This is a genomic window from Bradyrhizobium sp. LTSP857, from assembly GCF_000938285.1.
Lineage (GTDB): Bacteria > Pseudomonadota > Alphaproteobacteria > Rhizobiales > Xanthobacteraceae > Bradyrhizobium.
The window spans coordinates 57672-115342 of record NZ_JYMS01000017.1 but is presented as its reverse complement, the minus strand read 5'-3'; the positions used below and the strand labels follow the sequence as shown (position 1 = coordinate 115342).

The window sequence follows — 57671 nt, the reverse complement described above, 5'->3', positions numbered from 1 at the left end:
AGGAATGGCTGATGAAGAACGACTTCAAGCCCACCGTCGGTCACCGCTTCAATCTTCGCGGCGAATGGGGCGGCGTGCTGGACTGCGAGGTCCTCGCCATCGAGCCGCAGCGATCGCTCGCCTACACCTGGAATTTCACGCATGCGGACGCGGCCTACGATCTCAAGAGCGTGGTGACGTTCACGCTGACCCCGACGGGCGCGGGCACCCATCTGCGCGTCGAGCAAGCAGGCTTCCGTCCCAGCCAGAAGCAGGCCTATGGCGGCGCACATGCCGGCTGGAAGCAGTTTTTCGCAAAGCTGGATGAGCTGTTGGCAAGGACCGACTGAGCGCCAGCGACCGCGCCCGCAATGACGGCAGAGAATAGATCGATACCGAAAAGGCAGGATCATGAAGAAGGCGACGAGTACGGCGAAAAAGAACAGCGCGAAAGACGCGACCAGCGCCTCCCCCTCGAAACTGATCGACGGCAGGATCAAGGAGCTCGGTGATTGGCGCGGCGAGATGCTCAAGCGGATTCGTGGCCTGATCAAGGATGCCGATCCCGACGTGGTCGAGGAATGGAAATGGCGCGGCGTTCCCGTGTGGGAGCACGACGGCATCATCTGCACCGGCGAGACCTACAAGGCCGTCGTCAAGATGACGTTTGCCAGGGGCGCGGCGCTGGATGACCCGGCCGGCCTGTTCAATTCGAGCCTTGAGGGAAATGTGCGGCGCGCGATCGATTTTCACGAGGGCGCGAAAATCAATGAGAAGGCGCTGAAGACGCTCATCCGCGCCGCCGTGGCCCTGAACGCGTCCAAGGTCAAAAGCAAGCCGGCAAAGAAGCGTTCGGCGTAGCCGGCGGCTTCACGCCGCCGCGGTGATCGGGCGCGGGCTCACGACATATTCGCGCAAGACCTTGTCGTTGGCGTCGACCTCGATCAGCGCCACGTCATAGGTCCAGAGATCGGCGAGGTGCTGGAGCACCCGCTTGGCATCGGTCTCGTTGAGCTGCGAGCCCTTGATGACGCGGTGGTGCAGGATCAGCCGGCGGTCGCCGGAGAGATCGACGTCGACCACCTCGATATTGGCATCGATGTAGCCGACATCATGCTGCCGCGCCAGTTCGCGCCGCACGCGGCGGAAGCCGCGCTCGTCGTGGATGGCATCGACGCGGATGCCGGCGCGCTCCTCGGGATCGTCATGCAGATGGAACATGCGGAGCTGCCGCATCAGCTTCGGACTCAGGAACTGGGCGATAAAACTCTCGTCGCGATAGTTAGCCCAGACGTCGCGCAGCACGCCCATCACGTCATTCTTGCCGGCGATGTCCGGGAACCATTCGCGGTCTTCGTCCGATGGACTGGTGACGATGCGCTCGATGTCCTGCATCATCGCGAAGCCGAGCGCATAGGGATTGAAGCCGGAGTAACGCGGATCGTCGAATTCGGGCTGGAACACCACATTGGTGTGCGATTGCAGGAATTCGAGGAAGTTGCCGTCGGTGATGCGACCCTGCTGGTGCAGCTTGGTCATGATGCGATAGTGGACGTAGGTCGCCGTCCCCTCGTTCATCACCTTGGTCTGGCTCTGCGGATAGAAATATTGCGCGATGTGGCGGACGATGCGCAGCAATTCGCGCTGCCAGGGGGCGAGCCGGGGCGCGCTCTTTTCCAGGAAATAGAGCAGGTTTTCCTGCGGCAGGCCGAGCAGCTTGCGGCGGCGCTCGATACTCAGCGCAGACTTGGTCTTGGACGCGCCCTTGGGCACAGTGCGCCAGAGATCGTTGAAGACTTCCTCCTCGTGCTGGCGGCGGCGCCCTGCCCGCTTCTCTTCCGCGCGCAGGTCCAGCTTCTTCTTGCCGGGATAGCGGTCGATACCGTGCGACATCAGCGCATGTGCGGCGTCCAGCGTGCGCTCGACCTCGGTGCGGCCGTAGCGTTCCTCGCAACTCATCACGTAGTTCTTGGCGAAGTCGAGATAATCCAGGATGCCGTCGGCGTCGGTCCACTGCTTGAACAGGTAATTGTTCTTGAAGAAGTGGTTGTGGCCGAAGGCGGCGTGCGCGATCACCAGCGTCTGCATCGTCGCCGTGTTCTCCTCCATCAGGTAGGAGATGCAGGGCGAGGAGTTGATCACGATCTCATAGGCGAGCCCCATCAGGCCCTTGCGATAGGACGCCTCGTGATAGGCAAAGTGCTTGCCGAAGGACCAGTGCTTGTAGAACAGCGGCATGCCGACGGACGAATACGCATCCAGCATCTGCTCGGCGGTGATGACCTCGATCTGGTTCGGATAGACGTCGAGGCCGAGATCGTTCGTCGCCACCTCCTCGCAGGCGTCCGTAATGCGCTGCAAGGTGTGAAAATCCCAATCCGCGCCTTCGAACAAGCGTTCCGTCATGGAGCGGCTTTCTCCTGGGTTTCGCGGCGCTGGAACAGGTCGTGGAACACCGGAAAGATCTCGCTGCGCTCGCTGACCTTGCGCATCGAGAGCGGTGCGCCGCTGTTGCGCAGGCGATCATAAAGGGTCCAGAGCGAGGAGTCGGAGAGATCGAAGGCGCTGCCGCCGGACTCGCCGACCTCGAGATAGGCAAAGAACTGGCAGGCCGGCAGGATCTTGTCGGTCAGCAGCATGCCCGTGAGCTCGCCGTCGGAATAGGAATTGTCGCCGTCGGAGGCTTGGGCGGCGTAGATATTCCAGTCCGACGGATTGAAGCGCTCGCGCACGATCTCGTGCATCGCCTGGAGCGCGCTGGAGACCAGCGTGCCGCCGGACGCCGGACCGTAGAAGAAGGTCTGCTCGTCGACCTCCTCGGCGCGGTCGGTGTGGCGGATGAAGACGATCTCGACATGCTTGTAGCGGCGCTTCAGGAACACGTAGAGCAGCATGTAGAAGCGCTTCGCCAGATCCTTCATGTGCTCGGACATCGAGCCGGAGACGTCCATCAGGCAGAACATCACGGCCTGCGCGACCGGCTTCGGGACCGTCTCGAAGCGGCGATAGCGGATGTCGATCGGATCGATGAAGGGAATCCGCTTGGATTTCGCCTTCAGTTTTTCGAGCTGGGCGAGCAGCACTAAACGCTCGTCCTCATCCGCACATGCGGCAATGGCGGCTTCCAGCTCTTCGATCTCGTCCTTACTGGGACGCTTGAGTGCGATACGGCGCGCCATTGCGCGCCGAACCGTCCGGCTCACCGAGATGTTGGATGGCGAGCCCGACGTGGTGTAGCCGGCGCGCTGGATGCCTTCGCTCTCGGTCTGCGCGATCTTGCGCTTGGCGAGATCGGGAAGCTCGAGATCGTCGAGGAAGAGATCAACGAACTCGTCGCGACTCAGCACAAAGCGGAAGGCGTCTTCGCTGTCGCCTTCGCCCGGACCGGAATCCTTGGCGCTGCCCTGGCCGGAGCGCTGGAGGTAGTCGCCCTCGATGAACTTCTTGTTGCCGGGCAGCACCATGTCCCGCGTCCCGCCTTCACGGCGGAAACGGGGCTCATGCATGCCGTCGAGAGGAATCGTGACCTCACCACCCTCCAGGACGTCCTTGATGTCGCGTTCCTGCGAGGTCTTCTTGACGGCGCCCTGCACCAGGGATTTGGCCCGACGCAAGAACCGCTGCCGGTTCTCAAGACTCTTGCCGCCTGGATTCAGGCGCCTGTCAATAATGTGAATGGCCACTTTCTCATCCGCCTCAACCGGCTTGCTTCACGCGCATGTACCATTCGACCAGTCGGCGAACCTGACGCTCGGTGTAGCCGCGCTCCACCATGCGTGCGACAAACTCGCCGTGCTTTTTCTCCGTCTCGCCGTCCTTCTTCGACCCGAACGAGATGACCGGAAGCAGGTCCTCGACCTGAGAGAATATCCGCTTTTCGATCACATCGCGAATCTTCTCGTAGGAAATCCAGGTTGGATTCTTGCCGCCGTTCTGGGCGCGCGACCGTAACGAGAATTTGACCACCTCGTTGCGGAAATCCTTGGGGTTGGCGATGCCCGCCGGCTTCTCGATCTTGGTCAGTTCCTGGTTCAACAATTCGCGATCGAGCAGCTGGCCGGTGTCGGCATCCTTGAAGTCCTGGTCCTCGATCCAGGCATCGGCGTAATCGACGTAGCGGTCGAACAGGTTCTGGCCGTAATCCGAGTAGGATTCGAGATAAGCTTTCTGGATCTCGTTGCCGATGAACTCGGCATAACGCGGTGCAAGATCCGCCTTGATGAATTCGAGGTAGCGCTTCTCGACTTCCTCAGGCAGCTGCTCGCGCTTGATCGACTGTTCCAGCGCGTACATCAGATGCACGGCGTCGGCGGCGACCTCCTGCGGATCGTGGTTGAAGGTCGCAGCCAGGATTTTGAAGGCGAAGCGGGTGGACACGCCGTCCATGCCCTCGTCGACGCCGGCGGCATCGCGATATTCCTGGACGCTGCGCGCCTTCGGATCGGATTCCTTCAGGCTTTCGCCGTCGTAAACCCGCATCTTGGCGTACGTCGTGGAATTCTCGTGCTTGCGCAGGCGCGACATCACCGAGAACCGGGCCAGCGTCTCCAGCGTCGAGGGCGCGCAGGGTGCGGCCGCGAGCTCGGAGCCCTGGATCAGCTTCTCGTAGATCTTCTGCTCTTCCGTGATGCGCAGGCAATAAGGCACCTTGATCACGCAGATGCGGTCGATGAAGGCTTCGTTGTTCTTGTTGGCCTTGAAGCTCGACCACTCGGCTTCGTTCGAGTGCGCGAGGATGACGCCGGTGAACGGGATCGCGCCGATATTCTCGGTGCCGATGTAGTTGCCTTCCTGCGTCGCGGTCAGCAGCGGATGCAGCATCTTGATCGGCGCCTTGAACATCTCGACGAACTCGAGCACGCCCTGGTTGGCGCGGTTGAGGCCGCCGGAATAGCTGTAGGCGTCGGGATCGTTCTGCGCGTAGGTCTCGAGCTTGCGGATATCGACCTTGCCGACCAGCGAGGAGATGTCCTGGTTATTCTCGTCGCCGGGTTCGGTCTTGGCGATACCGATCTGGCGCAGCCGCGATGGCTGGATTTTTGCGACCCTGAACTGGGAAATGTCGCCGCCGAAGGCCTCGAGCCGCTTGTAGCACCACGGGCTCATCAGGCCGGTGAGACGCCGGCGCGGAATGCCGTATTTCTCTTCCAGCATCGGCCCGAGCTGATCGGGATCGAACAGACTGAGCGGGCTCTCGAACACGGGCGAGAGTTCATCGCCGGCCTTGAGCACGTAGATCGGATGCACTTCCATCAGCGACTTCAGCCGCTCGGCGAGCGAGGATTTGCCGCCGCCGACCGGGCCGAGCAGATAGAGGATCTGCTTGCGCTCTTCGAGGCCTTGCGCCGCGTGCCGGAAGAAACCGACGATGCGCTCGATGGTTTCTTCCATGCCGTAGAAGCCGGCGAAGGCTGGATAGGTACGGATCGTGCGGTTCAAAAAAATACGGCCAAGGCGTGGGTCCTTGGCCGTGTCAATGGTCTGGGGCTCACCGATCGCCGCTAGCAATCGTTCGGCTGCATTGGCGTATTTCATGGGATCGCTTCGACACGATTCCAGATATTCCGCCATCGACATGTCGTGCTGGCTTCTCGCCTCGAACGACTTAGCGAAAGCGTTGAATAGCGAATCGTTGTACATGATCCCTCTCCGCGTGAGTTCCGCTACACAACTGAACGAAAGCAGCGACCGGACCGTTCCTTAGCGCCACTCTCGAATCAGCGTGTGCACATGACGATCATTCGACACCCGCGGGCCTTCACCACGCAACGCACAACGTAGGCATCGGGTGAGTTACGAACAGGCACCTGCCTGTTATTTATGCGAATCTATACCTGTATTCGCTAATTTCCAGCAAATGTCGCCTCACCGCAACATCCGGGCGTTACCGGGGTATCGGTCATCCGGCAGCGCAGCATAGCCGCGGGCCGACGGCAGCTTTATGACGCTTGTGCGGCCAGGCTTTGAGCGCCGTGATCGCGGTCTCGCCGCAATGCGGTGCGTGAATCGCTGGCAGCATGACAGTCGCGGCAGGCGCGCAGCAATGTGTCAAAATCCGTCGCCAGCCCCTCGGACTGAATGACGATGCGGTCCGCCTGCGTAGCGCGCGAGGCGGCACGGATGCAGGACAGCTGCCGCAGCAAGGCCGGTGTCGGCGTCAGCACAATCACCTTGTGCCCGCGGCAGTCCTCAGCCGAAACATCCGCAATCGAGTCCCACAGCAGAAATTCATTGCCGACCCGGAGATCACGGATGCCGTAGGGGGTGACGATCACGACCGGCCCCCGCTCGCCCGGCAGCAACCAGATCAGCCACGAGGTGATCGGGCCGAACACCGCGACACCGGCATAGCCCATCGCCGTATCGTATTCGCCGATGCCGTCCCACCAGTCGAAGACAAGGCCTGCGCTGAGCAGCGTCATGGCGAAGCCCGCCGCGACCAGCAGCCGCAGGCGCGTGACGCATTGACCGATTTCGAGATCGTGGGTCGCGTCGATGCAGACGGCCGGCGCGACCGATTGCGGGCTGTCGGCGACACCATCAGGATGTGCGTGCATGCTTTCCCCCAGCATGGCCATTCGCGACCGAGCTAATGATGCGTCAGGCGGGACCAGAATCCACTGACGACACTCCGTGACGCGACAAGTCGAAATTACGCAACAAGACCTCGGCCGAACCACACCGGCCAATGATTTTTATTACGCAAAATCACCACTGCCGCCTGGATCGTCATGATCGCAACGGAGTTACACTGAGAGTATGACGCCAATGCCCTTGATTGGTTCCCTCCCGGGAGCATGTAAGCTACAGGATAGCGCGTCAGGACCGGCGCGGAAACCCCTCGCCCGCAGGCTTGGAGATAAATAAACATCATGAATCCCGTCAAAGAACTGGAAAAGCACGGACAAGCCGTCTGGCTGGACTTCCTGGCCCGCGGCTTCATCGCCAAAGGCGATTTGAAGCGGCTGATCGACACCGACGGCGTCAAGGGCGTCACCTCGAACCCGTCGATCTTCGAGAAGGCGATCGGCAGCTCGGACGAATACGACGCCCCGATCGGCAAGGCGCTGAAGCGCGGCGACCGGACGGTGGCCGACCTGTTCGAGACCGTCGCGATCGAGGACATCCAGAGCGCCGCCGACGTGCTGCGCCCGGTCTATGACAGGCTCAATGGCCATGACGGCTATGTCAGCCTCGAGGTCTCGCCCTACCTGGCGATGGACACCGCCGGCACGGTCGCCGAGGCACGGCGGCTCTGGAAGGACGTCAATCGCAAGAACCTGATGGTGAAGGTACCGGCGACGCCGGAGGGCCTGCCGGCGGTCGAAACGCTGATCGGCGACGGCATCAGCATCAACATCACGCTGTTGTTCTCGAAGGCGGTGTATCTGGAGGTGGCCGAGGCCTATCTCGCCGGTCTCGAAAAATACGTCGCAGGCGGCGGAGACCCGTCGCATGTCGCAAGCGTGGCGAGCTTCTTCGTCAGCCGTATCGACTCGGTGGTCGACAAGCAGCTCGACGAGAAGATCGCACGCGCCAACGATCCATCCGAAAAGGAACGGCTGGCCGCGCTCAAGGGCAAGGTCGCGATCGCCAATGCCAAGGTCGCCTATCAGGACTACAAGCGGCTGTTCTCTGGCCCGCGCTGGGACAAGCTCGCCGCCAAGGGCGCCAAGCCGCAGCGGATGCTGTGGGCCTCGACCGGCACCAAGAACAAGGATTACAGCGACGTCCTCTATGTCGAGGAATTGATCGGGCCAGACACCGTCAACACCGTGCCACCGGCGACGCTCGATGCGTTCCGCGACCACGGCAAGGCGCGCGACAGTCTGGAAGAAAATGTCGACGATGCCCGCCGCGTGCTGGAAGAGCTGGAGCGTTCCGGTGTTTCGCTGGATGCGATCACCGAAGAGCTCGTCAAGGACGGCGTCAAGCAGTTCGCCGACGCTGCCGACAAGCTCTATGGCGCGGTCGCCCACAAGCGCGCCACAGTGCTCGGGCCGGCGATCGATCGCCAGCAATTGTCGCTCGGCGACGGGCTCGGCAAGGCGATCGCAAAGAGCACCGAGGAGTGGCGCGCCTCTGCAAAGATCCGCAAGCTGTGGCAGCGCGACAAATCGGTCTGGACCGGCACGGACGAGGACAAATGGCTCGGCTGGCTCGACAGCGCGGCCAAGGCCGACGTCGCCGACTATGAGGACTATGCCAACCGCGTGAAGGGCCAGAAATTCTCCGATGCCGTCGTGCTCGGCATGGGCGGATCGAGCCTCGGACCGGAGGTGCTGGCCGAGACGTTTGCGCGGAAGTCAGGCTTCCCGAAGCTGCACGTACTGGATTCGACCGATCCGGCGCAGGTGCGGGCGATGGAAGCCAGGATCGACATCGCCAATACCGTGTTCATCGTCTCCAGCAAGTCGGGCGGCACCACCGAGCCGAACGCGATGAAGGATTATTTCCACGAGCGCGTCGCGCAGGCTGTCGGCCCAAAGGTCAAGACCGGCTATCGCTTCATCGCCGTGACCGATCCCGGCTCGTCGCTGGAGAAGGCCGCCAAGAAGCTGAACTATGCTCGCATCTTCCACGGCGAGCCCTCGATCGGCGGACGCTATTCGGTGCTCTCGCCGTTCGGCCTGGTGCCGGCGGCAACCGCGGGCATCGACGTCAAGACCCTGATCAAGCACGCGCTTTCGATGGCCCGCTCTTGCGGACCTGACGTGCCGCCGCAGGAAAATCCGGGTGTGCAGCTCGGGCTTGCCATGGGCCTCGCCGGACTCGAAGGCCGCGACAAGGTGACGATCCTGTCGTCGAACAAGATCGCCGATTTCGGCGCCTGGGCCGAGCAGCTCATCGCGGAATCGACCGGCAAGGAGGGCAAGGGCCTGATCCCGATCGCCGGCGAGCCGCTGGGCGAACCTTCGCTTTACGGCAACGACCGCTTCTTCATCGACATCCGTACCGAGGGCGAGGCGGATGCCGCCCATGACTCAAAGCTTGCAGCAATCGAAGCGGCCGGCCACCCGGTCGTGCGCATTGTCATGAAGTCGATCGACTATCTCGGCCAGGAGTTCTTCCGCTTCGAGATGGCGACGGCTGTTGCCGGTTCAATCCTCGGCATCAACCCGTTCGACCAGCCCGACGTGGAGGCGGCCAAGATCAAGACCCGTGAGCTGACGTCATCGTTCGAGAAGACCGGCGCGCTGCCGGCCGAGCAGCCGGTGGTCAGCACCGCGGAGGCCGATCTCTACACCGACGCGACCAACGCCGCGGCACTCCGCGCCGCCGGCGCCAATGGCGACCTCACCTCATGGCTGAAGGCGCATCTCTCCCGCTCCAACCATGGCGACTATGTCGCCCTGCTCGGCTACATCGCGCGCGACAAGGCTACCATCGATGCGCTCCAGGCGATGCGGCTCGAGGTGCGCGAGAAGCGCCACGTCGCGACCTGTGCGGAGTTCGGGCCGCGCTTCCTGCATTCCACGGGGCAGGCCTACAAGGGCGGCCCGGACAGCGGCGTGTTCCTCCAGATCACCGCGGATGATGCCAAGGATCTTCCGGTGCCGGGCCAGAAGGCGAGCTTTGGCGTGATCAAGGCGGCGCAGGCGCGTGGCGACTTCGACGTGCTCACCGAGCGCGGCCGGCGTGCGCTTCGCGTGCACCTGAAGGGTCCGCTCAAGAAAGGTCTCGCGGCGCTCAACGCCGCGCTCACGAACGCACTGAATTAAGGGGATCTTTCAAATGCAACTCGGCATGATCGGCCTCGGCCGGATGGGCGGCAACATCGTTCGCCGGCTGATGCGCCACGGCCATTCGACCGTGGTCTATGACAAGGACGCCAAGGCCGTCGCCGGCCTGGCCGCAGACGGCGCGCAGGGATCGGCAACCCTGGAAGAGTTCATCGCCAAACTCGAGCGGCCGCGCACGGCCTGGGTGATGCTGCCCGCGGGGCGCATCACCGAAGCGACGATCGACACGATCGCAGGTGTGATGCAGGAAGGCGACGTCATCATCGACGGCGGCAACACCTTCTGGCAGGACGACGTCCGCCGCGGCAAAGCGCTGAAAGAGCGCGGCATCCACTATGTCGACGTCGGCACGTCCGGCGGCGTCTGGGGCCTCGACCGCGGCTATTGCATGATGATCGGCGGCGAGAAGCAGGTGGTCGACCGGCTCGATCCAATCTTTGCTGCGCTGGCGCCCGGCGCCGGCGACATTCCGCTTACGCCGGGACGTGACGGCCGCGACCCTCGCATCGAGCAGGGCTATATCCATGCCGGCCCCGTCGGCGCCGGTCATTTCGTCAAGATGATCCACAACGGCATCGAATACGGCCTGATGCAGGCTTATGCCGAAGGTTTTGACATCCTCAAGAACGCCAATATCGATGCCCTGCCGGCGGATCATCGTTTCGATTTCAATCTCCCTGACATCGCCGAAGTCTGGCGGCGCGGCAGCGTGATCCCGTCCTGGCTGCTCGACCTCACCTCAACCGCGCTCGCCGACAACCCGACGCTCTCCGAATATTCCGGCTTCGTGGAGGATTCCGGTGAGGGCCGCTGGACCGTGAATGCGGCAATCGACGAAGCGGTGCCGGCCGAAGTCCTGACCGCGGCGCTCTACGCACGTTTCCGTTCCCGCCAGGAACACACCTTCGCCGAAAAAATTCTCTCCGCGATGCGCGCGGGTTTTGGCGGCCACAAGGAGCCGAAGCAGCCGGACGCAGCAAAGTCGAAATAACAACAAAAGCGAAGGCCGATCATTCGTGACAAAAGACCCGCAAGCAAAGCGCAAGCCGGAAAATTGCGCCTTCGTCATTTTTGGCGTGACCGGAGACCTCACCCACCGGCTGGTGATGCCCTCTCTCTACAATCTGGCGGCCGAGCACATGCTGCCGGAGAAGTTCTGCGTCGTCGGCGTGGCCCGCAACAGCCAGTCGGATGACGAGCTGCGCGACAGCCTGCTGAAGGGCCTGCGCCAGTTCGCGACCCGTCCCGTGGACGACGTCGTTGCCCAGAAGCTGCTGCAATGCGTGACCTTCGTCGAGGCCGATCCGAAGGATCCCCCCTCGTTCGACCGCTTGCGCGAGCATCTGGATTCGCTGGAATGCGCGCAGGACACCGGCGGCAACCGGCTGTTCTATCTGGCCACGCCGCCGGCCGCGTTCGCGCCTACCGCGCGCGAGCTCGGCCGCACCGGTATGATGAGGGAGAACGGCGCCTGGCGGCGGCTGGTGATCGAAAAACCGTTCGGCACCGATCTCGTCTCGGCGCGCGCGTTGAATGCCGAACTGCTCAAGATCATGGACGAGCACCAGATCTACCGGATCGATCATTACCTCGGCAAGGAGACGGTGCAGAACATTTTGGTGCTGCGCTTTGCCAACGGCATGTTCGAGCCGATCTGGAATCGCAACCACATCGACCACATCCAGATCACGGTGGAAGAGAAGCTCGGCGTCGGCCATCGCGGCGGCTTCTACGATGCCACCGGCGCGTTGCGCGACATGGTGCCGAACCATCTGTTCCAGCTGATGTCGCTGGTCGCAATGGAGCCACCCGCCCGCTTCGACGCCCATTCCGTGCGCTCCGAGAAGGCCGAGGTTCTCGCCGCGATCCAGCAGCCGAATGCGGAGGAAGCGCTGAAGAGCTCAGTCCGCGCCCAATATCTCGCCGGCCGCATCGGCGACGACGAAATCACCGACTATCGCAAGACCGAGGACGTCAAGCCCGGCAGCACCACCGAGACCTATGTCGCGCTCAAACTGATGATCGACAATTGGCGCTGGGCCGGCGTGCCCTTCTATCTGCGCACCGGCAAGGCGTTGGGTCACAAGCGCACCGAAGTCGCGATCAAGTTCAAGCAGGCGCCGCTGTCGATGTTCTCAGGCACGGCGGTCGACCGTCTCTCGCAGAACTTTCTCACCATCGGCATTGCGCCAACCGAGACCATCGAGCTTCAGTTCAACGCCAAGATCCCAGGACCCAGTATCACCATCGACGGCGTCGAGATGAAATTCCGCTACGGCGACTATTTCCGAGCCGATCCCTCAACCGGCTACGAGACGCTGATCTACGACTGCATGATCGGCGACAACATCCTGTTCCAGCGCGCCGATGGCGTCGAAGCCGGATGGCAGGCGGTGCAGCCATTCCTGGACGCCTGGAAACAGGCTGGCACCAACGGCATCGAGACCTATCCCGCGGGCAGCGACGGCCCTGCCTGCGCCGATGAGCTGCTGAAGCGCGACGGACGCAGCTGGCGGAAGTTTACGTGATGGCAGCGGCCGACCAGCCGAAGCTGATCGTCGTGGCTGATGCCGAGGCGCTGGCGCAGGCTGCCGCCGAACGGGTGATGGCGCTGATTTCGGCCAATCCCGGGCGCATCGCGATCTGCCTCACCGGCGGCTCCAGCCCGAAGAAACTCTACCAGTTGCTCGGAAGTGATGGCTGGCGCGGCAGAATCCCGTGGGATCGCGTGCATTGGTTCATCGGTGACGAGCGTTTCGTGCCTTCGAGCGATCCCCTCAACAACATGGCAGTCGCACGCGCGACCTTTCTCGATCACAGCGCACCGTCCGGCCATATCCATCCCATCGCGACCACCGCTGAAAATCCCGATGCCAGCGCCGAGGCCTATGCCCGCGAGCTGCAAACCTTCTACGGCGCTGAAAGCCTCGATCCGGCGCGGCCGCTGTTCGACCTGGTTTTGATGGGCGCCGGACCGGACGGCCACACCGCCTCGCTCTTCCCGGGCTATCCCGCGATCGAGGAGACGCAGCGCTGGGTCGTCGGCGTCCCCAAGGCCAATGTCGCGCCCTTCGTGCCGCGGGTCTCGCTGACTTTGCCCGCGCTGGCGTCCTGCCGCGAAATGCTGTTCGAGATTGCGGGGCATGACAAGCAGCCGATCTTGACGCGCCTCCTCAATGGCGAGACTCTGCCGGCCGTACGCGCGCGCTCGAATGGCGAGACCGTCTGGCTGGTCGACCAGGCCGCGCTTCCGGAGGGAATTCGTGGCGGGCGCTGAAGCACCTTGTGCATTGATCGTGATGGGCGTGTCGGGCTCGGGCAAGAGCACGGTTGCGGAATTGCTCGGCAAACGCCTCGGCTGGCGCTTTGAGGACGGTGACAGCCTTCACCCCGCCGGCAATGTCGCGAAGATGCGGGCCGGCCATCCGCTCACCGACGAGGATCGCTGGCCCTGGCTCAATGCCATCGCCGACGAGATTGCAAGGGTCTGCGAGCAAGGCGAGCACGTCATCATCGCCTGCTCGGCGCTGAAGCACACCTATCGTGACGTGCTGTTGCGTGGACGCGACGACGTCCGCTTCGTCTTCCTGAAGGGCACGCAGCAGCTGATCGCCGACCGGCTCGTCCACCGCAAGGGCCATTTCATGCCGCCCGGGCTCCTGACCAGCCAATTCAACACGCTCGAGCCGCCCGAGGCGGGCGAGCATGTCATCACGGCGTCGATCGACGAATCCGTCGAGGCGATCGTGGACGGCATCGTGCGGCAATTGAAACTAGGCGGCGACAAACCCAAGGCCGTGAAACCTAAGGTCATGCCATGACGCAAATCTCACTCGTGGTTTCCGACGTCGACGGCACGCTGCTGACCAAGGACAAGACGCTGACCGACCGCGCCCGGAACGCCGTGCGGCGGCTGCACCAGGCCGGCATCGGCTTCACCATCACCTCGAGCCGCCCCGCGATCGGCATGCGCTTCCTGATCGAGCCGCTCGCGCTCTGGCTGCCGGTCGGCCCGTTCAACGGCTCCTCGATCGTCGATCCCGAGATGAATCCGGTCGAGCAGCATCTGATCCCCGCCAGCGCCGCCGAACGGTCCCTGCAAATCCTCCGCGAGTTCGGCGCCGACATCTGGGTCTTCACCTACGACAAATGGCTGATTGATAACCCCAGCGGCAAATACGTCGCCCACGAGCAGCACACGATCCGGTCCGATCCGACCATCGTGACGGATTTCTCACCGTACCTAGCCAGCGCCTGCAAGATCGTCGGCGCCAGCGCCGATGCGGCCGGCCTGGAGGCTTGCGAAAAAGCGATGCAGGAGGCGCTCGGCACGCAGGCGACTGCGGTGCGTTCGCAGACCTATTATCTCGACATCACGCCACCCGGCTTCGACAAGGGCACCTTCGTGCAGGCGATGGCAAAGCGTCTGGGCATTGCGACCAATGCGGTCGCCACGATCGGCGACATGCAGAACGATCTCGCGATGTTCCGCGTCAGCGGCACGTCGATCGCCATGGGCAACGCCACCGACAGCGTCAAGGAGCAGGCCACCAACGTCACGGCGACGAACGAGCAGGACGGTTTTGCCGAGGCGATGGAGATGATCTTGAAGTGGAACGGGGTGGGCTGAGGCTATTGCGACCGCTGCATCGCCGGCTTCTCGCTGGCATGCCTCGCCGCCGAAAGATTATGCGCGGTGTTGATCAACGCGATATGCGTCAGCGCCTGCGGAAAATTGCCGGTCTGGCGGCGCACGACGGAATCATATTCCTCGGCCAACAGTCCGACATCATTCGCAAGCCCGGCGACGCGATCGAACAGCGCTTGCGCCTTGTCGAGATCGCCTGACAGCACATAAGCGTCGGCCAGCCACAGGCTACAGGCCAGGAATGCGCCCTCAATCGGCTGCTGCTCCTCGGACACTTCGCGTGGATCGTGCCGCAGCACAAAGCCGTCGCGCATCAGGTGTTTTTCGGCGGCCGCGATGGTGCCGCGGATGCGCGGATCCGACGCCGGCAGGAAACCCACCGCCGGCAGCAGCAGCACGCTGGCATCGAGCAGCTTTGAGCCATAGGATTCGACGAAGGCATTCTCTTCGGCGTCAAAACCCCTGTGGCAGACGTCGCGATGAATGGCCTCGCGCAGCGCACGCCAGTGCAGCAGCGGCGCCTTGAAGCCAAAGGTCTCGGCGCTCTTGATGCCGCGGTCGAAGGCGACCCAGGTCATCACCTTGGAGAAGACGTAGTGCCGGGGTTCCCCGCGCCGCTCCCAGATGCCGTGATCGGGCTGGTCCCAGACCTCGGCCAGATGATCGAGCACGGCACGCTCCAGCGACCAGGTCGCTTCATCGTCGAGCTTCAGCTTGGCCATCCGAGACTGATGGAAGGCGTCGATCAGCTCGCCGTAGACATCGAGCTGGAGCTGAGCGTGCGCGGCGTTGCCGATGCGCACCGGCTGCGCGCCCTCATAGCCGTCGAGCCAACCTGCTTCCCATTCCAGCAGCCGCCGCTGGCCCCAGATGCCGTACATGATCTGCATGTTCGATGGCGAACCGGCGGCCGCACGCAGCAGCCAATTGTGCCAGGCCGAGGCTTCCTCGGTGTAGCCGGAATTCATCAGCGCCAGCAGCGTGAAGGTGGCATCGCGCAGCCAGCAGAAGCGATAGTCCCAGTTCCTGGCGCCGCCGAGCTTTTCCGGCAGTGAGGTGGTCGGCGCCGCCACGATGCCGCCGGTGGGGGCGAAGGTCAGCGCCTTCAGCGTGATCAGCGAGCGCATGATGAGATCGCGATACTCGCCGTCATGGGTAGAGCGGCTGCTCCACTCCTTCCAGAATGTCTCGGTCTCCTGAAGCGCGATCTCCGGATCGATCGGTTCGGGCGGATCGAGATGCGACGGGCCGTAAGTCAGCACGAAGGGCACGGTCTCGCCGGCTGCCACTTCGAAGTCCGCGACCGTGGTCAGATCCTCGCCGCGGGTCTTGGCCGGCGTCCTCAGCACCGTCATGTCCTGGCCGGCGATCGCCAGCAGCGATCCGTCCTCGCAGCGGCGCACCCAGGGAATGTCGACGCCAAAGCCGAAGCGGATCACGAGCTCCATCCGCATCTTGACCGTGCCGGTAACGCCGCGGACCAGACGCACGATGTCGGAGGCCTTGCCACGCGGCGGCATGAAGTCGATCAGCGCGACGGTGCCGCTCTTGGTCTCAAAGCGCGTTTCGAGGATGAGGGTATTGTCGAGATAGCGGCGCGAAATTGCGGTGACGTCCTCGGTCGGCGCGATCAGCCAACGACCGTTCCTGTGCGTCCCGAGGATGGCGGCAAAGCAGGCGTCGGAATCGAAGGCCGGCCAGCACAGCCAGTCGATCGAGCCGTTGCGCCCGACCAGCGCCGCGGTCTCGCAGTCGCCGATCAACGCGTAGTCTTCGATCTTCTGAGACAATGTTTTGCGAGCCTTAAGGAATCCCCGCGGATCAACTCCCGCCGGTCAGGGAACGTTCCCGCGTTGCGGCCTTCAAAGCCTTGAGATCGACCTTGGCGGCGATCTTGTCGAGTGTGACGGGAAGACGCTGGCGCCAGTTCGGATGCTCGTCGATCGTGCCGGGAATGTTGGGCTGGTCGATCACGCCGAGCAGGTCTTCCAGCGACACCGCCAACAGCCGCGATGGCGTGCGCGACAGGAAGGCGAGCACCGAATAGAGATCGTTGGCGCTGATGCCGTTCTGACGCAGAATCTCGTCGAGCAGGCCAAGCGCATCCCAGCGCGCCTGCTCGTTCTCGCCGGGATCGAGCCCGAGCGAGAGCTTCATCTTGAGATCGCTGAACGAGCGCCAGCCGGCATAGGTCGACAAATCATGCGTGTTCAGCGTCACCAGCGCGTTCGGCCGGTAATAGTCGATATTGCGGAAATGGCCGGCATCGTCGCGCTCGAACATCATGACGAGGTAGGACCAGATGCCGAAATCCTGCATGGTCTCGCGAAAACCCTCCGGCACCGTGCCGAGGTCCTCGCCGATCACGATGCATTTGTGGGCCGCGCTCTCCTGCGCCACCGCGCCAAGCAGCGCCTCGAACGGCATCTGCACATAGGCACCATTGTCGGGCTTGAAGCCGCGCGGCACTAGATAGAGGCGCTTCAACCCCAGCACGTGATCGAGACGGATCGCGCCGGCATGGCGCATCGATGCGGCCAGCATGTCGGCAAACGGTACGAAGGACTGCGCCTCGAGCCCACCCGCGTTGAAGCCTGCAAGGCCCCAATCCTGGCCGACGGTGTTGAGCACATCGGGCGGTGCACCGACCGCGAGATGGCGCGAGATCGCGAGCTGCTCGTTCCAGGCGTCGAAGCCGTTGGACTGCACACCAACGGCAACGTCGAGATAAAGCCCGACCCGCATGCCGAGCTCGCCGGCCAGCTCCTTGGCGCCACGCAATTGGCTATCTGCGGTCCATTGCACGAATTCGACGAATTCGACCTCGTGCTTGTCGGGACCATTGCGCAGCTCGGCGCATTTCGCCTCACTCGGCTGCTGCCACTCCGGCGGCCATTCCCACCACGGTCCGGTGAATCGATGCCGCAGCACCTCGAAGCAGGCAAAGCGGGACAACAGCGGCGCCCGTTCGGCCCGGAAGGCATCAAACTGGTTGCGGCGGACACCGCTCGCGCTTTTCACGAAGCTGTCAAAGGCGGCACGCAAGCCCAGCCATTTCAGCGCCGCCATGTCCGTATAGGGCACACGATTGCCTTCGCGCAGCCGCGCGGCGGTCGCGGCCGCATCGGGGATGAGGTCTGCCGAAAATTCCGGGATCGCCTCGACGTCGATATAGAGTGGGTTGAGAAACAGCCGGCTGTTCGGCGAATACGGGCTGCAATCGCCCGGCTGGTTGTCGAACAGGACATGCAGCGGGTTGAGCCCGACGCCGTCCGCGCCGAGCCGCTTTGCGAGCCGGACGAGACCGGCAAGATCGGTGAAGTCACCGATGCCCCAATTGCGGTCGGAGCGGACACTGTACAGTTGCACCGCGAGCAGCCAGCCACGGTCGAAATCGCCCCCGAAGGCACGCTCGGGCGCCACAATCATCGGCACCTCTTCCATCGCGCCGGCAGCATCGGTGAGTGTCAACCGGTGGTAACCGAGCGGCAGTCCGGCTGGCCAGGCGATCACCGGTTCGCGCGTCTCGCCTTGCGCGATCACGTTGCCGGTGATTTGGCCGCTGCCGGTGATTTTCCATTTGAGCGGCACAGCCCCAGTCGCCGCCAATTCGGTGCGCGGTTTCCCCAAGGCGCGCACCACCACGGGCCCGCTGACGAAGCGGTAGACCCGCTTCTCCGGCAGGGCGTCGAGGATGGATTTGAGGGCCACGGGATCGGTGACCCTCAGCTTTCCGAGGGCATCGACGAATTCGGACTGAACACCCTTGATCTGGGCTTGAGCTAAAAGATCCATTCGGCACGCGGTTTGCAGGCCATTGTCTGGCCGGGGGTATCGATTTTAACGAGATCGCGGAAGACGTTAGTCAGGGTTAAGTCACAAACCGCGCCTGCCGTTCCCAGTGGGAACTAATGACACACAAGCGGCTTTCTATATAGGTACCAAGCGTAGGTTCCCGACAAGGGAAACGGGCCCCTGCTTTCTTGTCAATGGCATCACCGTGAACAAGACAATTCAAACTGTCGAGAGTGCCGCTTCAGGCAGCGCTTTCCTGATCGAAGACGTTTATCCGTCGATCGATGGCGGCCGCTTCGCTGTGAAGCGGATCGCGGGCGAACGGGTCGAGGTCTGGGCCGACGTCTATCGCGACGGCGACGACGTGGTCAGTGCCGCGCTGATCTGGCGCGGCGAGCAGGAGCGGGAATGGCGGAGCGAGCCGATGATCCATCACGGCAATGACCGCTGGTCCGGTGCCTTCGTGCCGGCCGAGCCCGGGCAATATGTCTATGCCATCGAAGCCTGGACCGACGAATTCGCCACCTGGCGTCATGGGATGGAGCGGAAGCAGCTCTCCGGCGCCGACGTCAGCCTCGATGCGATCGAGGGCGCCGGCCTGCTGACCAAGGCGCATAGTGCGCGGCAAGACGCCGCGGATGTCATCGTCAGGCAATGCGAGGACTACCTTCAAACCGGCGAGCTCACTCCGCTGCTCGCGACCGAGCTCGGCGAGGCCATGTCCGAGAGCCAGCCGCGGCCTGACCTGACCCGTTCTCTCCTCTTCCCGCTGATCGTCGACCGCGACAGAGCGCGCTTTGGCGCCTGGTATCAGATGATGCCGCGCAGCCAGAGTACCGTGCCGGGCCAGCACGGCACGCTCCGCGACTGCATCGCGCGCGTGCCCGATATCGCCGCGATGGGCTTTGACGTGCTCTACTTCACGCCGATCCACCCGATCGGCCGCACCCGCCGCAAGGGCCGCAACAATACAGCGGTCGCGACCGAAGGCGATCCCGGCTCGCCCTATGCGATCGGCGCCGCCGAGGGCGGCCACGATGCGCTGCATCCCGAGCTCGGCACCATCGAGGATTTCCGCGCGCTGGTCGCGACCTGCCTGGAATACGGCCTCGAGCTGGCACTCGACTTCGCCGTGCAGTGCTCGCCGGACCATCCCTGGCTGACGCAGCATCCGGAATGGTTCAAATGGCGGCCGGATCGTTCGGTGCGGGCGGCGGACGGACCCTATCCGGATATCGTGATCCCCGATTTCGCATCCGTCGACCGGATCGGGCTGTGGAACGCGTTCCGCGACGCCATGCTGTTCTGGATCGACCATGGCGTAACCATCTTCGCCATCGACAATCACGACACCGCGCCGTTGCCGTTCTGGGAATGGCTGATCCAGGACATCCGCCGCCGGCATCCCGAGGTGATCCTGTTCTCCAAAACCTTTGCGCGGCCGAAATTGATGAAGGGTCTCGCCAAGCTCGGCTTCGCGCAATCCTTCAGCTATTTCCCGTGGCGCACTTCGAGGTGGGAGCTGGAGCAATATCTCGGTGAGCTGACGCGTTATCCGGAGCGCGAGTTCTATCGTCCGAATCTGTTCGCCAACACGCCCGACCTGCTGCCCTATCATCTGCAGAGCGGTGAAGCCTGGGCATTCAAGTCGCGCGTTGCGCTCGCAGCGACGCTATCGGGCAATTACGGCGTCTACGGCGGGTTCGAGCTGCTTGAGCATGAGGCCGTGCCCGGCCACGAGGAATATCTCGATTCAGAGAAATATCAGATCAAGCAGCGCGACTGGGACAAGGCAGGCAACATCAAGCCGTACATCACCGAGCTGAACCGCATCCGCAACGAGAATGCGGCGCTTCAGCAGACGACGAATTTGCGCTTCCTCGCCATCGAGGACGGCGAGACCATTGCCTTCGCGAAGGAGGCGACCGACCCAGCCAACACGGTCGTCGCCGTCATCGCCCTCTCGCGCCACGCGCGCGAGTTCTGGTTACCGCTCGGCGACCTCACCATCGACGGCGAACGCCGCCACGTCACCGCATTCGAAAATCTCCTCACCGGCGAACAGTCCCGCATCGAATGGGGCGGGATCAAATTGCGTATCGATCCCGACCGCGATCCGGCGCTCTTGTTCCGCTGCCTGGCGTAAAGGCTCAACGCCATGAATGTTTTATCTTCCGTTGATACCAAGAAGGCTGAGGCTGCCGAGACCGTGGATGAGCTCTGGTACAAGGACGCCATCATCTACCAGCTTCACGTCAAGGCATTTGCCGACAGCAACAATGACGGCATCGGCGATTTCGCGGGGCTAACCGAGAAGCTGTCCTATCTCCAGGATCTCGGCGTCACTGCGCTGTGGCTGCTGCCGTTCTACCCCTCGCCCGGCCGCGACGACGGCTATGACATCGGCGATTACGGCTCGATCAATCCCGATTTCGGGACGATGAAGGACTTCAAGCGCTTCATTCAGGAAGCGCAGAAGCGCGGCTTGCGCGTCATCACCGAGCTCGTCGTCAACCACACATCCGACCAGCACAATTGGTTCAAGCGCGCGCGCCGCAGCCCGGCAGGCTCGAGCGCCCGCAACTGGTATGTCTGGAGCGACACCGACCAGAAATACCAGGGCACGCGGATCATCTTCACAGACACCGAGAAATCCAACTGGACCTGGGATCCGGAGGCCGGCGCGTTCTACTGGCACCGCTTCTTCTCGCACCAGCCGGATCTCAACTTCGACAATCCGCGCGTCGTCAGCGCCCTCATCCAGGTGATGAAGCGCTGGCTCGATGCCGGCGTCGACGGCTTCCGGTTGGACGCGATTCCCTATCTCTGCGAACGCGAGGGCACCTCGAACGAGAACCTGCCCGAGACGCATGCGATCATCAAGCGCCTGCGCCAGGAGCTCGACGCCTACTCCAAGGGCAAGCTGCTGCTGGCCGAAGCCAATCAATGGCCGGAGGACGTGCAGGAATATTTCGGCCGTGGCGACGAGTGCCACATGGCCTACCACTTCCCGCTGATGCCGCGCATCTACATGGCGATCGCGCAGGAGGACCGCTTCCCGATCACCGACATTTTGCGCCAGACGCCGGACATTCCGGCGAGCTGCCAATGGGCGCTGTTTTTGCGCAACCATGATGAGCTGACACTGGAGATGGTCACCGACGTCGAGCGTGACTATCTCTGGACCACCTACGCCAACGATCCCCGCGCCCGCATCAATGTCGGCATCCGGCGGCGGCTTGCGCCGCTGATGGACAATGACCGGCGCAAGATCGAGCTGATGAACTCGCTGCTGCTGTCGTTCCCGGGCACGCCGATCATCTATTACGGTGACGAGATCGGCATGGGCGACAACATCTATCTCGGCGACCGCAATGGCGTGCGCACGCCGATGCAGTGGAGCCCGGATCGCAACGGCGGCTTCTCGCGCGCCGATCCGGCCCGCCTTTACGCGCCGCCGATCATGGACCCCGTCTACGGCTATGAAGCAGTCAATGTCGAGGCGCAGTCGCGCAGCCTGTCCTCGCAGCTCAGCGCCACCAAGCGGCTGATCTCGGTGCGCAAATCGACACTCGCCTTCGGCCGCGGCACCATGACGTTCATCCGCCCGGCCAACCGCTCCGTGCTCGCCTATGTCCGGCAGTATCGCGACGAGGTGATCCTCTGCGTCGCCAATCTTTCGCGTGCGGCGCAAGCAACCCAGCTCGACCTGTCGCCATGGAAGGACCGTATCCCGCAGGAAATGCTCGGCCGCAGCCGCTTCCCCGCGATCGGCGAGCAGCCCTATATGATCACGATCGGGCCCTACGGCTTCTACTGGTTCCAGCTTCAGGAGCGCGACAAGTCCGAACCGGTGACGCCAACCGCCGTGCCGGAGTTCGAGACGCTGGTGGTGCCGGTCAATTCGACCTGGGTCTCGCTCGCCCGCGAACGCGGCATGTTCGAGCGCGACGTGCTGCCGGGATTTTTGTCGCGCACACGGTGGTATCCGGAGAACAATCCCAAGCACATCCAGCCGACGCTGACCTCGGCGGTGCCGTTCTGCGACATCGGCGACAACCGACCCTGGATCGCGTTCTTCGAAGCGGCACAACACGACGTCACCACGCGCTACGTGGTGCCGATGCAGATCGAATGGGTGCGTTTCGACCGCGAGCGCTTCAACCCCAAGGCGCTCGCCGCCGTGCGCCAGGGCGCCCGCGAGGGCACGCTGCTCGATGTCGCGACCGACCAGATCTTCATCGGCCTGTTCCTGCGCAATCTGTCGCAGAAACTGGTGGTGGAGGAGAACAATCTGCGGCTGGAGTTCAAGCCGACCAGCCTGTTCTCCGAATACACTATCAAGGAGCCCGAACGGATCCGCGCGATCGAGCAGTCGAACAGCACCGCGCTGGTCGACAATCAATACGTCGCCAAGATCCATCGCCAGCTCGAAAGCGGCATCAATCCCGAGATCGAGCTCGGCCATTATCTCACCGAGGTCGCCCGCTTCGCTCATGCGCCGGCGCTGCTCGGCAGCGTCGAGCTGGTGGAAGGCGACAGCCGCAGCGCGCTCGGCGTCCTGCATGCCTATGTCGAGAACCAGGGCGACGGCTGGGCCGTGACCGCGAGCTATCTCGACCGTCATGTCGACGAGCAGCGGCTGCTGACCGCGAGTGACACGCCGCGCGAGAACCAAGACCAGGCGCCCTATCTGCACCATCTGGCGCAGACCGGCCGGCGGCTCGCCGAGCTGCATATGGCGCTGGCCGCCGCCAAGCCTGCCGATCTTGCCCCTGAGGCGATCGGCCCGGCTCACGTCAAGCGCTGGATTTCGGACCTCAAGACACGCACTGAGCGTGTTTTCGAACGGCTGGCCGCAAACCGCAGCAGCCTGCGGGAGGCTGACCGGCCGCTGGTCGACCAGATCGCCGCAGCGCGCGAGACCCTGGCCGGCCGGCTGACCCGGCTATTGCCATCCGACATTGGCGGGTTGAACATTCGTCATCATGGCGACTTCCGCCTCGGGCAAACTCTGATTGTGAAGGACGACATCTTCATCATCGACTTCGACGGCGATCCGCGCCTGCCGCTGGCCGAGAAGCGGCGCAAGGCCCCGGCCGCGCGCGACGTTGCTGGCTTGGTCCGCTCGATCGAGCTGGCGGCAGCCGCGGCGCTCAATCGCGCGCTCAATGGCACCTCTGACGAGCAGGACCGGCTCACAGCCGCGCTCGGCGAATGGCGCGAGCGCGCCACGGCCACTTTCCTCACCGCCTATCGCGAGGCCATGACCGACCGGCGGCTATGGCCCAATGATCCCCGATCTGCGGAAAGGCTGTTAAGGTTTTTCCTGCTTGATCAAGCGTTCGACGAAGTAGAGTACGAGCTGTCCCACCGGCCGGAGGGGCTCAATGCGCCGCTGACCGGGCTGCTTCGCATTCTGTCCAATGCCGAGAGCGAAGCACATGCCTAAACTGCCTGCCGAAGCCTACGCAATCATCGAGGGCCGCCACTCCGACCCCTTCCATTATCTCGGGCTGCATCCCGAGGGCGGCAAGAGCGTGGTGCGCGCCTTCCTGCCCGAAGCCGCCGATGTCGAGGCTGTCGGCGAGCACGGCGAAGTGGCAAGGCTCGATCGTGTCCACGATGCGGGTTTGTTCATCGGCGCGCTTCCCAACGGCTCCAAGCACTACCAATTGCGCGCGAAATTCGGCAACGACGTCGTCGAGTTCGAGGACGCCTACCGCTTTCCGCCGATCCTGACCGATTTCGACCTCTATCTGCTCGGCGAAGGCACCCATCAGCGGCTCTATGACAAGCTCGGCGCGCATCCGATGACGCTCGACGGCGTCGACGGCATCGGCTTCGTGGTGCTGGCGCCGAATGCGCGGCGCGTCGCCGTGGTCGGCGACTTCAATTTCTGGAACGCGCGGCGCCATGCCATGCGGGTGCGCGGGGCCGGCTATTGGGAATTGTTCATCCCGCACGCCAAGGCCGGCGACCACTACAAGTTCGACATCGTCGGGCCGCACGGCCATCAGTTGCCGCTGAAATCCGATCCGATGGCATTCGCGGCCGAAGTCCGTCCGAAGACGGCTTCCATCGTCTTCGACGAGGCGCATCTCGCCCGTCCGCGGCCGGCACTCGACGGCATCAACGCGCTGTCGGCGCCGATGTCGATTTACGAAGTTCATCTCGGCTCGTGGCGACGCAAGGGCGACAATGAATGGCTGACCTATCGCGAGTTGGCGGAGCAGCTGCCGGCTTATGCGCGCGACATGGGCTTCACCCATCTCGAATTCTTGCCCGTGAGCGAGCATCCGTTCGACGGCTCGTGGGGCTATCAGCCGACCGGCCTCTATGCGCCGACCAGCCGCTTCGGCGGGCCTGAGGATTTTGCCGCGCTGGTCGATGCCTGCCACCGCGAAGGCATCGGCGTGCTGCTCGACTGGGTGCCCGGCCACTTCCCTGACGATCCGCACGGGCTCGGCAGTTTTGACGGCACCTCGCTTTACGAGCACGCCAACCCGCTCCAGGGCCGCCACCTCGACTGGGGCACGCTGATCTACAATTACGGCCGCACCGAAGTGACGAACTTTCTGGTGTCCAACGCGCTGTTCTGGCTCGAACGCTATGCGATCGACGGCCTGCGCGTCGATGCGGTCGCTTCCATGCTCTATCTCGACTACAGCCGCCCACCGGGTGCGTGGATTCCGAACCAGTATGGCGGCCGCGAAAACATCGAGGCGATCGCATTCCTGCGCCGCTTCAACACCGAGCTATTCGCGCGCTTCCCGCAAGCGACGACGGCGGCAGAGGAATCCACTGCGTGGCCGCAGGTCTCGCGCCCGGTCGAATTCGGCGGACTCGGCTTCGGCTACAAGTGGAATATGGGCTGGATGCACGACACGCTGAATTACATCAGCAAGGATCCGATCCATCGCAAGCATCATCACGGCGACATCCTGTTCGGCCTGCACTACGCCTTCTCGGAAAACTTCATCCTGCCGCTGTCGCATGACGAGGTCGTGCACGGCAAACGCTCGATCCTCGGCCGGATGCCCGGCGACGAGTGGCAGCGTTTCGCGAATTTGCGCGCCTATTACAGCTTCATGTTCGCCCATCCCGGCAAGAAGCTGTTGTTCATGGGCGCGGAGATCGCGCAAAGCCGCGAATGGAATCACGACCAGTCGCTCGACTGGCACCTGCTCGAACACAAGAACCATTCCGGCATCCAGGCGCTGATCCGCGATCTCAACAGGGTCTACCGCGCGGTGCCGGCGCTGCACCAGATGGATTGCGATCAGGCCGGCTTCGAATGGCTGATCACGGACGACGCCAACCGCAACGTGTTCGCCTGGATGCGCAAGGGCGTTGACGAGCACGCGCGGTGTCTCGTGATCATCAACTTCTCACCCAACGTCTATCGCAACTACCGCGTTCGCGTGCCGTTTGCCGGCAAGTGGAAAGAGGTGTTCAATTCGGACTCCGCCCATTATGGCGGCACCAATGTCGGGAACATCGGCGAGGTTCATGCCGTTGACGGCAAGGCCGCCGAGCTCCGCCTCACCATCCCGCCGCTCGCCGCGATCTTCCTCGTTCCGGAAAGCTGACACATGCGCCTGACTGCTGGATCGCCCGCACGCCTCGGTGCAAGCTGGGACGGACGTGGCACCAATTTCGCGCTGTTTTCCGCCAATGCGCAAAAGGTCGAGCTGTGCCTGTTCGACAGCCAGGGCCGCCGCGAGCTCGAACGCATCGAGCTGCCCGAGCGCACCGAGGATGTCTGGCACGGCTATCTCAACGACGTTTCTCCGGGCCAACTCTACGGCTACCGCGTGCACGGCCCCTATGAGCCCGAGCACGGCCATCGCTTCAACGCCAACAAGCTGCTGCTCGACCCCTATGCCAAGCGGCTCGCCGGACGGCTGGTCTGGAGTGACGCACATTTCGCCTACCGCACCGGCAGCGCGCGCGAAGACCTGTCGTTCGACCGGCGCGACAACGCCCGCGGCATGCCCAAGGGCGTCGTGGTCGACGAGACCTTCAACTGGGGCCGCCGCGAGATCCGGCCTAACATCCCCTGGGAAGACACCATCATCTACGAGGCCCACGTCAAGGGCCTGACGCAGAAGCGCGACGACGTTCCGCCGAACCTGCGTGGCACCTATGGCGGCCTGTCGTCGCCCGCAATGATCGAGCACCTGAAGAAGCTCGGGGTCACCACGGTCGAGCTGCTGCCGATCCATGCCTTCGTCGACGACCGCATGCTGGTGGAGAAGAAGCTCGCCAATTACTGGGGCTACAACACACTGTCCTTCTTCGCGCCCGAGCCGCGCTACGCCCAGGACAATGCGCTCGACTCCTTCCGCACCACAGTCGCGCGGCTGCACGATGCCGGCATCGAGGTGATGCTCGACGTCGTGTACAACCACACCGCCGAAGGCAACCACCTCGGCCCGACGCTGTGCTACCGCGGCATCGACAACGCGTCCTATTACTGGCTGAACCGCGAGAATCCCCGCTTCTACGACGACTTCACCGGCTGCGGCTCGTCAGTGAACCTGACCCATCCGCGCGTGCTCCAGATGGTGATGGATTCGCTGCGCTACTGGGTGGAAGTCTGCCATGTCGATGGCTTCCGCTTCGATCTCGCCACGACGCTCGCACGCGGACCGAACGGCTATGATCGTGGCATCTCGTTCCTGACTGCGATCCGGCAGGATCCGGTACTCGCCACCGTCAAGCTCGTCGCCGAGCCCTGGGACCTCGGCCTCGGCGGTTATCAGGTCGGCGCATTCCCCTCGCAATGGTCGGAGTGGAATGATCGCTACCGCAGCGCCATGCGCCGCTACTGGAGCGGTGAAGGCAGCCTGATCGGCGACATCTCCAGCCGCATGACGGCGTCGTCCGACCTGTTCAACCATGACGGACGGCGGCCCCGCGCCAGCATCAACCACATCACCGTCCATGACGGTTTCACGCTCGCCGACCTCTTCAGCTATAACGAGAAGCACAACGAAGCCAATGGCGAGGACAATCGCGACGGCTCCAACGACAACCACAGCAACAATTGCGGTGTCGAGGGCCCGACCGACGATCCAAATATCCTGGGCCTGCGCCGGCAGCTTCGCAAGAACGTGCTGGCATGTTTGATGCTGGCGCAGGGCATTCCCCTGCTTCTCGCCGGCGACGAGGTCGGCAATTCGCAGTCCGGCAACAACAACGCCTATTGCCAGGACAACGAGGTCGGCTGGGTTGGCTGGGATAATCTCGGTAAGGAGGGCGACGATATGATCGATTTCGTCGCTCATCTCGCCGACATCCGGCGCCGGTTCGCGCAGCTCCGCAGCCATCGCTGGCTCGACGGCCGGCCCGCCGATGGCGTCGCCTATGGCGTGCTGTGGCTGACGCCCGCCGGTGACGAGATGACGGAGAACGACTGGAAATTCCCTGAGGGGCGGTTCCTCTCCTATGTGATGGGGCCGATGGAACCGGGTGGCGCCGCGATCTTTATTATCCTGAACGCCGCACCCGAAGAGATCGCATTCAAATTGCCCAAGATGACCGGATACAAGAGCTGGCAGCAGATCCTGAACACGACCGAAGCCAAGCTGAACACGATTGACTTCCAGCCCGGAAGCGACAGCAAGGCGCCGCCCCGCTCCGTGCTCGCCTTCGCGGGGGCGCTATGAGGCCATCCTTCGGCGCAAGGCCGACGAAGGACGGCGTATCGTTCCGCCTGTGGGCGCCCGGCGCGCGCCGCGTCGACCTGCTGCTCGACAGCAGGCACGCGATGCAGCGCCGGCAGGATGGCTGGTATGTCGCCGACATTCCGGGACTATCCGCCGGCAGCCCCTACAAGTTCAGGATCGATGACGAGATCGATGTGCCCGATCCGGCCTCGGCTTTCCAACCTGAGGACGTGTTCGGTCCGAGCGAAGTGATCGATCATGACGCCTTCGCCTGGCGCGCGAGCGATTGGCGTGGCCGTCCCTGGGAAGAGACGGTGCTGATCGAAACTCATGTCGGCACCTTTACTGCGGCAGGCACCTACCGCGCCATGATCGACAAGCTCGATCATCTCACAGCGACCGGCATCACCGCGCTGGAGCTGATGCCGCTGGCCGATTTCGCCGGCCGCCGCGGCTGGGGCTATGACGGCGTGCTGTGGTATGCGCCCGACAGCGCCTATGGCCGTCCTGAAGATCTGAAGCGGCTGATCGACGAGGCGCACCTGCGCGGGCTGATGGTGTTTCTCGACGTCGTCTACAATCATTTCGGCCCCGAGGGGAATTACCTCGGCCGCTATGCGCCGACTTTCTTCACCGACGCGCACACGCCCTGGGGCAGTGCGATCGATTATCGCGTGCCGCAGGTGCGCGCGTTTGCGGTCGAGAACGCGCTGTCCTGGCTCACCGACTATCGCTTCGACGGCCTGCGGCTGGATGCCGCCAACCACATCATGGCGCTGCCCGGCGAGCAATCGATGTTGCAGGAGTTGAGCGTCGCGGCCGGCGAACTCGCCAAGGCCACGGGGCGGCATATCCATCTGGTGCTGGAGAACGGCGACAATCGCGCGAGCCTGCTTGATGCCGCGCAGGAGCCGCCGAACGGCAAATACCGCGCGCAGTGGAACGACGACTATCACCACGCCTGGCATGTGATGCTGACCGGCGAGCTCGGCGGCTACTATGCCGACTACCAGACCCCGCGCATGGACCTCGCACGCGCACTCGCGTCGGGCTTCATCTATCAGGGCGAAATCTCGGAATTTTGGGGCAAGCAGCCGCGCGGCGAGCCGAGTGGCGAGCTGCCGCCGGCGACCTTCGTCAATTTTCTTCAGAACCACGACCAGATCGGCAATCGCCCGCTGGGCGACCGACTGGAGAGCCTGGCATCATCGACGCAGATCGAGGCCGCGCTCGCGGTGACGCTGCTCGCACCGATGGTGCCGATGCTGTTTCAGGGCGAGGAGTGGGGCTCGACGGCGCCCTTCCCGTTCTTCTGCGACTTCCAGGGCGGACTGGCCGACGCCGTGCGCAAAGGCCGCCGGCAGGAATATGCCTGGGCCTATGAGAAGTACGGCGACGATGTGCCCGACCCCTTCGATCCCGCCACGCTGCAATCGGCCGTGCTCGATTGGACGGGCCACACGCCGGAGCAGGAGGCGCGCCTGGCTGTTGTCCGCGATCTGCTCGCAGTTCGCCGCAAGGAGATCACGCCTCGGCTGAAGGGCGCGCGCTTCGGCGATGCCGCGGCGGCGGACAATGGTTTGCTGACCGCGCATTGGCGCATGGGCGACGGCGCAACGCTGCAGCTGACAGCAAATCTGTCGGACCGGGACATCACGCAACCCGACAACAATGCAGGCGCGCCGATCTGGGGCGGCGCGGCCGGCGACCGGCTCCCGCCCTGGTCGGTGAACTGGCGTCTCGGAGGTTAGCATGGCTCCCGCCATCCCCCTCGCGACCTATCGCCTGCAACTCACCGCGGATTTCGACTTCGACAAGGCCACCGCGGTGGTGCCTTATCTGAAAGCTCTGGGAATCACGCATCTCTACACCTCGCCGGTGATGAAGGCTCGCAAGGGCTCGACGCACGGCTACGACACTGTCGATAATGGCCAGTTCAATCCCGAGCTCGGCGGCGAGGCCGGCTTCGCACGACTGAGCGAGGCGCTGACCAAACATGATCTCGGCCTCATCATCGATTTCGTGCCGAACCATGTCGGCGTGCATTTTGCCGACAATCCCTGGTGGCTGGACGTGCTGGAATGGGGCCAGACCTCGCCGCATGCGGTCGCCTTCGATATCGACTGGGATCTGTTGCCGCACCGCGCTCGCGGCGGCGTGCTGCTGCCGATCCTCGGCTCGTCCTATGGCGAAGCGCTCGAGCGCGGCGATATCGAGCTGCGCTATGATTCCGACGAAGGCAGCTTTTCGGCCTGGTATTTCGAGCATCGCCTGCCGATCGCGCCGGAGCGCTATGGCGAAATGCTGCGGCTGATCGTGAAGGAGGCGGACGCGACCGAAACCGAGGCCGGCAAGCGCCTGCTTTCGCTCGCGACTCGCTACACGGGATTGCGCCGACCCAACCGCAAGGAAGCACCTAGCTTCAAGACCGAGCTTAGGGGTATCGTGGGCGCTGCCGACATCATCACACACGGCCTCGCTGCCTATCGGGCCGCAAAGGATCGCCCGGCGCAGACGCTGGCGCTGCATCATCTGCTGGAACGCCAGCACTACAAGCTCGGCCATTGGCGGCTTGCATCCAGCGACATCAACTATCGCCGCTTCTTCGACGTCAACGGGCTCGCGGGCCTGCGCGTCGAGGATCCCGGCACCTTCGCCGCCACACATCGGCTGGTGAAGCAACTGATCGCCGACGGCAAGTTGCAGGGCATTCGCCTCGACCATATCGACGGCCTGCGCGATCCCGCACAATATTGCCAGCGGCTGCGCCGGCTGGTGCGCGATGCGCAAGGCGCGACCAAGCCGTTCTACACCGTGATCGAGAAGATCCTGTGCGAGCACGAGCGCCTGCCGCACTTTGCCGGCATTCAGGGCACCACCGGCTATGAATGGATGAACGTCATCACCCAGGTGCTGGTCGATGCCAAGGGGCTCGACGCGCTGGACGAGACCTGGCGACAGGTCAGCAACCGGCCGCCGCGGCTCGCGCCTTACGTCAAGGACGCCAAGCGGCGCGTGCTGGAGACGTTGCTGACCAGCGAATTCACCGTGCTGACGCGCCTGCTCGCACGCATCGCCAATGGGCACTACTCGACCCGCGACTTTTCCGCCGACAGCTTGCGGCAGGCACTCGAGCTCTACGTGCTGCATTTCCCGGTGTACCGCACATATCTGACGCACAGCAGCCCAACTTCGCTCGACCGGAAGCTGATCGACGAGACCATCGAGCGCGCCCGTGCCGAATGGTTCGCCGCGGACGAGGGCATTTTCGACTTCCTGCGCGATGCCCTGACCATGGACCTGCTCAAGCCCGGCCGTCCCCCGCACAGCGCTCCAAGGGTGCGCCGCTTTGCGCTGAAGGTGCAGCAGTTCACCGGGCCGATGATGGCGAAGTCGCTGGAGGACACCGCGTTCTACCAATTCCACCGGCTGCTCGCCCTCAACGAGGTCGGCGGTGATCCCGCGAGCACGGGCCTTGCGATCTCCGCTTTCCACGAGGCGATGAAGGCTCGCGCCAAAGAATGGCCGCACGGCATGACGGCAACCGCGACCCACGACACCAAGCGCGGCGAGGACGCTCGGGCGCGGATCGCCGCACTCAGCGAGATTCCCGGCGAATGGACCAGCGCGGTCTCGCGCTGGAAGGTGCTGAACGCACCGCACCTCACCCTCCACGGCAATTGGCGCGCGCCGTCGGCGACTTTCGAATACATGCTCTACCAGACCCTGCTCGGGGCCTGGCCGCTTGAGGGGTCGGAGGGCGATTTCGTCGCGCGCATCCAGGCCTATGCGCTCAAGGCCTCGCGCGAGGGCAAGGAAGAGACGAGCTGGCTCAATCCGCACGAGGCCTACGAGTCCGGCGTTCGAAGCTTTATCGAGAAGATCCTCGATCCCGTACAATCCGCCGAATTCCTGGAAGCGCTGCAAACCCTGGCCCGCCGCGTCGCACTGATCGGCGCGCTGAATTCGTTGGGCCAGCTCACTCTCAAGGCGACGTTGCCGGGCGTTCCCGACTTCTATCAAGGCACCGAATTCTGGGACCTGTCGCTGGTCGACCCGGACAACCGCCGCCCGGTGGACTTTGCCGCGCGTCACGCAGCGCTGGGCTCGCTCGACAATCCGGATTGGAGCAGCTTGATCAAGGCTTGGCCTGACGGTCAGATCAAGCTCGCCTGGACGCAGCACCTGCTCAAGCTGCGCGGCAAGCTCGCCGACGTCTTCACGCATGGCGACTACCAGCCGCTCGACGTACGGGGCACGCACGCGGATCACGTCATCGCCTTCGCCCGCCACCACCGTGGCAACGCAGCAATCGTCGTAATCGGACGACAACTTGCGCCATTCACGCAAGCCGGCCGGGAATGGCTCGTGCCGGCAGGCTTTGACGCGACTGTTGATATCACCGGCTATGCCGCACATGGGTTCGGGGGAAATGAATTGCCGCTCTCGCAGGCCTTTCGCGATTTTCCCGCTGCTGTCATCGAGGCGCGCACCACAAGCGCTGCAAGGCCTGCGCGACAGCGCGCCCGCGTTTGAACGCTACTTTCCGCCGTCCTTCGTCAGCAGCAACTGACCGCGCTTGCGGATCGCGGCTTGCGCCATCTCGGCAAAGCGCTGCAACAGCCAGGGCAACACCACCTGAACCTTGACGTGGTCGTCCGCGACATCGACCTGCCCGCTTGCAATCTGGCCGAGCGCGCGGATGCGAAAGTTCATGGTGTCGCCGCTCCAGCGCTCCTCCTCGACCTGCATTACGGGAATGCTGGCCGCGGCGCGGCCGAGCCCGGTCTTGAGCCGACGCACCGCCTCCTCGCGGCCGAGATGATGCGGAATGGAAACGACAAGCGGTGCTGACATGGCCCTACCCCGTGCTGGATGAACCTCACCTAGTCATGCCGGACGAGACACTAAAGGTTCCATGCAACTAGGACCTGCCGCCGTGTTTCATCGGCGGAACTTTAAAACCTGCGGCAAGTTGCCCTCGCACAACGGGACAGGTGCAACGACCCTTTCAACAAAGGGCTGGAGGAGACTATCATGTCTATCGGTACGATCATTCTGATCATCTTGGTTATCGCCCTGCTTGGCGGCTTCAGCGGCATCGGCGGTGGCCCGTTCTACGGCACCGGCTATTACGGCGGCGGCGGCCTCGGGCTCGTCATCGTCATCCTGCTGATATTGCTGTTGCTGGGACGGATCTAGCGGCCGAGATCGTAGGGTGGGCAAAGGCGCAACGCGCCGTGCCCACCTTCCTGCCGCAGTGCACGAAAGATGGTGGGCACGCTTCGCTTTGCCCACCCTACTTCTTCCCCGCGAGCTTCTTCATCGCGGCCTTGATCGACGCGGCAGCATCATCATATCCCTCCCAGGCTTTCGAGCGCGCCAACAAGCCCGGCACCGTCCGCACCGTATATCGCTTCGGATCGAGATCGCTCTTCACCTGCGCCCAGATGACGGGCATCGAGACAGTCGCGCCGTCGCGGGCGCGAGGCGATAGCGGGGCCACGGCCGTCGACAAACGATCGTTGCGCAAATAGTCCAGAAAGATCTTCCCATTGCGCAGCTTCTTCGACATGTTGAGCAGATAGCGCTCGGGATCATCATCGGCCATCCATTGGCAGACGCCTTGCGCAAAAGCCTTGGCTTCCTTCCAGCCCACTCTGTCGCGCGCGCCGTGGAGCAGCGGCACCACCACATGCAAGCCCTTGCCGCCGGTGGTCTTGCAAAAGCTCTCCATGCCGACATCGGTCAGCCGCTGCCGCATCTCCTTCGCCGCCTCGACGACATCGGCAAAATCGACGTCCGGCGCGGGATCGAGATCGAACACCAGCCGGCCCGGCGTATCATAGGCGTCCGGCGCGCAATTCCAGGGATGCAGCTCCAGGCCGCCGATCTGCGCGACCGCGGCAAGGCCCTCGACGCGGTCGATCTGCAAGTAGGGCTTGCGGTCGCCCCCGACCTTGGCGAGCTCGAGCAGGTTCGATGAGCCCTGCATGGCATGACGCTGGAAGAATTTTTCGCCGCCGATGCCATCGGGCGCACGCAGGATCGAGCAGGGACGCCCCTTCAGATGCACGATCATCCAGCTGCCGACCGCCTCGAAATAGCGGGCAAGGTCGAGCTTCGTCACGCCTTCGCCATCGCCGCCGTCCGGCCATAGCTCCTTGTCCGGCTTCGAGATGACGACGCCCATCACCTCGGCAGCGCCGACGCCTTTTCCTTTGCCGGGCTTCGCCGGGGCGCGATTTCTGGCAGCAGGCTTGGCGAGCGCGGTGTCAGCAGGCGTCTCCGCCTCAACCTCCTCCGCCGGCTTGTCCTGCCGCAGCCCCTTGAAGGCGGCCTGGCGGATATTGCCGTCGGCAGTAAAGCCGGCGAACTCGATCTCTGCGACGAGCTCGGGCTTCAGCCAGTGCACATCACGGGCTTTCTTCGGTGCATTCTTGCCGCCGAACGGGCTCTCGCTTGAAGCTGCCTCCTTCAACAGCGGCATGATGCGCTTGACCTTGTCGGCGCCAAAGCCGGTGCCGACGATGCCTACATAGGCGAGATGATCGCCGCGATAGACGCCGGCCATCAGCGAGCGGAATTTTCCCGCTGTCGTCTTCCAGCCGCCGATCACGACCTCATGGCCGGCGCGGCATTTTGCCTTGGTCCAGCTCTCCGTCCGCCCCGAGCGGTAGGGCGCGTCTAGCTTCTTCGACACGATCCCTTCCAGCTCGAGCTTGCAGGCTGATTGCAGCACCGCGTCGCCGCCGCTGACGAAATGTTCGACATACCGGATCTGGCTCGACTTCCGCTTGCGCGCTTCCAGAAGCTCCTTGAGCTGTTCCTTGCGCTCATCCAGCGGCAGCCGGCGATAATCGAGGCCCGCGGCGAACAGTAGGTCGAAGGCAAAGAAGATGAGATTGTCGGTCTTGCCGTCCGACAGCGCAGCCTGAAGCGACGAAAAATTCGGCGCACCGTTGTGGTCGAGCGCGACGATTTCGCCGTCGATCAGCGCCTCCGGCAGCGAACCCGCTTCCTTCGCGATCGACGCAAACTTGTCGGTCCAGTCGAGCCCCTTGCGGGTCTTGAGTATTGCGTTGCCGTCCTCGACGCGAAGCTGGACGCGGTAGCCGTCGAACTTGATCTCGTGGCACCAGCCATCGCCGGACGGCGGGCGCTCGACTGGCGTGCAGAGCTGCGGCGCCACGAAGTCCGGTATCTCCGAGACTTTTTTGGCGGTCGTCGCTTTTTTCTTTGCGGTCTTGCCTGCCTTCAACGCTGTGCGAGGCGCCGCGTTTATCGTGTGCCCTTTCGTCTCCTCGACACGGTTCGACTGCCAGACCGCATCAGCCTTGCTCTTGGCACCCTTCGCCAGCATGAAGGGCTTTGGTGCCCTCCCCTTGCCGTCGGCGATGTCGGCCATGGCGCGACCAGAGGCGACCGATTTGTCCTCGCTGAGGATGTCCTCACCCTCGCGCGCATAGTCGTCGCGATGCTTGATCAGGAGCCAGTTGGTGCGCTTGCCACCGGTGCGATCATTGCGCATGCGCACCAGCACCCAGCTGCCGTGCAGCTTCTCGCCGTGCAGCGTGAACTTGAGGTCACCCTTCTTGAAGCCGCGCTCGGGATCATCGGATTCCCAGGTGCCGCGGTCCCACAGCATCACTGTGCCGCCGCCATACTGGCCTTCCGGAATCGTGCCTTCGAAATCGCCGTAGTCGAGCGGGTGGTCCTCCACCTCGACTGCGAGCCGCTTGTCGTGAGGATCGAGCGAAGGCCCCTTCGTCACCGCCCAGGACTTGAAGACGCCGTCGAATTCGAGCCGGAAATCGTAGTGCAACCGGGTCGCATCATGTTTCTGGATGACAAAGCGTCGTTGCTTCGACGGCGCGACCGCTGACTCACCGGACGGCTCCGGCGTCTGTTCGAAATCGCGTTTCTGTCGATAGGTGGAGAGTTTTCGCAGCACGACCGGACCCGCATCACTTTCGGCGCTTCAGCCTATCACGGCAAAAGTCCCACCCGGAACCAAAACCCCGGAGCCCGGTTGGAGTTCCTGAAAAGCCTTGAAATCACTGGAGAATGAAATGGCTCCCCGCGCCTATTGGAAGGGAACGTTGAAGCTGTCGCTGGTTAGTTGCCCGGTCGTGCTGTACCCGGCGACCACGGCGGCAGAGAAGACGCGGTTTCACATGATCAACCGCGAGACCGGCAACCGGCTTAAGCAGCAGATGGTGGATTCCGAGACCGGCGACGTCGTCGAGAGCAATCAGAAGGGCCGCGGCTACGAGCTGCGCAAGGGCAAATATGTCGAGATCGAGCCGGAGGAGCTCGAGGCGGTCCAGATCGAGAGCAATCATACGATCGACATTGAGAGCTTCGTGCCGAGCGACGAGATCGACCAGCGCTACCTCAACCACCCCTATTATATCGCGCCCGAGGGCAAGGCCGCGGTCGATGCCTTTGCCGTGATCCGCGACGCCATGAAGGACGAGGGGCGCGTGGCGCTCGCCAAGATCGTACTGACGAACCGCGAGCATGTCATCGCGATCGAACCGCTCGGCAAGGGGCTGCTCGGCACGACGCTGCGCTACCCCTACGAGCTGCGCGACGAGGATGAGTTCTTCGACGACATCAAGACCCCGAAGATCACCAAGGACATGGTCGAGCTGGCCGGCCATATCCTGCGCACCAAGGCGGCGCATTTCGATCCCGGCAAATTCAAGGATGAGTATGAGAACGCGCTAAAGGCGTTGGTGAAGCGGAAGGCCAGCGGCAAGACAATCGAGCTGCCCGAGCCTGAGGAGAAGCCCAGCAACGTCGTCAGCCTGATGGATGCTTTGAAGCAGAGCTTGAAGGGGCGCGGTGGAGGGAAGGCGCGGGCCAAGTCCCACGCGCGCCGCGCGACGGGACGACAACGAGCTGCGAAGAAGATGCAAAGGTCCGCGGCGGGGCGCCGGAAGGCGGGTTGAGAGACCCCGTCAATCCCCTGCCTTCAGCCGATACCCGATCCCCGTCTCCGTGAGCACATATTGCGGCCGCTCGGGATCGGCTTCGATCTTCTGGCGGAGCTGGCGGACATAGACCCGGAGATATTGCGCGTCGGTCAGCTCGTCCCAGAGCTCCTTGAGCAGGAAGCGATGGGTGAGCACCTTGCCGGCGTGCTGCACCAGCACGCGCAGGAGATCATACTCCTTCGGCGACAGTTTCACGTCGCGCTCACCGAGCTTGACGATCCGGCGGACGAGATCGACGGAGAGATCGCCAGTGCGAAAAACCGGCCGCTCGCCCTGAACCTGAAGCTGATGCCGTAGCGCGGCGCGCAGTCGGGCCAGCAGCTCGTCCATGCCGAACGGCTTTGTCAGATAGTCGTCGGCGCCTAGATCGAGCGCCTGCACCTTGCCGGCCTCGTCGCCGCGGCTCGACAGCACCACGATCGGCACGGCTTCATTGCGGGCACGGATCGTGCGCAGCAGCTCATGGCCCTGGATGTCGGGCAGGCCAAGATCGAGAATGATCAGCGCGGGATCTTCGGTGAGCTTTTCGAGCGCCATCTTGCCGTTCGACGCCTCCAGGATCTCATAGCCCTGCGTCGTCAATCCCATCCGCAGTAGTTTTCGGATCGGCGGCTCGTCGTCGATGACCAGAACCTTGATCGGGGCAGCACTCATGCGGCGGTATCCAATGCTTTAGTCTGTGCGGGAACCGGCAGACGGATGGTGAGGATGGCGCCGCTCCGGTCGCTGCGGTTGGCGGCCGAGATCGTGCCCTGCATCGCCTCGACGAAGCCGCGGGAGATGGCGAGCCCGAGCCCGGTGCCGGGACGGACATGATCGCCCTTCTGCGCGCGATAGAACTTGTCGAACACGCTCTCAAGCTCGTCGGGCGGGATGCCGTCGCCTTCGTCGGCGATTTGGAGCATCACCTGATCCCGCTCGCGCTGGCTCGTGATCGAGATCGTCGTGTCGGGCGATGAATATTTCGCAGCATTGTCGAGCAGGTTGAACAGCACCTGCTCGAACAATACGGCATCCAACTGGAGCATCGGCAGATCGGCGGCCAGCACCAGCTCCACCTTGTGCGCGGTCAGGATCTTGGCTGCCCGTCGCAGCGCGCTGCCGACGATCTCGCTGAGATCGTGCAGCGCCGTATTGGGTACGATGGCGCCGGACTCGAGTTTTGTCATGTCGAGCAGATTGGCGATGAAGCGGTTGAGCCGCTCAGACTCGTCGATCACGGTCGCCAGCAAATCGCGCTTCTCGGTGTCGGACAGCGCGTTGGCGAGATCGCGCATGGTCGAGGCGGCCCCGAGCACGGAGGCCAGCGGCGTCTTCAGATCATGCGAGATCGAGGTCAGCAACGCCGAGCGCAGCCGCTCGGATTCGACGGTGCGCTTGACGCGGTCCATGTCCTCGACCAGCAGCACGCGCTCGATCGCGAGCGCGCCCTGGTCGACCAGCGCGTCGAGCAACCGGCGCTGGTCCGGGGTCAGCAACGGACCGGTGCGATCGTTGTCGATGCCGATCACGCCGATCGGGCCGCGGCCGGTCCGCATCGGCAGGAACAGCCGCTTTGCACCCGGCAGGGTATCCGCGCCGCGCCCGGCGGAGCGATCGTTGCTCCAGGCCCAGTTGGCGGCGGCAAGGTCGGCCTGGTCGAGCTGGTCCTCGGGCGGATAGCCGGACTTCACCGTCAGGAGGCCGTCCTCCGGCAGCAGCAGCACGACGCGAACCTTCAGCATCAGCGCAATCTGATAGGCGGTCGCCCACAACACGTCGTCGAGCGTGGCGGTGCCGGCGAGCTTGCGGCTGAAGGCATAGAGCTGTTCGGTGGTCCTGATGCGACCGATCGCGGTGTCGGCCTGGGTCCGCACACGCCCGGCTACATTCGACACCACGAAGGCAATCAGCATGAAGAAGAAGAACGCCGCGACATTGGTTGGATCGGTGATGGTGAAAGTGTAGACCGGCGGCAGGAAGAAGAAGTTATACGCCAGCGACGCCGCGACGCTCGCAAGCAGCGACGGCCACAACCCATAGCGAACGGCCACGGCAACCACCGCGGTCAGGAACATCAGGTCGACGTTCTCGACGCCGAAATACGGCTTGATGACCACCGCTGCTGCAAGGCCGAGCGACGTGATCCCGAGCGCCTTCAGATAGGGCCGTGCATCGAACGGCTCGGATCGCGCCGCCGTCTGCACCGAGGTCTTCGGCGCCGGCTCGCTCGTGAGCTCGTCGCCGGGAATGACGTGAACGCTGATATTGCCGGAGCGGCGCACCAGATCAAGTACGACCGAGCCACGCGTCAACTCGAACCACGGCGAGCGCGTCGACTTGCCGATCACGATCTGGGTGACGTTGTTGCCTTGCGCGAAGTTGATGACGTCGTCGGCGATGCGGCGGCCGACGGCTGGAATGGTCAAGGCTTCACCACCCAGCGATTCCGCAAGCCGTAGCGTATCGGCCAGCCGGTCGCGCTCCTCGTCGGAAAGCTGGAGCGACCGCCGCGTCTCGATCGAGACCGCAGTGAATGGCGCATGCAGCCGGTCCGCGAGGCGCTTGGTATAACGCACGAGCCCGGCTGCGCGCGGATCCTCGCTGACGCAAACAAGGATGCGTTCGCCTGCGGCCCAGGGGCCGGCGATGGCATTCGCCTGCATGTGCGTGAGAAGCTGCTCGTCGACCCGCTCGGCCGTGCGCCGCAGCGCGAGCTCGCGCAGCGCCGTCAGATTGCCCGGTGAGAAATAATGATCAAGCGCGCGCTCGGCCTGTTTGGGGACATAGACCTTGCCCTCCCTCAGCCGCTGGATCAGATCGTCGGGGGTGAGGTCGATCAGCTCGATCGCATCGGCGCGATCGAAGACCGAATCCGGGACGGTCTCGCGCACCCGCACATGAGTAATTTGCGCGACGACGTCGTTCAGGCTTTCGATGTGCTGGATGTTGACGGCGGTATAGACGTCGATGCCGTGAGACAGCAACTCCTCGACGTCGAGATATCGCTTCGGATGCCGGCTGCCGGCTGCGTTGGTGTGGGCGAGTTCGTCGACCAGCGCGATCCGAGGCCGCCGCGCGATCACGGCGTCGAGGTCCATCTCCTCGACGATCTGGCCGCGGTAATCGAGCTTCTTGCGCGGGATCACTTCCAGCCCTCGCACCAACGCCTCGGTCTCAACCCGGCCATGGGTCTCGACGAAGCCGACCACGACATCGATACCGGCCTTGCGCTTGGCGTGGGCGCTTTGCAGCATCTCGTAGGTCTTGCCGACGCCGGGAGCGGCGCCAACGAAGATTTTCAGCTTGCCGCTCGCGCTCTCCGCCCGGCGCGCTGCTTCCAGCAGCGCCTCGGGGGACGGACGTTGTTCGGGATCGCGGCGCTCTCGGACCATCAGGTCATTATAATCATCGGAGCGCCGCGAGCCTAGACCGCTACTTTGCGGCAGCGCGATCGAGCGCGAGGTTCAGCGCCAATACGTTAACGCGCGGTTCGCCGAGCAGGCCGAGCAGACGGCCCTGGGTGCTGGAAGCCACGAGCTGCTTGACCTGATCGTCCGACATATTCCGCGCCTTGGCCACGCGCGGCACCTGGAATTGCGCGGCTTCCGGCGAGATGTCCGGATCGAGGCCGCTGGCCGAGGTCGTGACCAGGTCGACCGGGACGGCAGCATTCGGGTTCTCGGCCTTCAGCTTGTCCACATCCTCCTTCAGCCGGTCAGCCAGCGCCTTGCTGGTCGGGCCGAGATTGGAGCCGCCCGAGTTGGCAGCGTTGTAGGGCGCCGAGACGGTCTTGGTCGAATCGTTCGGATCCGGCGCCAGCGTCGCCGAGGGGCGGCCGTGGAAATATCTGTCGTCCTTGAACTCCTGCCCGATCAGGGCGGAACCGACGACCTTGCCATCCCGTTCGATCAGGCTGCCCTGCGCCTGTGCGGGGAAGATCGCACCGGCGATGCCGGTCATGGCGAGCGGATAGGCTAGGCCCGTGATCGCGGTGAGCACCAGCAACAGGACGATGGCGGGGCGGATTTCTCTGAGCATGTATTTCTCCTAATTCTTCGTCTTTGCGCGGGGGCGCGCACTGCGCCCCCGCGACGACGATCAAGCCAGGTGCAAGGCAACAACGACGAGGTCGATCGCCTTGATGCCGATGAAGGGAATGACGATGCCCCCCAAGCCGTAGATCAACAGATTGCGCCGGAGCAGCGCGCCGGCACCGACCGCGCGATAGGCTACGCCTTTCAGTGCGAGCGGAATCAGCGCGATGATGATCAGCGCGTTGAAGATGATCGCCGACAGGATGGCGCTCTGCGGGCTCGACAGGTTCATGACGTTGAGCACGTTGAGCTGCGGGTAGAACGCCAGGAACATCGCGGGGATGATCGCAAAGTATTTTGCGACGTCGTTGGCGATCGAAAAGGTCGTCAGCGCACCGCGCGTCATCAGGAGCTGCTTGCCGATCTCGACCACTTCGATCAGCTTGGTCGGGTTGGAGTCGAGGTCGACCATGTTGCCGGCCTCGCGCGCCGCCTGCGTGCCGGTGTTCATGGCGACGCCGACGTCGGCCTGGGCAAGCGCCGGCGCGTCGTTGGTGCCGTCGCCGCACATCGCCACCAGCTTGCCCTTGGCCTGCTCGTCGCGGATCAGCTTGAGCTTGTCCTCGGGTGTTGCCTGCGCCAGGAAGTCATCGACGCCGGCTTCGGCCGCGATCGCCGCCGCCGTCATCGGGTTGTCGCCGGTGATCATGATGGTGCGGATGCCCATGCGGCGCAGCTCGGCGAAGCGCTCGCGGATGCCACCCTTGACGATGTCTTTGAGCTGGATGACGCCGAGCAGCCTGCCGTCCCTGGCAACCGCAAGCGGCGTGCCGCCGGCCTTCGAGATTTCGTCCGCAATGGCCTGAACCTCACGGCCGATATCCGAAAGCGCCGCAGGCTGGATCGCACGAGCCGCATTGCCGGAGGCAACCGCCATCGGCGCACCGCCACCGACATAGTTGAGCATGGCATCGACGGCACCCTTGCGGACCGACGAGCCGCCGGCATCGACGCCGCTCATGCGGGTCTGCGCCGTGAACGGAATGAAGGTCGCGCCAAGCTCGGCCATGTCGCGGCCGCGAATGCTGTATTTCTCTTTCGCCAACACGACGATGGAGCGGCCTTCCGGCGTCTCGTCGGCAAGCGAGGCGAGCTGGGCTGCATCCGCCAGCTCCTGCTCGGTGACGCCGCGCACGGCCCGGAACGAGGTCGCCTGACGGTTGCCGAGCGTGATCGTGCCCGTCTTGTCGAGCAGCAGCGTGTCGACGTCGCCGGCGGCCTCGACCGCACGGCCGGACATCGCGAGCACGTTGAAGCGGACCAAGCGGTCCATGCCGGCAATGCCGATCGCCGACAGCAGCGCGCCGATGGTGGTCGGGATCAGCGTCACGAACAGCGCGACCAGCACGACCACCGAGATCGAGCCGCCGGCATAGGCCGCGTAGCTCGGGATGGTGACGGTGGCGAACACGAAGATGATGGTGAGGCCGGCGAGCAGGATGTTGAGCGCGATCTCGTTCGGCGTCTTCTGCCGCTCGGCGCCCTCGACCAGCTTAATCATGCGGTCGATGAAGGTCGAGCCCTGGGCTGCCGTGATGCGGACACGGATCCAGTCGGACAGCACCTGCGTGCCGCCGGTCACCGCCGAGCGGTCGCCGCCGGATTCGCGGATCACGGGCGCGGATTCACCGGTGATGGCGGCTTCGTTGACGGACGCGACACCCTCGATCACCTCGCCGTCGGAGGGTATGGTGTCGCCAGCCTCGACCAGCACGATGTCGCCGACCTTGAGGCTTGTGCCCGGCACCAGCTTGAACGCCTGACCGGCACCACTCAGCAGCTTCGCCTGGCTCTCGGTGCGGGTCTTGCGCAGCGAGTCAGCCTGCGCCTTGCCGCGGCCTTCGGCCACGGCCTCAGCGAAGTTGGCGAACAGCACCGTGAACCAGAGCCAGAGGATGATCTGGAAGGTGAAGCCTAGATTCGCACCGCCCGAGACCAGATCGCGCAGGAAGATCACGGTGGTGAGCGCGGCCACGATCTCGACCACGAACATCACGGGGTTCTTGATCATCAGCCGCGGATCGAGCTTGGTGAAGGATGCGCGGATCGCGGGAACGACGATCTTGGGGTCAAGCATCGCCGAGACGGAAGCGCGTTTTTGCAGTTTCATGGTTTCCATGGAGGTCACTCCAAACAATCAGAAGGCTGTCGATCAGAATACTTGGCCGGCGTTCATCGCGAGATGCTCGACGATGGGGCCGAGCGCGAGTGCCGGGAAGAAGGTCAGGCCGCCGATGATCAGGATCACGCCGACGACAAGGCCGACGAACAGCCCGCCGGTGGTCGGGAACGTGCCCGCCGACGGCGGGATCGACTTCTTGGCGGCCAGCGAGCCCGCAATCGCCATCGCCGGGATGATCATGAAGAAGCGACCGACGAACATCGCGCTTGCGAGCGTGAGGTTGTAGAAGAAGGTGTTGCCGGTGAGGCCCGCGAAGGCCGAGCCGTTGTTGCCGGTCGCCGAGGTGAAGGCATAGAGCACCTCGGTGAAGCCGTGCGGACCAGCATTCGCCATCGAGGCGACCGCCGCGGGATAGACCACGCCGACCGCGGTCCAGCCGAGATACATCAGCGGCAGCACCAGGATCGCGAGCATCGCCATCTTGACCTCGCGCGCTTCGATCTTCTTGCCGACATATTCCGGCGTGCGGCCGACCATCAGGCCCGCCACGAAGATCGCGAGCACGACGAACAGCAGCATGCCGTAGAGGCCGGCGCCGACGCCGCCGACGATGATCTCGCCGAGCTGCATGTTGATCAGCGGGATCATGCCGCCGAGCGCGGTGAAGCTGTCATGCATCGCGTTAACCGCGCCGCAGGACGCGGCCGTCGTGATCACGGCAAACAGCGAGGACGCGACAATGCCGAAGCGAACCTCCTTGCCCTCCATGTTGCCGCCGGTCAGGCCGAGCGCATGCAGCGTAGAAGTGCCGTTGGCCTCGGCCCAATAGGTGACGGCGACACCGGCGAGGAACAGCACGCCCATCACCGAAAGGATCGCCCAGCCCTGGCGCTGGTTGCCGACCATCCGGCCGAAAACGTTGGTCAGCGCAGCGCCCAGTGCAAAGATCGAGATCATCTGCACGAAGTTCGACAGCGCAGTCGGGTTCTCGAAGGGGTGCGCCGCGTTAGCATTGAAGAAGCCGCCGCCATTGGTGCCCAGCATCTTGATCGCGACCTGCGAAGCGACCGGACCGACCGCGATGGTCTGCTTGGCGCCTTCGAGCGTCGTGGCCTCGACATAGTCGCCGAGCGTCTGCGGCATGCCCTGCGAGATGAGGAACAGCGTGTAGACGACGCAGAGCGGCAGCAGCACATAGAGCGTACAGCGGGTGACGTCGACCCAGAAATTTCCGACCGTGCGCATCGACGCACGCGAGAAGCCGCGGATCAGGGCCACTGCAAGCGCGATGCCGGTTGCCGCCGACAGGAAATTCTGGTGCGTCAGGCCGATCATCTGCACGAGATAGGAGATCGTGCTCTCGCCGCCGTAGTTCTGCCAATTGGTGTTGGTGATGAAGGAGACCGCGGTGTTGAAGGAGAGATCCTCGGCGACTGCGCCCTGACCTGCCGGATTGAAGGGCAGCACGGCCTGGAGCCGCATCACGCCGTAGATGATGAGGAAGCCTCCGATATGGAACAGCAGCATGGAGACCGTATAGGTCAACCAGTGCTGCTCGCGCCTCTCGTCGACGCCCGAGAACCAGTAGATGCCGGCCTCGATCGGACGCAGCACCGGCGACAGGAACGTCCGCTCGCCGTTGAAGACGCGCGTCATGTACCAGCCGAGCGGCTTGGTCAACGCGATGATAATCGCGCAGAAAAGAATGATCTGGAACCAACCGATCACAGTCATGGCATTAACCCTTCAGGCTTTGTGTCCGGCGCAACAGCGGCAGCAGCACCGTGAGCAGACAGGCGACGAGTGCGGCGTCTGCCAGCAGCAATTCGAGAAGCAGCAGCACGGGTCAGAACCGCTCGGGCCGCAGCAGCGCGTAGGTGAGGTAGAACAGGAGGCCGAACGAGACGGCACCGGCGAGCGCATAATCGAAAATCATGATCCGCTCCTTCACAGCCGTTCGCAGGCGTAGGTGTAGCCGATCGCAAGGGCAAAGAAGGCGAAGCCCAGCGCCAGCATCAGAATGTCCATCATGGGGATACTCCTCGTTGCGTCCTTATGTCGGGAGCAACTGTTTCTCAGGCGTCCGGCGGGCGTGAGTGGAAACGGAAATGGAACGCATCTCCACAGCGCCAGTCGGGACTTTTGACCGTTTTGAAATGCCACCGCGGGCATAGGTTTTCGAGACGAGGGCTATGGCGAAGTTATAGGAATCTCATAAAGGTGCCGTGGGTCGAACGACGCTCGCGAGGCAATACAAGCTGTCGTCCCGGCGAAGGCCGGGACCCATAGCCACGGAGAGTGGTTTGGTGAAGACTCGGAGTTACCAGCTTCGCGCTACAACTTCTCCCTGTGGTTATGGGTCCCGGCCTTCGCCGGGACGACAGCTGTGCGGTTGGCAACACATTGCGTCCCTAACCGCACCATCCCGACACTTATGAAATCCTTATATCTCCCACCCCGCTCTCATCTCGTTTTCAAATGCCCTTCTAGCCATCCTGAAGAGGCCGTCCGACTGACCGACGCCAATTCCGGGAGGCCTGATATGACCGCCGCGCTTCAACACTACGATCCACCTTCGCTCAGCGACCTCTTGCGCAATGCGCATGCAATGACGCGGCCGTTGATGCTCGAGATCATCGACAAGGCCTGCCGGCGCTTCCCCTCGCTCGGGCAGAGCGAACGTACCGCGCGCCTCATGCGCCTGATCGATGCGGAGGCATGGGCCGATGCCGCGCTGGCGCTGATGGAGCTCGAGCTGCCACTATGGCAGGTCCGCCGCATCGCCTATGACGAGGGTGAATGGTACTGCGCGCTTTCGCGCGAACGCGAATTGCCGGACTGGCTCGACGCTGCGGTCGAAGGCCGCCACGCCGATCTTGCGCTTGCGTTGCTGTCGGCTTTCATCGAGGTCCAGGCGTTGGCCATGGACGTATCGCGGCCGAGCGTTCCCACCGTACGTCCGGCGCTGGACCCGCTCTATGAGCCGGTCGCCTGCGACCATTTTGGCTAGAGCAACCCCGACGGGTTCAAGCCTCTGACAGGTTCAAGCTTTGCCGCAATCTCCGGACATGCCGCGAGCGATAGGCCCGACGCGCGTGCTGGCACGCTTTGCCGTCCGCGTCGCGCTGCTCGCAATTTTTGCTGCATTCGGCAGCGTCGGCTTCAACCGAAGCCTCGCCGCCCTGCTCTGGATGTCGATCATCCTGTGCGCTGTCGTCGCTCTCCTCAGGCGCGAGCCGCTGTTCGCCACCACTCTCAACCATTGGGACGAATGCGTCGCGTTCGGCACGCTGTTCGCGCTGGTTCATATCGTTAATGAATTGGCCTGAGCGCCGGCTTTATGACGTTCCTATGAGATCGTCGTGCGGCCGCCCTCGAAATCATATCCACGAGGAAAGATATTGAACGCGCAGGTGCTGGACATGCTCCCGCTGCCTGCGTCAATTGGAAGGACCAAATCCGTGAAACTCGTCGAACCTCCCTCGTGCAGCTCCCCCTCGACCGTCGTCTTCATCGGCCGCAACCACCGGGGACAGTGGATTGCCCAAGAGCAGAACGGCCTCTATGGCGGCCTGTTCGTCAGTCGCGCCCAGGCCATCAAATATGCGCTGTTCGAAAACGGACAGCATCCCGAGACCATCGTCGAGCTGCCGCGCGAGATCGAGCTCGATATGGGCAAAAGCCCCAACCTCTCGCAGCGCGCCGCCTGAGCAGGCCGCACCCGGCAAAAAGCCATGTTCATCCCTCCCTCTGCCTGGTTCACCGGCTTCATTCCGGACCTGCCGACGCCGTTCGATGCGGCTGACGCGATCGATCTCAAGGCGTTCGCCGCACTCTGCGAGCGCCAGGTGACAGCGGGCGTTCCCGCGCTCGTGGTCTGCGAGACCGCCGGCGAAGCGCCGACGCTCTCGCCGGCCGAGCAGGAGCTCGTCATTCGCACCGCGGTCGATGTCGTCCGCGGCCGCGCGCGGATCATCGCGGGCGCCGTGTCGAATTCAACCAGTCACGCCGTCGCGCTCGCGCGTCGCGCAGAAGCGGCCGGCGCCGATGCCATCATGTCGGTGGTGCCCGCCTACAACAAGCCGATGCAGGACGGGATGCTCGCGCACTTCCGCAGTGTTGCCGGGTCGATCGGACTACCGGTGATTCTGCACGACATTCCCTCCCGCACGCTGCGTCCGCTCGCCGACGAGACGCTTCTGCGTCTCGTCGAATCCCGCCAGTTCGTGGGGCTGCGCGATGGGAGTGGTGACATCACCCGCCCAATGCGCCTGAGCCGGCTGCTGCCGGCCGACTTTCGCCTGCTGTCCGGTGACGACGCCACCGCCTTCGGCACCATCGCCTGCGGCGGCGATGGCGCGATCTCGGAGGTCGCCAACATCGCGCCGGATCTGTGCCGGACGATATTCTCCCAGGTCAGGCAGGGCCGCCTGCAATCGGCCCGCTATCTGCACAAGCGCCTCATCCCGCTCATTGCCTGCCTCTCGAGGGAAAGCCCGGCCGCGCTCAAATTTGCACTGAGCACGCTCGGCCTGATGTTGCCAGCTACAAGGCTGCCGATCGTGCCGCTCGATGATGCGACTCAAATCGAGGTCGCAAGGGCATTCGCCGCGATCGCCGACGAGGAACTGATCGACAGCGTCGGAGCGTAGCCGGATGCGCCTATGGCGCTCCTATACGACGGCACGGCCGCTCATCTCGCATTCCTATGCTGCGACGCCCATCATACGAGACAGATGACGGCGCCGGGACAGCCGCTGGAGACGAAGGATACATTCAAAATGTCAATGCTGACACATGGCCTTGAACGGCCTTTTGACTGGGCCAAACGCCCGGCGCGGATCTCGAATGAGCACAAGGCCCAGCTCAAGCGCGTCGCGCTGCGCGCGCTGACCGTGCTGTCGATGGGCGGCCTGCTCGCGGCGGTCATCGCGCTGAAGACCGCAATCTATGTCTGGCACCTCCACGCCTGAGCGCAGCGGTGACCATCATGACCTTGCAGATGTGTGAGGAGGCCGCCATGGCCGCGATTGCTCTCCAAGCCTCCCGTCGCCAGTCTGAGGCGCAGCTGGCGCAGGCGGCGACACTTGGGCCGATCGACCCCGATGTCGTCAGCGCTTCCATTCCGGCGTTCTTCATCGGCCGCAACAAGGCCGGGCTCTGGGTCGCCCGCGAGGCAAACGGCCGCATCGGCGGCCTGTTCCTGTTCAAGAGCTCCGCGGTCGATTTCGCCAACCGTCAGAGCAAGCCTGCACGGTGCGCGTTGGTGTTTCCCACCGACACCTTCGAGCTCGACATCGAGAACCACGGCAATCCGCTGATCGTGCTGGCGGCGCGGTTACTGAGAGGCTAGCGTGCATCTTCTCAAGGGAAATCTGGAGCACGCGGTCACCACGACCGTCCTGACCATGACGCTGAGCCTGGTCTGGGGTGCGATCCTGACGCTCGTGATTACGCTTCTCGCGCGCGGGCTCGGCGTCTAGACTTCACCGCGATCGACCGCGAATTGACCATGGCTGCCTACGAGGCGAGCAACCGGGCGCGAACCGCAGTGGCGCTGCCCGCCTAAGGCCGCCTACCCTGCGGAAAAACCTCGGCCGATCTGGCGCAGTTTCGCGGAACCGTGTAGATCGGTTTCATGAGCAGCAGCAACGTCCATGTCGTCGCCCACCCCCTGGTCCAGCACAAGCTTTCCTTGATGCGGGAGAAGGACCGTTCGACCAAGAGCTTTCGCGAGATCCTGAACGAGATCGGGATGCTGCTCTGCTACGAGGTGACGCGCGACCTGCCGCTGGAGCTGGTCGAGATCGAGACGCCGATCTCGCCGATGCAGGCGCCGAAGATCGCCGGCAAGAAGCTCACGCTGGCGCCGATCCTGCGCGCCGGCGTCGGTTTTCTCGACGGCATGCTGGCGCTGATGCCCTCGGCGCGCATCGCTCATATCGGGCTCTACCGCGACCCCGAGACATTGCAGGCCGTGGAATATTACTTCAAGGCGCCGCAGGACCTGTCCGACCGCACCGTGATCCTGATGGACCCGATGCTGGCGACCGGCAACTCGGCCTGCGCAGGCGCGTCGCTGCTCAAGAACCGCGGCGCCCGCGACATCCGCTTCGTCTGCCTCTTGGCCGCGCCTGAAGGCATCGCCCAGTTCCAGAGCGAACATCCTGACGTACCGATCTGGACCGCCGCGATCGATGAGCGGCTCAACGATCACGGCTACATCGTGCCGGGCCTTGGCGACGCCGGCGACCGGATGTTCGGCACCAAGTAGACAGGTTTGCCCGATCGCGTTACTCCGGTTGCCATGCATGCCGACGATTTTTCACTGCAATCGCTGATCGTATCGGAGACCACCGCCGATCCCGCCTTCGTGTTCGGCGGCACGCCCGTCTCGCGCGCGGAATTTTCCCTAAAGATCGAGCAGACCGCAGCGTGGCTTGCCGCGCAGGGCATCGGCAAGGACGACGTGGTTGCGGTCTGGCTGGTCAATCGGGTCGAATGGATCGTGCTGCTGTTCGCCGCCGCCCGCCTTGGTGCGGTTGTTGCTGCGGTCAATACGCGCTATCGCAGTGCTGAGGTTGCACATCTCCTGAAATTGTCCGGCGCCAAATTGCTCGTGGTCGAGGCCGCGTTTCGCACGATCGATTTCGCCCCCATTCTCGCCGATATCGCCAAGGCCGAGGTGCCCGCGCTGCAAAAGCTCGCAGTGGTCGGCGCGGGTGCAATCCCCGCGCACTGGCCCTGCATCCGGTTCGATGCGTTCGATGAGCGCTATCCGCAAGCCCCCGCCCAAGATGACGTCGATCAGCCCGTGCTGCTCTACACCACATCAGGCACGACCAAGGGGCCAAAGCTCGTCGCGCAGTCGCAGCGGACGCTGGCCACACACGCCACCTCCGTCGCCAAGGCGCTCAAGCTTGATCCGCAACGTCATTCGCTGCTGGCGATGCTGCCGTTCTGCGGCACTTTTGGTATGACGAGCTTGCTCGGCTTCATCGCGGCGGGGGCGACCATCCATGCGCTTGACGCATTCGAGGCGGCACCGGCGTTAAAGATCCTGAGCGAGCGCAAGATTACGCACGCCTTCGGCTCCGACGAGATGTTCCGCCGCATCCTCGCCCTCACCGACGCGTCGCGCCCGTTTCCGCATGTCGAAGTCTGCGGCTTCGCCGCGTTCCAGCCCAGTTGGCGCGAATTGGCCGCGGAGGCCGCGGCGCACGGCATGCCGCTGTACGGCCTCTATGGTTCGAGCGAGGTGCAGGCGCTGTTCTCGATCAGCCGCGCCAGCGACGCCTTCGCCGACCGCATCGAGGGTGGCGGCTGGCCGATGTCGCCTGACGCCAGGGTCCGCGTGCGCGACACCGAGACCGGTGATCTCGCAGCCGACGGCGTCTCCGGCGAGATCGAGATCAGCGCGCCGTCGTGCTTTCTCGGCTATTTCAACAATCCCGAGGCGACGCGCGACGCCATCACCGCGGACGGCTTCTTCCGCACCGGCGACATCGGCCGTCTCCGCGGCGACGGCTCCTTTGTCTATGAGACCCGTGCGGGCGATGCGATGCGGCTCGGCGGCTTCCTGGTCGCGCCCGGCGAGATCGAGGACGAGCTCAAATCCTGCGCCGGCGTTGCCGATGCCCAGGTCGTCGCGGTCGACCTGAAGGGCCATGCGCGCTGTGTCGCGTTCGTAATCCAGGCGGATCAGCCACCGCTACAGGAGGCGCTGGTCGCACACTTGCGCGAGCGGCTGGCGGGTTACAAGATTCCGGCACGGATCTATATCGTCGACGCCTTTCCTGTCACCGACAGCGCCAATGGCGTGAAGATCCAGCGCGCCAGGCTCCGCGCCCTGGCGATGGAGCGGATCGCCGCCGAATAGGCTCCGCCAGTGCGCTCACATATGCCCTCAGGGCTGGAGGTTGGCCAATGCGGTGAGCGCCGCGCGCACCCGTGCAACGACATCGACCCAGCCGCGGTCATCGCTCTGCCGGAACAGGCGCACGGTCGGATACCAGGGGCTGTCGTCACGATCGAGCAGCCAGCGCCAGTCGGGCGCATGCGTCACCAGGATCCAGACCGGCTTGCCGAGCGCCCCCGCCAGATGGGCAACGCCGGTATCGACCGCGACGATGAGATCAAGCTGCGAGATCAGCGCCGCCGTGTCGGTGAAATCCTGCAAATCGCCGCTGACATCACGAATGCCGGCACGCGACAGCACTTCAGCTTCGCCGGCGCCAAGCTGCTTCTGCAGGCTGACGAAGTTCGCATCGACGTCCAGCAGCGGCAGCAGATGATCCAGTTGCATCGACCGTTCGCGATCGCGAACGTGGTTTGGATTGCCGGCCCAGGCCAGGCCGATCTTCAAACCGTGCGTGTCGCGAAGCCGGAGCGACCATTGCGCCATTGCAGAGCCCGGTGCATGCAAATAAGGACTGTTTGCCGGGATGGTCTCCAGCCGGGTCGCGAATGCCGGCGGCAAGCTCGGTAGCGGGCAGTGGAGATCGTACTCCGGCAGGATGTCGCCCTTGACGACAATCTGTGCGATGCCGGGGAGGTCGCGCATCAGGCCGCAGAGCGGCTGCTCGAGCTCCAGGACCACGCGCGCACCGCGCGCCGCAACCATCGGCACGTAACGGCAGAACTGGATGGAATCGCCAAAGCCCTGCTCGCTGTGAAGCAGGATTGTCTTGCCGGCGAGATCGACGTCGCCAAGCCAGAGCGGCCGCTGCCACTCGCGCGACGTCAGTCGTGCCACCGGTGCTCTATGGCGCCACTCATACTCGGCCCAGCCGGACGCCAGGTCGCCGGTGACGAGGCTGGCCAGGCCTTTCAGGAAGTGCGCGTCGGCGTAGTCCGACCGCAGGGCGATCGCGCGCTCATAGCTCGCCAACGCCTCGTCGAAACGCTTGAGATCGTACAGGGTAATGCCTCGATTGGCGAACGCCTCGGCATGGTGCGGCCCGGCCGCAATCGCCAGGTCGTGGCTGGCCAATGCGTCCTCCAACCGCCGCAGCTTGTGAAGCGTGACGGGGCGATTGTCGAGGATTGCAGCATCGTCCAGCCGTACGACGACCGCTTTGTCGTGCGCCGCCAGCGCCTCGCCATCGCGAGCCAGGTCATGCAAGGCAACGCCACGATTGGTCAGCGCTTGGACGTTGTCCGGCTGACTGATCAGCACGCGCTCGAAGCTCTCCAAGGCCTGGTCGAGATGCCCGCGCGCATGCAGCAGGGCGCCACGATTGATATGAGCCTCGGCATGATCGGCTTGCAGCGCCAGCGCGCGATCGTAGCTCGTCAGGGCCTCGTCGAAACGCATCAAGTCATGCAGCGTGATGCCCCGGCCGACCAGAACCTTTGGGTCATCGGGGCTTAGCTTCAGGGCGGCGTCGTGGCTCGCCAGCGATGCCTCCAGTTTTCCGAGTACGCGTAACGTAACGCCGCGATTGTAGAGTGCCTCAGCGTGCCTGGGCTGCAGGACCAGCGCGCGATCGTAGCTTGCCAGCGCATCCGCGTGACGGTGCAGCCGGCCGAGTGCATTGCCACGATTGCTGAACGCATCGGCATAGCTGGGCCGCAGGGCGATGGCACGATCGTAGTCAGCAACAGCATCCTCGAAACGCCCCAGCTCATAACGGGTAATGCCCCGATTGAGGAAGGTCTCGACAAAGTCGGGCCGACACGCAAGCGCGGCTGCATAGCTCGCCAGCGCCTCTTGATGCCGTCCCAGAGCCTGCAGAACGATACCGCGATTGTTCAAGGCCTCCGGATAATTCGGCTGCAACGCCAGCGCCGCATCATAGTCGGTCAGCGCCTCCTGATTACGGCCAAGCTCCTGCAGCAGGGCGGCGCGATTGTTGAGCACGTTGACGTGCTGCGGCTGGAGCGCAAGCGCGTGGCCGAAGCTCTCCAGCGCATCGGCCGGGCGTCCCAAGGATTTGAGGAGGGTGCCACGATTGCTCCACGCTTCCGCGAAGTCCGGCCGCAGCGCCAGCGCCCGGTCAAAATGGACAAGAGCCGCCGTGTTACGACCCCGCGCCATGTGGACGACCGCGAGAAGATTGAGGGTGATCGCCGACGACGGATCGGCGGCCAGGATCTTCTCGCATGTCTTCTCGGCCTGGCCGAGCTTGCCCGCGGAGTAGGCTTTCAGGGCAATCTCGAAAACCTGCGAGACTGTGAGGGAGACGGTCTTCATTCCGATGCGACTGCTCCAAGGCGACGCCAGATCGACGAGCTATATCTGACTCGACCGAATCCTGCCTAGACCATCGCGACGATTCGGCCTCGCCGACGGCGATAGCGGCCCGCTTGACGATGCCGATGAAGTTGGCAGACCGCCTGTCGTAGAACGTCCTGGGAAACCGCCGAAATCAATGACTGCCGAACAGGTCTCGCCTATTTCAAATAGCTCGCGAGATTCATGCTGAGAATCTTGGACATCGCCGAATAGGACGCGGTGAGCTGCGCCTGGTAGGTCGACAGTTGTGCCGTGATGGCGGCGACGTCGACGCCGGTGAGGTCATTCGACAGGGTCTCGGCATAGCTCTTGTAGTCGGTCTGGCGCGCGCTCGCCGTCTCGATCGAGGATGCCGAGCTCGACAGCTTGGCCTGCACGGCCGCGGTGTCGTCGAGCGCCGTGCTGGCCAGATCAAGCGCACTGGTGATGTCCGAGGACGACAGCGAGGTGCTGTTGGCCACGAACTTCAGCACGCGCATCACCTCCTCGAACGCCGAATTGTCGGCCGTCACTCCGTAGGAGACGGTCTGGTCGGAGGCGACGCGCACCGAGGCGATCTCGTCGTCACCTTTATAGTAACTGGTGTCCGCCGTTGTCGTGGACCCCGTACCCGACGAGAAACTCGTGAGATCGACCGGCGCCGTGTCCGTCTTGCCGCCGGCAAAGACATACTGGCCGTCATATTGCGTGTTCATCAGCGAGCCCATCTCATCGAGCATCTGCTGAGCGGACGAGATCACCGAGTTCGTCTCGGTCGAGCTGCCGGTCGAGGCGGCGCTGAGCTGGGAGCGGAGCTGCGTGATGATGTCGGTCATCGAGCCGACGGCCGAATACATCACCTGGACCTTGCTGTCGGCGAGCGTGGCCGCGTCGACATAGGATTGCGCGCGCGTCACCGAGACCTGGAGATTGACGACATGCTGCGCGTTCGAGCCATAACCGCCGTAATCGGTCGAGACCATACCCGACGATTCCTGGACCTGCTCGTTGGCCATGACCGACTCCACGCGCATCGCGTCGGCGATCATCTTGTTCGACTGGGCGAACGTGGCGATCCGCATCGCGACCATGGGCCTGCTCCTGCGCTTTAAGACGACTGCACGGCGGTTATGAGCGCCGCGTACATCGTGTTGATGGCCGAGATCAGCGCGGAGGCCGCCGAATACTGGTTCTGGAGCGTGCTCAGATTGGCCGATTCCTCGTCGAGATTGACACCCGACTGCGACGACAGCGAGCTCGCATAGGTCGACTGCGCGGTCTCCTTGGCCGTGTAATTGGTGGAAGCCGTCGAGGACTTGTTCGCGACGTCGGCCACGATGGTCGAGGCATAGTCGGCGAACGAACCGGTGGTGGCCGCAAGCCCTCCGGCGGACGAAAACGTCCGGGACGCCGTCAATGCGTCGTAGAACGCATTGACCACCGTCGCCGATCCCGATGTCAGCACGCTACTGCCGACCGTGAGGCTCGACGAGGAATCCAGCGTCGCGAGCTGCAACTCGCTGGTGCCGGACAGGATGCTGCTGTTGACCGCGATATCCGACGCGCTCGTTCCCGTCACGAGGTCGTTGAGGCCGAAATAGTCGGAAAATCCCTCGCTGGAGCTTCCCACCGAGCTCGTCATCTCGTTGATGGCAACCCCGTTGCCCGAGCCGGTCGCCGTGATCGAGAGATGGCCGTTCGCATCGACCGACGCCGACATTCCGGAGATGCCGTTGATGGCGGTGACGACATCGCCGACGGTGGCATAGGACGATAGATCGAGATCGCTGTAGGAGACCAGATTGCCGCTCTGGTCGGTGACGGCGAGGCGCACCGTGCCGGTGGCGGACAGCGCCGTACTACTGGTGACGCCGGCGGTGCCCGTCAGGCTGGTCGGCGCCGGCACCGTGGAAGCGCTGTTCGAGACGGTGTTCACCGCGGAGGCAAGCTGCGTTGCGAGCTGGTCGAGCTGGGACTGCGCCGCCGGCAGAGTTTTGTCGCGCAACGTGATCAGCGCGCCGATATCGCCGCCGGTGATCTGGGACGTGATGTCGACACCGTTCACGGAGATTGCGCTAAAACCGCTCGACGACCAACCGGCGGTGTAGGTCGTCGATGATGACACGTTGGCCGCGGCGGTATAGCTGATCTTGTGCGCGGAGCTGTCGACCAGCGCCTGCCCGGTCGTGGTGTAGATCTGGAGATCGCCGTTTGACGCCGTAAAATAGCTGACGTTCATCTTCGAGGCGACGTCCTGGAGCGCGGTGTTGCGCTGGTCCTCCAGGTCGGCCGTCGACTGGCCGGCCGCCGCCGTCTGCTTGATCTCGGCGTTCAGATCCGCGATGTTCTGCAAGTCCGTGTTGACGTCGTCGATCGAGGACGAGATGTCCTGGTCGGCATTGGAGCGCAGTTTCTGGATGCTGCTTGAGGTCTCCCGCAACTGGCTCGTGACGTCATCGAGTGCGCTGACCACGTTGGATTGCAGCGAAGCGCTGCTCGGCGTGCTCGCAAGCGACGACAGTGCCGATTCGAGCGAGGCGATACTGTTGGCGAGCGAGGTCCCGGTCGACGAACTATCGGTGCTGCTGGTCGAGCCGTAGAGCTTTTCGAGCGACGTCAAATAGGTATTCGTCGTGTCGGCCGAGCCGAGATCGGAGGTCGCACTGACCAGCGACTTCAGCAGCAGCTTGTCGACCGTCGAGGTGATGCCCGTCACCGTGACGCCGGTGCCGACGCCGTCGGTGACGCTGCTCGACTGGTTCGCGGTCTTCTTGGTATAGCCCGTCGTGTCGGCGTTCGAAATGTTCGACGACGTCACGCTGATCTGGACCGACGTGGACGACAGGCCGCTGAAGGCGATCGATCGTGCGATGTCGAGCGACACGGCGGGCTCCTCTCGTGGTCAGGCGCTACGGCTGGTGCCGCTGGAGACGGCGCGCGCGGCGACACGGCCGGAGGCGCCATAAGGCGACACCGCGGCAATCTGCTCGCGGATCGCCTGCATGACGGCTTCGATCCGGCGATTGCTGGCCTCGATCGCCGCGCGCAGGCGCACCAGATTCTCGTCCATCGCCGCGCGCAGCTTCAGGATCCGCTCCAGCAGCTGCTCGCGCAGGAGACGGTCCCGCACGTTCAGGGTGGTCGTGCCGGCCGCGCACTCGGCGACGGTCCGCTCGAAGATCTCGGCCAGCCGGTTCTTCTCGTCGACCTGCTTCAAGCGGGAGGCCGGCAGACCCTTGGCCAGCTCCGCATTCTCCTCCGCGACCAGCGCGGTCAGGACGTCGATCAGCGCGATCAGCGACTTGATCTGTGCGTCGCCGGTTGCGGCGTTGGTCTTCGTGGCTTGGCTGTTGGCTTTGGCTACACTCATGGTCATCGCCTTCTTCTAATTATGCCGTTTGCCGCGACCGGCCTGCGAGTTGCGCAAATACGCGCCGATCGCGATCGTCCTGACGGTTGCCTGCCTCATCTCGCCCTCGACCTCCGTGCATTCCTTCAACAGGCCGCGGCGGGTCGTCTCGAAATCGTCGAGCAGCGCGAGCAATTGCTTGCGGTCGCTGCCCTTGACGGTCGCGGCCCGCGCCACCAGCCGCCGCAGCCGGCGCAGCAGCGCCTCTCCGGTAGCCTTGGCTTCCTCACCGCGCATCGCTCACCTCATCGCCGAGATCAGGGTGTCGTACATCTTGTCCACGGTGGAGATGACCTGGGACGCCGCCGAATAGGCCTGCTGTGCCGAGATCATGCTCGAGAACTGGCTGGAGGTGTCGGTGGTTGAGGATTCCAGCTCGCTGCCATAGATCGTGCCCGCACCGTTCTCGCCGGACGCCTGCAAGGCCGCATTCCCCGACGTCACGGTCGCGGAATAGAGTCCGTCGCTGGCGGCGGAAAGCCCGGTTGGATCGGCAAAGGTCGCCACCGCGATCTTGTAGATCGCAATGGTCTGGCCGTTGGAATAGGTGGCGTCGACCACGCCGTTCTTGCCGATCGCGATGCTGGACAGCTTGCCGTAGGACAGGCCGTCCGAGTCGATGCTGGTGACGTTGACGGTGGGCGTCGTCTCGCCGGAGGCGTATTGCGTCAGACCGTCGGTGCCTCCGACCGTGCCGAGATTCATCGTGATCGTGCTGTCGGCGGCGCCATCGGTCCAACCCGTGACCGCGACGGTTGCCGGGCTTGGGCTGGTGCTGGCAAGCGAGCCGTCGCTGTTGAAGGTGATATCGACCGTGCTGCTGGTCGTGCCTGTCGCAGTCGTGGTATCCGAGGTCGAGGTCGGATCGGCGAAGCTCGCGCTCCAGGCGTTGGTCCCGGTCTTGGTCCAAGTGACCTGCATCGAGTTCGCAGCGCCAAGTGAGTCGTAGACGGTCATCGAGCTGGTATAGATGTCGCCGGTTGCGGCATCCGACGGCAAATTGGCCG

The 57671-nt window shown here is 63.8% G+C and carries 45 protein-coding genes (2 of these 45 cut by a window edge); 25 read left to right on the top strand and 20 right to left on the bottom strand.

The genetic code is table 11. The features are described 5' to 3' along the window. Both UP06_RS08635 and UP06_RS08630 read left to right on the top strand, forming a co-directional pair. On the top strand, positions 1–329 hold the 3' portion of the coding sequence (locus UP06_RS08635) for an SRPBCC family protein (protein WP_045002101.1). It extends 103 nt beyond the left edge of the window; 329 of the gene's 432 nt are visible here — the last part of the coding sequence; its start codon lies off the left edge, out of view; it ends in the stop codon at positions 327–329. A 61-nt stretch (positions 330–390) separates the two neighbouring features. Then, complete coding sequence (locus UP06_RS08630) at positions 391–840, top strand: DUF1801 domain-containing protein (protein WP_045002099.1); 450 nt, start codon at positions 391–393, stop codon at positions 838–840. Positions 841–849: 9 nt separating this feature from the next. On the opposite strand, the gene UP06_RS08625 is transcribed toward UP06_RS08630, so the two are convergent. The 4 genes from UP06_RS08625 to UP06_RS08610 all read right to left on the bottom strand — a co-directional run bounded on the left by UP06_RS08625 (position 850) and on the right by UP06_RS08610 (position 6557). Further along, entirely contained in the window at positions 850–2385 is a 1536-nt protein-coding gene (locus UP06_RS08625) for a SpoVR family protein (RefSeq protein WP_045002098.1), read from the bottom strand. Continuing rightward, positions 2382–3656, bottom strand: a complete 1275-nt coding sequence (locus UP06_RS08620; RefSeq protein ID WP_197087150.1) for a YeaH/YhbH family protein — start codon at positions 3654–3656, stop codon at positions 2382–2384. Before UP06_RS08620 ends, UP06_RS08625 begins: the two co-directional genes overlap by 4 nt. A gap of 19 nt (positions 3657–3675) precedes the next feature. Beyond that, on the bottom strand, positions 3676–5619 hold the full coding sequence (locus tag UP06_RS08615; protein ID WP_045002095.1) for a PrkA family serine protein kinase: 1944 nt from the start codon (positions 5617–5619) through the stop codon (positions 3676–3678). A gap of 299 nt (positions 5620–5918) precedes the next feature. Then, positions 5919–6557 (bottom strand): STM3941 family protein, encoded by a 639-nt coding sequence (locus UP06_RS08610; RefSeq protein ID WP_045002093.1) that lies wholly within the window; start codon positions 6555–6557, stop codon positions 5919–5921. Between the two features lie 294 nt (positions 6558–6851). Here UP06_RS08610 and UP06_RS08605 point away from each other — a divergent pair, with 294 nt between their 5' ends. From UP06_RS08605 to UP06_RS08580, 6 genes are read left to right on the top strand one after another with little or no spacing between them, the layout of a single operon-like run. Beyond that, positions 6852–9701 carry a bifunctional transaldolase/phosoglucose isomerase gene (locus tag UP06_RS08605; RefSeq protein ID WP_045002092.1) on the top strand — a complete coding sequence of 950 codons (2850 nt, stop codon included), beginning with the start codon at positions 6852–6854 and terminating at the stop codon, positions 9699–9701. Positions 9702–9714: 13 nt separating this feature from the next. Continuing rightward, positions 9715–10713 carry a phosphogluconate dehydrogenase (NAD(+)-dependent, decarboxylating) gene (gnd, locus tag UP06_RS08600; RefSeq protein ID WP_045002090.1) on the top strand — a complete coding sequence of 333 codons (999 nt, stop codon included), beginning with the start codon at positions 9715–9717 and terminating at the stop codon, positions 10711–10713. A gap of 25 nt (positions 10714–10738) precedes the next feature. After that, positions 10739–12250, top strand: a complete 1512-nt coding sequence (zwf, locus tag UP06_RS08595) for a glucose-6-phosphate dehydrogenase (protein WP_045002088.1) — start codon at positions 10739–10741, stop codon at positions 12248–12250. Then, positions 12250–12999 (top strand): 6-phosphogluconolactonase, encoded by a 750-nt coding sequence (pgl, locus tag UP06_RS08590; RefSeq protein ID WP_045002086.1) that lies wholly within the window; start codon positions 12250–12252, stop codon positions 12997–12999. The genes zwf and pgl overlap by 1 nt, the downstream gene beginning before the upstream one ends. After that, entirely contained in the window at positions 12986–13543 is a 558-nt protein-coding gene (locus tag UP06_RS08585; protein WP_045002084.1) for a gluconokinase, read from the top strand. The genes pgl and UP06_RS08585 overlap by 14 nt, the downstream gene beginning before the upstream one ends. Beyond that, entirely contained in the window at positions 13540–14352 is an 813-nt protein-coding gene (locus UP06_RS08580; protein WP_045002082.1) for a Cof-type HAD-IIB family hydrolase, read from the top strand. The genes UP06_RS08585 and UP06_RS08580 overlap by 4 nt, the downstream gene beginning before the upstream one ends. Positions 14353–14354: 2 nt before the next feature. Here UP06_RS08580 and UP06_RS08575 read toward each other — a convergent pair whose 3' ends face one another. Both UP06_RS08575 and malQ read right to left on the bottom strand, forming a co-directional pair. Continuing rightward, positions 14355–16160, bottom strand: a complete 1806-nt coding sequence (locus UP06_RS08575) for a glycoside hydrolase family 15 protein (RefSeq protein ID WP_045002081.1) — start codon at positions 16158–16160, stop codon at positions 14355–14357. 31 nt (positions 16161–16191) lie between these two features. Then, the gene (malQ, locus tag UP06_RS08570; protein ID WP_045002080.1) at positions 16192–18165 is read right to left on the bottom strand and encodes a 4-alpha-glucanotransferase; all 1974 of its coding nucleotides are present in this window, start codon (positions 18163–18165) and stop codon (positions 16192–16194) included. Between the two features lie 205 nt (positions 18166–18370). On the opposite strand from malQ, the gene UP06_RS08565 reads away from it, so the two are divergent. From UP06_RS08565 to treY, 6 genes are read left to right on the top strand one after another with little or no spacing between them, the layout of a single operon-like run. Continuing rightward, positions 18371–20311, top strand: a complete 1941-nt coding sequence (locus UP06_RS08565) for a maltotransferase domain-containing protein (protein WP_045002079.1) — start codon at positions 18371–18373, stop codon at positions 20309–20311. Between the two features lie 12 nt (positions 20312–20323). Beyond that, the gene (treS, locus tag UP06_RS08560) at positions 20324–23617 is read left to right on the top strand and encodes a maltose alpha-D-glucosyltransferase (RefSeq protein ID WP_045002078.1); all 3294 of its coding nucleotides are present in this window, start codon (positions 20324–20326) and stop codon (positions 23615–23617) included. Continuing rightward, positions 23610–25757, top strand: a complete 2148-nt coding sequence (glgB, locus tag UP06_RS08555) for a 1,4-alpha-glucan branching protein GlgB (RefSeq protein ID WP_045002076.1) — start codon at positions 23610–23612, stop codon at positions 25755–25757. The genes treS and glgB overlap by 8 nt, the downstream gene beginning before the upstream one ends. 3 nt (positions 25758–25760) lie before the next feature. Next, positions 25761–27839 carry a glycogen debranching protein GlgX gene (gene glgX / locus UP06_RS08550; protein ID WP_045002075.1) on the top strand — a complete coding sequence of 693 codons (2079 nt, stop codon included), beginning with the start codon at positions 25761–25763 and terminating at the stop codon, positions 27837–27839. Beyond that, a complete protein-coding gene (gene treZ, locus UP06_RS08545; RefSeq protein WP_045002073.1) occupies positions 27836–29590 on the top strand; it encodes a malto-oligosyltrehalose trehalohydrolase in 1755 nt (584 codons plus the stop codon). Before glgX ends, treZ begins: the two co-directional genes overlap by 4 nt. A gap of 1 nt (position 29591) precedes the next feature. After that, complete coding sequence (treY, locus tag UP06_RS08540; protein ID WP_045002071.1) at positions 29592–32375, top strand: malto-oligosyltrehalose synthase; 2784 nt, start codon at positions 29592–29594, stop codon at positions 32373–32375. Between the two features lie 3 nt (positions 32376–32378). Here treY and UP06_RS08535 read toward each other — a convergent pair whose 3' ends face one another. Beyond that, positions 32379–32696, bottom strand: a complete 318-nt coding sequence (locus UP06_RS08535) for a polyhydroxyalkanoic acid system family protein (RefSeq protein ID WP_045002069.1) — start codon at positions 32694–32696, stop codon at positions 32379–32381. Between the two features lie 180 nt (positions 32697–32876). Between UP06_RS08535 and UP06_RS39690 the strand changes: the two genes are divergently transcribed. Next, positions 32877–33041, top strand: a complete 165-nt coding sequence (locus UP06_RS39690) for a DUF3309 family protein (protein WP_007595743.1) — start codon at positions 32877–32879, stop codon at positions 33039–33041. A 97-nt stretch (positions 33042–33138) separates the two neighbouring features. Here the strand turns inward: UP06_RS39690 and ligD are convergent, their stop codons facing one another. Then, positions 33139–35793 (bottom strand): DNA ligase D, encoded by a 2655-nt coding sequence (gene ligD / locus UP06_RS08530; RefSeq protein ID WP_045002067.1) that lies wholly within the window; start codon positions 35791–35793, stop codon positions 33139–33141. Positions 35794–35911: 118 nt separating this feature from the next. Here ligD and ku point away from each other — a divergent pair, with 118 nt between their 5' ends. Further along, on the top strand, positions 35912–36796 hold the full coding sequence (ku, locus tag UP06_RS08525) for a non-homologous end joining protein Ku (protein ID WP_045002066.1): 885 nt from the start codon (positions 35912–35914) through the stop codon (positions 36794–36796). 9 nt (positions 36797–36805) lie between these two features. On the opposite strand, the gene UP06_RS08520 is transcribed toward ku, so the two are convergent. From UP06_RS08520 to UP06_RS08495, 6 genes are all read right to left on the bottom strand, one after another. Continuing rightward, the gene (locus UP06_RS08520; protein WP_045002064.1) at positions 36806–37495 is read right to left on the bottom strand and encodes a response regulator; all 690 of its coding nucleotides are present in this window, start codon (positions 37493–37495) and stop codon (positions 36806–36808) included. Further along, entirely contained in the window at positions 37492–40215 is a 2724-nt protein-coding gene (locus UP06_RS08515; RefSeq protein WP_045002062.1) for a DUF4118 domain-containing protein, read from the bottom strand. Before UP06_RS08515 ends, UP06_RS08520 begins: the two co-directional genes overlap by 4 nt. A gap of 40 nt (positions 40216–40255) precedes the next feature. Then, on the bottom strand, positions 40256–40861 hold the full coding sequence (locus tag UP06_RS08510) for a K(+)-transporting ATPase subunit C (RefSeq protein ID WP_045002060.1): 606 nt from the start codon (positions 40859–40861) through the stop codon (positions 40256–40258). 60 nt (positions 40862–40921) lie between these two features. Beyond that, positions 40922–43036: a potassium-transporting ATPase subunit KdpB gene (gene kdpB / locus UP06_RS08505; protein ID WP_045002058.1), complete on the bottom strand. Its 2115-nt coding sequence runs from the start codon at positions 43034–43036 to the stop codon at positions 40922–40924. Between the two features lie 33 nt (positions 43037–43069). Next, the gene (gene kdpA, locus UP06_RS08500) at positions 43070–44773 is read right to left on the bottom strand and encodes a potassium-transporting ATPase subunit KdpA (protein WP_045002056.1); all 1704 of its coding nucleotides are present in this window, start codon (positions 44771–44773) and stop codon (positions 43070–43072) included. 112 nt (positions 44774–44885) lie between these two features. Beyond that, a complete protein-coding gene (locus tag UP06_RS08495) occupies positions 44886–44975 on the bottom strand; it encodes a K(+)-transporting ATPase subunit F (RefSeq protein ID WP_038965694.1) in 90 nt (29 codons plus the stop codon). A 606-nt stretch (positions 44976–45581) separates the two neighbouring features. Here UP06_RS08495 and UP06_RS08490 point away from each other — a divergent pair. The 9 genes from UP06_RS08490 (at position 45582) to UP06_RS08455 (ending at position 50918) form a co-directional block, all read left to right on the top strand. Next, on the top strand, positions 45582–46049 hold the full coding sequence (locus UP06_RS08490) for a hypothetical protein (protein ID WP_045002054.1): 468 nt from the start codon (positions 45582–45584) through the stop codon (positions 46047–46049). A gap of 58 nt (positions 46050–46107) precedes the next feature. Next, positions 46108–46368, top strand: coding sequence for a hypothetical protein (locus UP06_RS08485; RefSeq protein WP_045002053.1), 261 nt, complete (start codon positions 46108–46110; stop codon positions 46366–46368). Positions 46369–46500: 132 nt separating this feature from the next. After that, positions 46501–46749, top strand: a complete 249-nt coding sequence (locus UP06_RS08480) for a hypothetical protein (protein ID WP_045002245.1) — start codon at positions 46501–46503, stop codon at positions 46747–46749. Positions 46750–46773: 24 nt separating this feature from the next. After that, positions 46774–47691, top strand: coding sequence for a 4-hydroxy-tetrahydrodipicolinate synthase (gene dapA, locus UP06_RS08475; protein WP_045002051.1), 918 nt, complete (start codon positions 46774–46776; stop codon positions 47689–47691). A 129-nt stretch (positions 47692–47820) separates the two neighbouring features. Further along, positions 47821–48012, top strand: coding sequence for a hypothetical protein (locus tag UP06_RS08470; protein WP_045002243.1), 192 nt, complete (start codon positions 47821–47823; stop codon positions 48010–48012). Between the two features lie 17 nt (positions 48013–48029). Continuing rightward, complete coding sequence (locus UP06_RS08465; RefSeq protein ID WP_045002241.1) at positions 48030–48392, top strand: hypothetical protein; 363 nt, start codon at positions 48030–48032, stop codon at positions 48390–48392. Position 48393: 1 nt separating this feature from the next. Next, positions 48394–48522, top strand: a complete 129-nt coding sequence (locus UP06_RS42395) for a hypothetical protein (protein WP_283806017.1) — start codon at positions 48394–48396, stop codon at positions 48520–48522. Positions 48523–48677: 155 nt separating this feature from the next. Next, a complete protein-coding gene (gene upp / locus UP06_RS08460) occupies positions 48678–49313 on the top strand; it encodes a uracil phosphoribosyltransferase (RefSeq protein WP_045002048.1) in 636 nt (211 codons plus the stop codon). Between the two features lie 33 nt (positions 49314–49346). Continuing rightward, positions 49347–50918 carry an AMP-binding protein gene (locus UP06_RS08455; RefSeq protein ID WP_045002046.1) on the top strand — a complete coding sequence of 524 codons (1572 nt, stop codon included), beginning with the start codon at positions 49347–49349 and terminating at the stop codon, positions 50916–50918. A gap of 27 nt (positions 50919–50945) precedes the next feature. Here the strand turns inward: UP06_RS08455 and UP06_RS08450 are convergent, their stop codons facing one another. The 6 genes from UP06_RS08450 to flgE all read right to left on the bottom strand — a co-directional run. After that, a complete protein-coding gene (locus tag UP06_RS08450; RefSeq protein ID WP_050031586.1) occupies positions 50946–53234 on the bottom strand; it encodes a tetratricopeptide repeat protein in 2289 nt (762 codons plus the stop codon). Positions 53235–53434: 200 nt separating this feature from the next. Further along, positions 53435–54346 (bottom strand): flagellin, encoded by a 912-nt coding sequence (locus UP06_RS08445; RefSeq protein WP_045002044.1) that lies wholly within the window; start codon positions 54344–54346, stop codon positions 53435–53437. A gap of 17 nt (positions 54347–54363) precedes the next feature. After that, on the bottom strand, positions 54364–56139 hold the full coding sequence (gene flgK, locus UP06_RS08440; protein ID WP_045002042.1) for a flagellar hook-associated protein FlgK: 1776 nt from the start codon (positions 56137–56139) through the stop codon (positions 54364–54366). Positions 56140–56157: 18 nt separating this feature from the next. Continuing rightward, entirely contained in the window at positions 56158–56631 is a 474-nt protein-coding gene (locus UP06_RS08435) for a hypothetical protein (RefSeq protein ID WP_045002040.1), read from the bottom strand. A 9-nt stretch (positions 56632–56640) separates the two neighbouring features. After that, the gene (locus UP06_RS08430) at positions 56641–56901 is read right to left on the bottom strand and encodes a hypothetical protein (protein WP_045002038.1); all 261 of its coding nucleotides are present in this window, start codon (positions 56899–56901) and stop codon (positions 56641–56643) included. A gap of 3 nt (positions 56902–56904) precedes the next feature. Further along, positions 56905–57671, bottom strand: the 3' portion of a protein-coding gene (flgE, locus tag UP06_RS08425; protein ID WP_045002036.1) for a flagellar hook protein FlgE. It continues 499 nt past the right edge of the window; only the last 767 of its 1266 coding nucleotides appear in the window; the start codon falls outside the window, past its right edge — the gene reads right to left on this strand; it ends in the stop codon at positions 56905–56907.

Coding starts and splice junctions, on each gene's coding strand:
- kdpA (WP_045002056.1), bottom strand. CDS start 44,773: ATGACTGTGATCGGTTGGTTCCAGATCATTCTTTTCTGCGCGATTATC.
- UP06_RS08615 (WP_045002095.1), bottom strand. CDS start 5,619: ATGTACAACGATTCGCTATTCAACGCTTTCGCTAAGTCGTTCGAGGCG.
- UP06_RS08625 (WP_045002098.1), bottom strand. CDS start 2,385: ATGACGGAACGCTTGTTCGAAGGCGCGGATTGGGATTTTCACACCTTG.
- UP06_RS08430 (WP_045002038.1), bottom strand. CDS start 56,901: ATGCGCGGTGAGGAAGCCAAGGCTACCGGAGAGGCGCTGCTGCGCCGG.
- UP06_RS08435 (WP_045002040.1), bottom strand. CDS start 56,631: ATGACCATGAGTGTAGCCAAAGCCAACAGCCAAGCCACGAAGACCAAC.
- UP06_RS08450 (WP_050031586.1), bottom strand. CDS start 53,234: ATGAAGACCGTCTCCCTCACAGTCTCGCAGGTTTTCGAGATTGCCCTG.
- UP06_RS08605 (WP_045002092.1), top strand. CDS start 6,852: ATGAATCCCGTCAAAGAACTGGAAAAGCACGGACAAGCCGTCTGGCTG.
- UP06_RS08465 (WP_045002241.1), top strand. CDS start 48,030: ATGACCTTGCAGATGTGTGAGGAGGCCGCCATGGCCGCGATTGCTCTC.
- UP06_RS08490 (WP_045002054.1), top strand. CDS start 45,582: ATGACCGCCGCGCTTCAACACTACGATCCACCTTCGCTCAGCGACCTC.
- UP06_RS39690 (WP_007595743.1), top strand. CDS start 32,877: ATGTCTATCGGTACGATCATTCTGATCATCTTGGTTATCGCCCTGCTT.
- UP06_RS08470 (WP_045002243.1), top strand. CDS start 47,821: ATGTCAATGCTGACACATGGCCTTGAACGGCCTTTTGACTGGGCCAAA.
- glgB (WP_045002076.1), top strand. CDS start 23,610: ATGCCTAAACTGCCTGCCGAAGCCTACGCAATCATCGAGGGCCGCCAC.
- UP06_RS08445 (WP_045002044.1), bottom strand. CDS start 54,346: ATGGTCGCGATGCGGATCGCCACGTTCGCCCAGTCGAACAAGATGATC.
- treZ (WP_045002073.1), top strand. CDS start 27,836: ATGAGGCCATCCTTCGGCGCAAGGCCGACGAAGGACGGCGTATCGTTC.
- UP06_RS08610 (WP_045002093.1), bottom strand. CDS start 6,557: ATGGCCATGCTGGGGGAAAGCATGCACGCACATCCTGATGGTGTCGCC.
- UP06_RS08580 (WP_045002082.1), top strand. CDS start 13,540: ATGACGCAAATCTCACTCGTGGTTTCCGACGTCGACGGCACGCTGCTG.
- malQ (WP_045002080.1), bottom strand. CDS start 18,165: ATGGATCTTTTAGCTCAAGCCCAGATCAAGGGTGTTCAGTCCGAATTC.
- dapA (WP_045002051.1), top strand. CDS start 46,774: ATGTTCATCCCTCCCTCTGCCTGGTTCACCGGCTTCATTCCGGACCTG.
- UP06_RS08535 (WP_045002069.1), bottom strand. CDS start 32,696: ATGTCAGCACCGCTTGTCGTTTCCATTCCGCATCATCTCGGCCGCGAG.
- gnd (WP_045002090.1), top strand. CDS start 9,715: ATGCAACTCGGCATGATCGGCCTCGGCCGGATGGGCGGCAACATCGTT.
- treS (WP_045002078.1), top strand. CDS start 20,324: ATGAATGTTTTATCTTCCGTTGATACCAAGAAGGCTGAGGCTGCCGAG.
- UP06_RS08520 (WP_045002064.1), bottom strand. CDS start 37,495: ATGAGTGCTGCCCCGATCAAGGTTCTGGTCATCGACGACGAGCCGCCG.
- UP06_RS08455 (WP_045002046.1), top strand. CDS start 49,347: ATGCATGCCGACGATTTTTCACTGCAATCGCTGATCGTATCGGAGACC.
- ku (WP_045002066.1), top strand. CDS start 35,912: ATGGCTCCCCGCGCCTATTGGAAGGGAACGTTGAAGCTGTCGCTGGTT.
- UP06_RS08485 (WP_045002053.1), top strand. CDS start 46,108: ATGCCGCGAGCGATAGGCCCGACGCGCGTGCTGGCACGCTTTGCCGTC.
- glgX (WP_045002075.1), top strand. CDS start 25,761: ATGCGCCTGACTGCTGGATCGCCCGCACGCCTCGGTGCAAGCTGGGAC.
- kdpB (WP_045002058.1), bottom strand. CDS start 43,036: ATGGAAACCATGAAACTGCAAAAACGCGCTTCCGTCTCGGCGATGCTT.
- pgl (WP_045002086.1), top strand. CDS start 12,250: ATGGCAGCGGCCGACCAGCCGAAGCTGATCGTCGTGGCTGATGCCGAG.
- UP06_RS08630 (WP_045002099.1), top strand. CDS start 391: ATGAAGAAGGCGACGAGTACGGCGAAAAAGAACAGCGCGAAAGACGCG.
- upp (WP_045002048.1), top strand. CDS start 48,678: ATGAGCAGCAGCAACGTCCATGTCGTCGCCCACCCCCTGGTCCAGCAC.
- UP06_RS08510 (WP_045002060.1), bottom strand. CDS start 40,861: ATGCTCAGAGAAATCCGCCCCGCCATCGTCCTGTTGCTGGTGCTCACC.
- treY (WP_045002071.1), top strand. CDS start 29,592: ATGGCTCCCGCCATCCCCCTCGCGACCTATCGCCTGCAACTCACCGCG.
- UP06_RS08515 (WP_045002062.1), bottom strand. CDS start 40,215: ATGGTCCGAGAGCGCCGCGATCCCGAACAACGTCCGTCCCCCGAGGCG.
- UP06_RS08495 (WP_038965694.1), bottom strand. CDS start 44,975: ATGATTTTCGATTATGCGCTCGCCGGTGCCGTCTCGTTCGGCCTCCTG.